51 protein-coding genes and 4 pseudogenes (1 of these 55 running past the window's edge) are annotated in these 55,605 nt (G+C 71.3%); 22 read left to right on the top strand and 33 right to left on the bottom strand.

Annotated elements, in window-relative coordinates; all coding sequences use genetic code 11:
• Window positions 1-259 carry the 3' portion of a DUF192 domain-containing protein gene (locus ACFYTE_RS01745; RefSeq protein ID WP_388703420.1) on the top strand. It extends 119 nt beyond the left edge of the window, so the window shows 259 of its 378 coding nt (coding positions 120-378); its start codon lies off the left edge, out of view; its stop codon occupies window positions 257-259.
• 31 nt (window positions 260-290) lie between these two features.
• Here the strand turns inward: ACFYTE_RS01745 and ACFYTE_RS01740 are convergent, their stop codons facing one another.
• From ACFYTE_RS01740 to ACFYTE_RS01675, 14 genes are all read right to left on the bottom strand, one after another.
• Entirely contained in the window at window positions 291-923 is a 633-nt protein-coding gene (locus ACFYTE_RS01740; RefSeq protein WP_388703417.1) for an OmpA family protein, read from the bottom strand.
• Window positions 924-929: 6 nt separating this feature from the next.
• Window positions 930-1,511, bottom strand: coding sequence for a hypothetical protein (locus ACFYTE_RS01735; protein WP_388703414.1), 582 nt, complete (start codon window positions 1,509-1,511; stop codon window positions 930-932).
• Window positions 1,512-1,543: 32 nt separating this feature from the next.
• On the bottom strand, window positions 1,544-2,134 hold the full coding sequence (locus tag ACFYTE_RS01730) for a pilus assembly protein TadG-related protein (RefSeq protein WP_388704027.1): 591 nt from the start codon (window positions 2,132-2,134) through the stop codon (window positions 1,544-1,546).
• A complete protein-coding gene (locus tag ACFYTE_RS01725; protein WP_351743967.1) occupies window positions 2,131-2,361 on the bottom strand; it encodes a hypothetical protein in 231 nt (76 codons plus the stop codon). Before ACFYTE_RS01725 ends, ACFYTE_RS01730 begins: the two co-directional genes overlap by 4 nt.
• Before the next feature lie 113 nt (window positions 2,362-2,474).
• Window positions 2,475-3,251 carry a response regulator gene (locus ACFYTE_RS01720; protein ID WP_388703412.1) on the bottom strand — a complete coding sequence of 259 codons (777 nt, stop codon included), beginning with the start codon at window positions 3,249-3,251 and terminating at the stop codon, window positions 2,475-2,477.
• Entirely contained in the window at window positions 3,248-4,474 is a 1,227-nt protein-coding gene (locus ACFYTE_RS01715) for a sensor histidine kinase (RefSeq protein WP_388704025.1), read from the bottom strand. Before ACFYTE_RS01715 ends, ACFYTE_RS01720 begins: the two co-directional genes overlap by 4 nt.
• A gap of 258 nt (window positions 4,475-4,732) precedes the next feature.
• A complete protein-coding gene (locus ACFYTE_RS01710) occupies window positions 4,733-5,620 on the bottom strand; it encodes a DUF5936 domain-containing protein (protein WP_388703409.1) in 888 nt (295 codons plus the stop codon).
• A 53-nt stretch (window positions 5,621-5,673) separates the two neighbouring features.
• On the bottom strand, window positions 5,674-6,618 hold the full coding sequence (locus tag ACFYTE_RS01705) for a type II secretion system F family protein (protein ID WP_388703407.1): 945 nt from the start codon (window positions 6,616-6,618) through the stop codon (window positions 5,674-5,676).
• 10 nt (window positions 6,619-6,628) lie between these two features.
• Window positions 6,629-7,966 (bottom strand): CpaF family protein, encoded by a 1,338-nt coding sequence (locus ACFYTE_RS01700; RefSeq protein WP_388703404.1) that lies wholly within the window; start codon window positions 7,964-7,966, stop codon window positions 6,629-6,631.
• 18 nt (window positions 7,967-7,984) lie between these two features.
• Window positions 7,985-8,305: a TadE/TadG family type IV pilus assembly protein gene (locus ACFYTE_RS01695; RefSeq protein WP_388703402.1), complete on the bottom strand. Its 321-nt coding sequence runs from the start codon at window positions 8,303-8,305 to the stop codon at window positions 7,985-7,987.
• A gap of 121 nt (window positions 8,306-8,426) precedes the next feature.
• Window positions 8,427-8,804 (bottom strand): TadE/TadG family type IV pilus assembly protein, encoded by a 378-nt coding sequence (locus ACFYTE_RS01690; protein WP_388703399.1) that lies wholly within the window; start codon window positions 8,802-8,804, stop codon window positions 8,427-8,429.
• Between the two features lie 5 nt (window positions 8,805-8,809).
• Entirely contained in the window at window positions 8,810-10,057 is a 1,248-nt protein-coding gene (locus ACFYTE_RS01685; protein WP_388703397.1) for a CpaE family protein, read from the bottom strand.
• A gap of 12 nt (window positions 10,058-10,069) precedes the next feature.
• Entirely contained in the window at window positions 10,070-10,771 is a 702-nt protein-coding gene (gene cpaB / locus ACFYTE_RS01680) for a Flp pilus assembly protein CpaB (protein WP_388703394.1), read from the bottom strand.
• Window positions 10,772-10,844: 73 nt separating this feature from the next.
• A complete protein-coding gene (locus ACFYTE_RS01675; protein WP_388704022.1) occupies window positions 10,845-11,687 on the bottom strand; it encodes a hypothetical protein in 843 nt (280 codons plus the stop codon).
• Window positions 11,688-12,030: 343 nt separating this feature from the next.
• Between ACFYTE_RS01675 and ACFYTE_RS01670 the strand changes: the two genes are divergently transcribed.
• Window positions 12,031-13,725, top strand: a complete 1,695-nt coding sequence (locus tag ACFYTE_RS01670; protein WP_388703392.1) for a chitinase — start codon at window positions 12,031-12,033, stop codon at window positions 13,723-13,725.
• 240 nt (window positions 13,726-13,965) lie between these two features.
• Here the strand turns inward: ACFYTE_RS01670 and ACFYTE_RS01665 are convergent, their stop codons facing one another.
• Entirely contained in the window at window positions 13,966-14,502 is a 537-nt protein-coding gene (locus ACFYTE_RS01665; RefSeq protein WP_388703389.1) for an NUDIX hydrolase, read from the bottom strand.
• 46 nt (window positions 14,503-14,548) lie between these two features.
• A complete protein-coding gene (locus ACFYTE_RS01660; RefSeq protein ID WP_388703386.1) occupies window positions 14,549-15,676 on the bottom strand; it encodes a transcriptional regulator in 1,128 nt (375 codons plus the stop codon).
• Window positions 15,677-15,751: 75 nt separating this feature from the next.
• Between ACFYTE_RS01660 and ACFYTE_RS01655 the strand changes: the two genes are divergently transcribed.
• Together ACFYTE_RS01655 and ACFYTE_RS01650 are read left to right on the top strand one after the other, a co-directional pair.
• The gene (locus ACFYTE_RS01655) at window positions 15,752-16,084 is read left to right on the top strand and encodes a hypothetical protein (protein WP_388703384.1); all 333 of its coding nucleotides are present in this window, start codon (window positions 15,752-15,754) and stop codon (window positions 16,082-16,084) included.
• 152 nt (window positions 16,085-16,236) lie between these two features.
• Entirely contained in the window at window positions 16,237-16,923 is a 687-nt protein-coding gene (locus ACFYTE_RS01650) for a hypothetical protein (protein ID WP_388703381.1), read from the top strand.
• Window positions 16,924-17,149: 226 nt separating this feature from the next.
• Here the strand turns inward: ACFYTE_RS01650 and ACFYTE_RS01645 are convergent, their stop codons facing one another.
• From ACFYTE_RS01645 to ACFYTE_RS01620, 6 genes and pseudogenes are all read right to left on the bottom strand, one after another.
• On the bottom strand, window positions 17,150-17,701 hold the full coding sequence (locus ACFYTE_RS01645) for a hypothetical protein (protein ID WP_388703379.1): 552 nt from the start codon (window positions 17,699-17,701) through the stop codon (window positions 17,150-17,152).
• A gap of 97 nt (window positions 17,702-17,798) precedes the next feature.
• The gene (locus ACFYTE_RS01640; RefSeq protein WP_388703376.1) at window positions 17,799-19,286 is read right to left on the bottom strand and encodes a GntP family permease; all 1,488 of its coding nucleotides are present in this window, start codon (window positions 19,284-19,286) and stop codon (window positions 17,799-17,801) included.
• 111 nt (window positions 19,287-19,397) lie between these two features.
• Entirely contained in the window at window positions 19,398-19,808 is a 411-nt protein-coding gene (locus tag ACFYTE_RS01635; protein WP_388703373.1) for a RidA family protein, read from the bottom strand.
• A complete protein-coding gene (locus ACFYTE_RS01630; protein WP_388703370.1) occupies window positions 19,805-20,569 on the bottom strand; it encodes an IclR family transcriptional regulator in 765 nt (254 codons plus the stop codon). The genes ACFYTE_RS01635 and ACFYTE_RS01630 overlap by 4 nt, the downstream gene beginning before the upstream one ends.
• Window positions 20,566-20,862, bottom strand: a pseudogene (locus tag ACFYTE_RS01625) (PfkB family carbohydrate kinase); the annotation flags it as partial. The pseudogene ACFYTE_RS01625 and the gene ACFYTE_RS01630, both read right to left, overlap by 4 nt.
• Before the next feature lie 522 nt (window positions 20,863-21,384).
• Window positions 21,385-22,176 (bottom strand): annotated as a pseudogene (locus ACFYTE_RS01620) (sugar kinase); the annotation flags it as partial.
• Between the two features lie 138 nt (window positions 22,177-22,314).
• On the opposite strand from ACFYTE_RS01620, the gene ACFYTE_RS01615 reads away from it, so the two are divergent.
• Window positions 22,315-23,580 (top strand): amino acid deaminase, encoded by a 1,266-nt coding sequence (locus tag ACFYTE_RS01615; RefSeq protein ID WP_388703367.1) that lies wholly within the window; start codon window positions 22,315-22,317, stop codon window positions 23,578-23,580.
• Window positions 23,581-23,590: 10 nt separating this feature from the next.
• A complete protein-coding gene (locus ACFYTE_RS01610) occupies window positions 23,591-25,201 on the top strand; it encodes an amidohydrolase family protein (protein WP_388703364.1) in 1,611 nt (536 codons plus the stop codon).
• 89 nt (window positions 25,202-25,290) lie between these two features.
• On the opposite strand, the gene ACFYTE_RS01605 is transcribed toward ACFYTE_RS01610, so the two are convergent.
• Window positions 25,291-26,190 carry a trypsin-like serine peptidase gene (locus ACFYTE_RS01605; protein ID WP_388703362.1) on the bottom strand — a complete coding sequence of 300 codons (900 nt, stop codon included), beginning with the start codon at window positions 26,188-26,190 and terminating at the stop codon, window positions 25,291-25,293.
• 346 nt (window positions 26,191-26,536) lie between these two features.
• Here ACFYTE_RS01605 and ACFYTE_RS01600 point away from each other — a divergent pair, with 346 nt between their 5' ends.
• The 6 genes from ACFYTE_RS01600 to ACFYTE_RS01575 all read left to right on the top strand — a co-directional run bounded on the left by ACFYTE_RS01600 (window position 26,537) and on the right by ACFYTE_RS01575 (window position 32,976).
• Window positions 26,537-27,748: a pyridoxal phosphate-dependent aminotransferase gene (locus tag ACFYTE_RS01600; protein ID WP_388703359.1), complete on the top strand. Its 1,212-nt coding sequence runs from the start codon at window positions 26,537-26,539 to the stop codon at window positions 27,746-27,748.
• A gap of 117 nt (window positions 27,749-27,865) precedes the next feature.
• The gene (locus ACFYTE_RS01595) at window positions 27,866-28,315 is read left to right on the top strand and encodes a hypothetical protein (protein WP_388703356.1); all 450 of its coding nucleotides are present in this window, start codon (window positions 27,866-27,868) and stop codon (window positions 28,313-28,315) included.
• Between the two features lie 224 nt (window positions 28,316-28,539).
• Window positions 28,540-29,616, top strand: coding sequence for a hypothetical protein (locus ACFYTE_RS01590; protein ID WP_388703355.1), 1,077 nt, complete (start codon window positions 28,540-28,542; stop codon window positions 29,614-29,616).
• A gap of 15 nt (window positions 29,617-29,631) precedes the next feature.
• Complete coding sequence (locus tag ACFYTE_RS01585; protein WP_388703352.1) at window positions 29,632-30,849, top strand: toxic anion resistance protein; 1,218 nt, start codon at window positions 29,632-29,634, stop codon at window positions 30,847-30,849.
• Window positions 30,846-32,387: a substrate-binding domain-containing protein gene (locus ACFYTE_RS01580; protein ID WP_388703350.1), complete on the top strand. Its 1,542-nt coding sequence runs from the start codon at window positions 30,846-30,848 to the stop codon at window positions 32,385-32,387. The genes ACFYTE_RS01585 and ACFYTE_RS01580 overlap by 4 nt, the downstream gene beginning before the upstream one ends.
• Window positions 32,374-32,976 (top strand): hypothetical protein, encoded by a 603-nt coding sequence (locus tag ACFYTE_RS01575; RefSeq protein WP_388703347.1) that lies wholly within the window; start codon window positions 32,374-32,376, stop codon window positions 32,974-32,976. Before ACFYTE_RS01580 ends, ACFYTE_RS01575 begins: the two co-directional genes overlap by 14 nt.
• A 272-nt stretch (window positions 32,977-33,248) precedes the next feature.
• Here ACFYTE_RS01575 and ACFYTE_RS01570 read toward each other — a convergent pair whose 3' ends face one another.
• Entirely contained in the window at window positions 33,249-35,072 is a 1,824-nt protein-coding gene (locus ACFYTE_RS01570) for a phosphoenolpyruvate carboxykinase (GTP) (protein ID WP_388703345.1), read from the bottom strand.
• A gap of 323 nt (window positions 35,073-35,395) precedes the next feature.
• Between ACFYTE_RS01570 and ACFYTE_RS01565 the strand changes: the two genes are divergently transcribed.
• From ACFYTE_RS01565 to ACFYTE_RS01555, 3 genes are all read left to right on the top strand, one after another.
• Window positions 35,396-36,109 carry a hemolysin III family protein gene (locus ACFYTE_RS01565; RefSeq protein ID WP_388703342.1) on the top strand — a complete coding sequence of 238 codons (714 nt, stop codon included), beginning with the start codon at window positions 35,396-35,398 and terminating at the stop codon, window positions 36,107-36,109.
• Window positions 36,110-36,384: 275 nt separating this feature from the next.
• Window positions 36,385-37,062 carry a TetR/AcrR family transcriptional regulator gene (locus tag ACFYTE_RS01560; protein WP_388703339.1) on the top strand — a complete coding sequence of 226 codons (678 nt, stop codon included), beginning with the start codon at window positions 36,385-36,387 and terminating at the stop codon, window positions 37,060-37,062.
• 33 nt (window positions 37,063-37,095) lie between these two features.
• Entirely contained in the window at window positions 37,096-37,851 is a 756-nt protein-coding gene (locus tag ACFYTE_RS01555; RefSeq protein ID WP_388703337.1) for a Mut7-C RNAse domain-containing protein, read from the top strand.
• A gap of 77 nt (window positions 37,852-37,928) precedes the next feature.
• On the opposite strand, the gene ACFYTE_RS01550 is transcribed toward ACFYTE_RS01555, so the two are convergent.
• Window positions 37,929-39,956: a thioredoxin domain-containing protein gene (locus ACFYTE_RS01550; RefSeq protein WP_388703334.1), complete on the bottom strand. Its 2,028-nt coding sequence runs from the start codon at window positions 39,954-39,956 to the stop codon at window positions 37,929-37,931.
• Between the two features lie 159 nt (window positions 39,957-40,115).
• The gene (locus ACFYTE_RS01545; protein ID WP_388703331.1) at window positions 40,116-40,955 is read right to left on the bottom strand and encodes an AAA domain-containing protein; all 840 of its coding nucleotides are present in this window, start codon (window positions 40,953-40,955) and stop codon (window positions 40,116-40,118) included.
• Between the two features lie 334 nt (window positions 40,956-41,289).
• On the opposite strand from ACFYTE_RS01545, the gene ACFYTE_RS01540 reads away from it, so the two are divergent.
• Entirely contained in the window at window positions 41,290-41,856 is a 567-nt protein-coding gene (locus ACFYTE_RS01540; protein ID WP_388703328.1) for a Uma2 family endonuclease, read from the top strand.
• A gap of 123 nt (window positions 41,857-41,979) precedes the next feature.
• Here the strand turns inward: ACFYTE_RS01540 and ACFYTE_RS01535 are convergent.
• Window positions 41,980-42,060, bottom strand: a pseudogene (locus ACFYTE_RS01535) (DUF255 domain-containing protein); the annotation flags it as partial.
• Window positions 42,061-42,354: 294 nt separating this feature from the next.
• On the opposite strand from ACFYTE_RS01535, the gene ACFYTE_RS01530 reads away from it, so the two are divergent.
• Entirely contained in the window at window positions 42,355-45,555 is a 3,201-nt protein-coding gene (locus tag ACFYTE_RS01530) for a tetratricopeptide repeat protein (RefSeq protein ID WP_388703325.1), read from the top strand.
• 696 nt (window positions 45,556-46,251) lie between these two features.
• Here the strand turns inward: ACFYTE_RS01530 and ACFYTE_RS01525 are convergent.
• Together ACFYTE_RS01525 and mca are read right to left on the bottom strand one after the other, a co-directional pair.
• Window positions 46,252-46,485: a hypothetical protein gene (locus ACFYTE_RS01525; RefSeq protein ID WP_388703322.1), complete on the bottom strand. Its 234-nt coding sequence runs from the start codon at window positions 46,483-46,485 to the stop codon at window positions 46,252-46,254.
• 1 nt (window position 46,486) lies between these two features.
• A complete protein-coding gene (gene mca, locus ACFYTE_RS01520) occupies window positions 46,487-47,368 on the bottom strand; it encodes a mycothiol conjugate amidase Mca (protein ID WP_388703320.1) in 882 nt (293 codons plus the stop codon).
• 199 nt (window positions 47,369-47,567) lie between these two features.
• On the opposite strand from mca, the gene ACFYTE_RS01515 reads away from it, so the two are divergent.
• Window positions 47,568-47,966, top strand: a complete 399-nt coding sequence (locus ACFYTE_RS01515) for a DUF4307 domain-containing protein (protein ID WP_388703317.1) — start codon at window positions 47,568-47,570, stop codon at window positions 47,964-47,966.
• A gap of 168 nt (window positions 47,967-48,134) precedes the next feature.
• Window positions 48,135-48,635, top strand: coding sequence for a transcription elongation factor GreA (gene greA, locus ACFYTE_RS01510; protein ID WP_388703315.1), 501 nt, complete (start codon window positions 48,135-48,137; stop codon window positions 48,633-48,635).
• A gap of 98 nt (window positions 48,636-48,733) precedes the next feature.
• Here the strand turns inward: greA and ACFYTE_RS01505 are convergent, their stop codons facing one another.
• From ACFYTE_RS01505 to ilvA, 3 genes are all read right to left on the bottom strand, one after another.
• Window positions 48,734-49,591 carry an ABC transporter permease gene (locus ACFYTE_RS01505; protein ID WP_388703312.1) on the bottom strand — a complete coding sequence of 286 codons (858 nt, stop codon included), beginning with the start codon at window positions 49,589-49,591 and terminating at the stop codon, window positions 48,734-48,736.
• Complete coding sequence (locus ACFYTE_RS01500; RefSeq protein ID WP_388703309.1) at window positions 49,588-50,619, bottom strand: ATP-binding cassette domain-containing protein; 1,032 nt, start codon at window positions 50,617-50,619, stop codon at window positions 49,588-49,590. Before ACFYTE_RS01500 ends, ACFYTE_RS01505 begins: the two co-directional genes overlap by 4 nt.
• A gap of 191 nt (window positions 50,620-50,810) precedes the next feature.
• The gene (gene ilvA, locus ACFYTE_RS01495) at window positions 50,811-52,040 is read right to left on the bottom strand and encodes a threonine ammonia-lyase (RefSeq protein WP_388703306.1); all 1,230 of its coding nucleotides are present in this window, start codon (window positions 52,038-52,040) and stop codon (window positions 50,811-50,813) included.
• A 161-nt stretch (window positions 52,041-52,201) separates the two neighbouring features.
• On the opposite strand from ilvA, the gene ACFYTE_RS01490 reads away from it, so the two are divergent.
• The 3 genes and pseudogenes from ACFYTE_RS01490 (at window position 52,202) to ACFYTE_RS01480 (ending at window position 53,601) form a co-directional block, all read left to right on the top strand.
• Entirely contained in the window at window positions 52,202-52,708 is a 507-nt protein-coding gene (locus ACFYTE_RS01490; RefSeq protein WP_388704019.1) for a MarR family winged helix-turn-helix transcriptional regulator, read from the top strand.
• 114 nt (window positions 52,709-52,822) lie between these two features.
• A pseudogene (locus ACFYTE_RS01485) lies at window positions 52,823-53,324 on the top strand (sigma factor-like helix-turn-helix DNA-binding protein).
• Between the two features lie 25 nt (window positions 53,325-53,349).
• Window positions 53,350-53,601, top strand: a complete 252-nt coding sequence (locus tag ACFYTE_RS01480; protein WP_388703303.1) for a hypothetical protein — start codon at window positions 53,350-53,352, stop codon at window positions 53,599-53,601.
• 7 nt (window positions 53,602-53,608) lie between these two features.
• Here ACFYTE_RS01480 and ACFYTE_RS01475 read toward each other — a convergent pair whose 3' ends face one another.
• Window positions 53,609-54,763, bottom strand: coding sequence for a cystathionine gamma-synthase (locus ACFYTE_RS01475; RefSeq protein WP_388703300.1), 1,155 nt, complete (start codon window positions 54,761-54,763; stop codon window positions 53,609-53,611).
• Window positions 54,764-55,605: the final 842 nt, after the last annotated feature.

Below are 55,605 nucleotides of genomic sequence, written 5' to 3'. Positions count from 1 at the left end.
GCGCGATGCGGTGGACGGGGCGATGCTGCTCTCCCCCGCCGGCAGTGTGCACACCTTTCGCATGCGGATGCCCATCGACGTCGCCTACCTCGACCGCGCTCTCACCGTGATCGCCGTACGCACCATGCGGCCGGGGCGGCTCGGCCTGCCCCGGCTGCGGTCACGGCATGTGCTGGAGGCCGCGGCCGGAGCCATGGCCGGGTGGGGGGTCGAGGTGGGGGCGCGGGTGAGTGTGGAGGTGGCGGGGGACGGCCGGTGAGGGCGGGGCGGTCGGAGCAGTCGGGGTGGGGTCAGTTCGCCGAGCGGGGGAAGGAGACCTCGACCCTTCTGTTCTTCTTCCGGCCCGCCTCGGTGGAGTTGTCCGCGATCGGGTATTGCTCGCCGTAGCCCCGTACCTCGAAGGTGACGTTCGCGTCGTTCAGGTCCTGGTCCAGAACCGCCTGTACGGCGTTGGCCCGCTGCTTGGACAGGACGTCGCCGTGGGCCGAGGAGCCCAGGTTGTCCGTGAAGCCGAACACCCGTACCTGTGTCGCCCTCTGGTTCTTGATCTCCTCCGCGATCGAGGCGATACGGGCCCTCGCCTCCGCGCTCAGCTTGGCGCTGTCCTTGCCGAACAGCACCTCGGCCTGGAGGGCGAACTTCACGTCCGCGTTGGTGTCCTCGCGGCGTTCGTCGCCGCTCTGGTCCTCCACCACGGACTTGATGTCGAGCACCTTGGCGGAGGCGAGCGTCGCGCCCTCGGGCAGCTTCAGATCCGGGTCGTTGGGGTCGACCTCGACCGGCGCGGAGGCAGTTGCCTCGGTACCCGGCGGGACACTGGGGTCGGACTCGTCGGCGCGGGCGGCGGTGGCGCCGTGGAGGGAGCCGGCAAGAAGCACGGTGACCGTGCACACGGCCAGCGAAAGCCGGGATGCGGTGATCACTTTGCCTCACCCGGAGATCTGAACGGTGCCGCTGGAGAACGTCGGCAGTTGGAAGGTCACCTCGGTCGTGCTCGCCGGCGGCGCCGGGAACTGCAGGAAGACGGGGACGATGTCCCCCGCCTTGACCGTCTGGACCCCGGTGGTCGTGAGGGGGCGGCCGTCCGTGTCACGCAGGACGTAGTAGCGCTTCCTGCTCTTGGAGTCCACCAGGGTGGCTCCGCCGAACGACTGGCCGTTCTTCATGATTTCGGTCTCGTTGCCCGTGAGCTGTGACGAGAGCACGGCGTCCTTGCTGCCGTCGTTCTTCAGCTCCGCGTTCACAGTGACGAATCCGCCGGAATCCCTCTCGGCCGACGTGATCTTCAGGTTCAAACCGTCCGGGCCCCTGAGTTCGGCCAACGGCTCCTCCGACCGGCCTTCTTGAGCACTCGGCTCGGATCCGCCGTCCTGCGAAGCGGACGCCGACTTCTCCGGCTTCTTGTCGTCACCACCACCCCCGCCGCAGCCACCCGAGCAGACGGCCAACCCCACCGCAACGGCCAAGGCGGCCATCCCTCTGCGAGCCCTCGCAGTGAACCGAATGCTCATCGCTCCGCTTCCTTTGACTCGTCGTTCCCTTGTCAGTCGGCCAAGTGCACGTCGAAGAGGTCCTCGGGCCCCGGGAGATCGGCCGGATCGTCCGGATTCAGGTCCCAGTTCTGATCTTTGCAGGCGAGCTGCGGCAGTGCGCTGTCCTCGGCGCCTTCAACAGGCGGCTCGCAGAGCGGCTCTATCACGGCCGTGGCGGACGCCGCCGACTTCATGTCCTCCGTACCGGGGACCACGGAGTGCCCGACGGGCTTGTTGGTCTCGACGTCGACCCGATAGGTGAGCGGATCGGGGGCGTGGCAGTGCAGCACCCTCGCGTCGTTCTGCGCGGCAAGCCGGCCGGCCCGCCAGCACGAGCGATTCAACGGCACGTTGCCGTCGAAGATGTCCTGCCACACGGCGGGATCGAGCACGTTCTCCAGCCATGCACCGGCGAGTTGATCACGGGCGTTCTGCGCCGCGGCGAGCGCCGCCGCGTCCGCCGCCGTCTGAGCGCCGTTCCGGTTGGCCGCGGCCTGGCCCATCGCGAGATAGGCCAACGCCAGAAAGAGCAGACCCGCCACCACCGTGATGTAGATGGGGAAGGCCTGCCCTGCGTCCCTGGACCCGCGCCGCCGCGTCAGGTGATCTCGGTGATCTTGGCCTTGATCTTGTCGAGGATCGTCTTGCCGATGTCCGTGCCGGTGATCGCCAGGACGATGGCCACCACGACCGCGATGATGCCCAGATACTCGACCGCGGTCTGCCCGCTGTCGCCGGCGCGGCGCCGAACGGCTTCGACCGTCGTGTTCTTCCAACCGTTCAAGCGAACCTTCGCCGCCACGGCCGTCCTCAGCATCAGGTCGCTCATCGTGCTCCCCTCCGGGTTCGCCTTCGATCCGGTGAACGTACGATGCCGTGCCGCGCCCGGCACAGGGTCCCAGGGCCCATTGCCGGGCCCAACGTCCGTAGCGGTAAGTCATGTCAGGCCACCCCCAGCCATTTGGCGGCAGCCTGGGCGCGGCTGGTGCTGTGGAGTTTGGCGAAGATGCGGTTGATGTGGTTCTTGACCGTCTTCTCGCTGATGAAGCACACGGCGGCGATCTGCCGGTTGTTCAGTCCGGACGCGACGAGGTCCATGATCTCCGCCTCCCTCGTGCTGAGTTGGTACCGCGACCGCACCGAGGATCCCACAGCAGGTTGCAGTTGCGAAAGGTTTTGTGGAGAAGTACGTCGAGAACTGTGGGCGAGTTCAGGTTCGGTGTGTGCAGTTGCATGCGCTCGATGACGTAGGGGCGCCATCAACGCGCCGGCCGCCGCGGGCGTGAAGTGCGGACGTCCCCGGGTGATGTCCCGTACCGCGGCGACCAGTTGGTCCACGGTGAACTCGCCGTGCACCAGATAGCCGCCCGCGCCCAGCCGCACCGCCTCCTGGACGATCTCCGCCTCATGGCTGTAGGTGAGCATCATGACCGGGGCCAGCCGTGCCAGGTGCGGCAGCGCCGAAAGGCCGTCGACGCCGGGCATGCGGACGTCCAGCAGGACGACGTCCGGGCGGTGTTCCAGGACCGCTTCGTACGCCGCGCGGCCGTCCGCGGCCTCCGCCACGACCGTGGTGTCGTCCCGGCCGCCGAGGAGGGCGGTCAGGCCCGCTCGGACCACCGGGTTGTCGTCGGCGACCACGATCCGGAGCGGTGCGGCGGGTGCGGTCGGGGGAAGGTTCTCGAAGGGGTTCACCGGCATCGGGCTGCCTCCTCTCATGCGTCTCGGGCCTCGTGGGCCGGTGCGGGGGCGGGGGGTGTCAGCGCGGCCAGCGGCAGTTCCAGCAGGACCTCGGTGCCCCGGGGGTGGTCGCCCCGTCCGATGCGCAGGCGGGCACCGACCGTCGCGGCGCGTTCGGCCATGCCGACCAGGCCGAAGTGGCCGGTGCGGCGCAGTTGTTCGAGGGTGCTGCCGGGGGGCAGGCCCCGGCCGTCGTCGTGCACGCTCAGCCGCAGCAGCCCGCCCTGCACGTCCGCCCGTACGTCCACCCGGCCCGGCGCCCCGTGGCGGTGGGCGTTCTCCAGGGCCTCCGAGACGATGGCGAGGAGGTGCCGGGCGACCGCCGGCGGTACGGCGGGCAGGGGCCGCTCACCCGTTCGGCGGCACTCGGTGAGCAGTCCCGTGCGGGTGCGGAACTCGGCGGTGAGCGCGGCCAGTTGAGGCAGCAGTTCGGTGCGGAGCCCGGGGTCGTTCTGGCGGCGCAGGTCGGTGAGCAGTTCCCGGGCCTCCGCCGCCGCCCGGCGGGCCGAACGGGACACCAGTTGCGCCTGCTGTTCGATCAGGGCGGGGTCCGTGCGGGCGCCCGCGGCGGCCGAGGCGGCGAGACCGTCGGCCGCGAGGGCGACGCCGTGCAGGGTCTTGGCCACCGAGTCGTGCATCTCCCGGGCCAGCCGGGCGCGTTCGGCGCTCACCGCCTCCGTGACGGCGAGCCGGGCCTGCACTGCCGTCAGGGCCTGGGTGGCGGCGCCGAAGCGGAGCATCAGGTTGCGCAGGGTCGAGCCCATGGCCCCGGCGATGACGCACAGGCCGGGCAGCAGCAGTGACTCGGCGACATCGGCCCCGCGGCCCTGCTCCAGGGTCGCGTGGACCAGGAGCAGGATCAGCGACTGGAGCGAGGCGAAGCAGGCCGCGCCGCGCCAGCTGTAGAGGAGGCCGGCGAGGAGGGGGGTGCAGACGCTGACGTAGGCGAGGGTGGTGTCCGGGCCCGCCGAGACGAGGAGGAGGGAGCCGATGAGGGTGTCCGCCGCCAGCAGGGTGGGGTGGCGCAGGAGGAGCGGCCCGAAGCGTGCCCAGTCGCGGAACAGGACGTACGACACCATGAACGTGATGACGACGGCGCCGCCCACCAGGCGGACGCCGAGGCCGGGGGACGCGTTGACCAGGGCGGCGGGGGCGGCCAGCGCGATCATCGCGAGGCGGAAGCCGAAGACCTGCCGGCACATCGCCTGCAGGGCGCGCAGTTGCAGTTTCTCGGGGGCGGTGTCCGGCCGGGTCACGTCGCCCAGCCGTTCCTGGCCGGGTGCCCGGCCGAACTGCCGGCCTGGTGGCTGCGGGCAGGTCTGTCCGGTCCCGGTCGGGTCCGTCGTCCCGCGGGCCGGCGTCCGTCTCATCCACCCGGGCAGGCGTGCGCGGCGGCGGCCGGCCGCACCGTCTCTCGTCACCGTCACCGCGCTCACCCCCCGCCCCGCCCGCTTCCCCGTCTACTTGCCCGTGATGGAGCCGAAGTCCACCCCGGAGCCCAGCAGGAGTCCGGCGCCCAGCAGAAGCATCGTGGCCGGGACCATGAACGTGGTGATCATCAGCGTGGCCTTGGGCACCGCCCGGGCGGCCTTGCGGCGGGCGTTCTGCGCGTCGGTGCGGCGCATGTCCTTGGCGAGGGCCACGAGGGTGTCGACGATCGGCGCGCCCAGTTCCTCGCCCTGCTGCAACGCGGTGACGAACATGGCGACCTGCTCGGAGTCGTTGCGGCGGCGCAGTTCCGCGAAGGCCTGGCGGCGGCTCATGCCGAGGTCCATCTGGCGCAGGGTGATGCGCAGTTCGTCGGCCCAGGGTCCCTCGTACTTGGCGGCGACCCGGTCCAGGGCCTGCCGGAAGCCCAGCCCCGCGCTCACCACCACCGCGAGGACGTCCAGGAAGTCCGGGAGCGTGCGCTCGATGACGTCCTTGCGGATGCGGATCGCCGACCAGATGCCGACCTCGGTCCAGAACGCGCCGAAGGCGAGCAGGAGCAGCGCGAGGAAGTACTGGCCGCGCATCACCATCACCAGGAAGCCGACGCCACCGAGCGCGCCGTAGACGGCGCGTCGCGCCGCGTAGCGGTCGATGGTCAGGCCGCCCGGGTTGCCCGCGAGGTCGATCCTGCGGCGGTATCTGGCGACCCGTCTGGGTCCCATCAGGCGCAGCACCGCGGGGGCGTAGCGCATGCCCATGCGGTCGACCAGCGAGCCGACGGCGCCGGTGCGGGTGGCGCCCACCTCCAGGGCCACGGCCAGGTCGCGCGGCAGCTTGGCCTCCGCCCGGTACATGCGGATCCCAGCGAACACGCCCCAGACGCTGAGGCCCGTCACCGCCGCCAGCAGAAGTCCCATGGCGGATCCCCTCCTTCCGTTCCTTCTCCTTGCTTCTCCATGCGGCCCGGCGCTCAGACGTCGATACGGCTCATACGGCGGATGAGTACAAATCCGACCGCGTACATCGCGAACGCGATGACCACGCAGGCCTGGCCGATCGGCGAGCCGGTCATCCGGTCCAGGGCGCCGTCCTTGACGCCGTTCATGAGGAACAGCGCGCCCACGCCGAGCGCGGGGACGGCGTACGACGTCATGGTCACCTGGGAGAGCTGGGTGCGGATCTCGCGCCGGGTCTCCTTGCGTTCCTCCAGTGTGTCGGTGAGGTTGCGCAGCGCGCTGACCACCTGGCCGCCCGCGCGGTTCGACAGCACGAGGGTGGTGACCAGGACGACCAGTTCGCGCGAGGGCAGCCGGTCGGCGAGTTCGCCCAGGGCGTCGTCCATCGAGTGACCGATCGCCAACTGGTCGGACACCTTGGCCAGTTCCTCGCCCGCGGGGGCCTCAAGCTCCTCCGCGGCCAGGCCGATCGCGGTGCGCAGGGCGAGGCCGGCCTGGGTGGCGTTGGCCAGGATGCGGGCGAGTTCCGGGAGTTGGTTGATGAAGCGTTCGATCCGCTTCTGCCGCTGCCAGTTGAGGAACAGCAGCGCCGCCCACACCCCGGCCAGCCCGGCGAGCGGGCCGAAGAAGGGGGCGAGCACGGCCTGGCCGATCAGCCACAGGGCGGCGACCACGGCGAGCATGGTCGCGAAGAACTCGCCCGGTGTGACGTCCAGGCCGGTCGCCAGGAGACGCAGTTCCAGCTTCCGGCCGAGCCGGGTGCGGCGCAGCCGGCGGTCGAGGGTGCGGAAGCGGCGCCGGCGGCCGGTGGCCGGGACCTGGCCGGTGTGACTGAGGCGTTCGACGAGGGCGGCGCGCTGGGCCCGGCCCGAGGCGTAGGTGTGCCCGCCGACGACGGCCAGGACGCAGGTCAGCAGGGTGACGCCGGTGGTGAGCGTGACGAGCGTGTGCAGTTCCATGGGTGCCTACCTACCTGGCCTCTCGGGTGGCGAGCTGGTCCGCGCTCTGGGCGACGCCGAAGGCCTGCGGCAGGGGTTGGCTCGCCATGTAGAGGCGGTCGGCGGTGCGGCGCGGGAGGGGGAAGTACCGGAAGGCGCCGTGGACGCGGCCGTCGGGGGTCATGGGCCGGGCGTCGAAGCGGGCCACGGTGGCCAGCCGGTACGGCTCGCTGCCGTGGCTGTCGAGCAGGGCGATCTCGGTGATGCGGCGGGCGCCGTCGGCGAACCGGGTGAGCTGGACGAGGACATCGACGGCGCTGTTGATCTGGTCGTGCAGGGCCACGAAGGGGACCTCGACGTCGGACATGGAGGCGAGGGTCTGCAACCGGGTGAGGGCGTCCTCGGCGCTGTTCGCGTGCACGGTCGCCAGGGAGCCGTCGTGGCCCGTGGACATCGCCTGGAGCATGTCCAGGGACTCGCCGCCGCGGACCTCGCCGACCACGATGCGGTCGGGACGCATGCGGAGCGAGTTGCGTACCAGGTCGCGGATGCTGACCTGGCCCTTGCCTTCGACGTTCGGCGGGCGGGACTCCAGGCGGACGACATGGGTCTGCTGGAGCTGGAGTTCGGCCGAGTCCTCGATGGTGATGATCCGCTCGTGCGCCGGGATGAGTCCGGACAGGGCGTTGAGCAGGGTCGTCTTGCCGGTGCCGGTGGCCCCGGAGACGATGATGTTGAACTTCGCCTGCACCAGGCCGGAGAGCAGGAACACCATGTGCTCGTCCAGGGAGCCGAAGCCGATCAGCTCCTGAAGGGTGAAGGAACGCGGGAAACGGCGGATGGTGAGGATGGGGCCGGTGAGGGACAGCGGCGGGATGATGACGTTGACCCGCTCGCCGGACGGGAGCCGGGCGTCGACCATCGGATTGGACTCGTCCACACGGCGGTTGACCGTCGAGACGATCCGCTCGATCGTCTGCATCAGCTGGTCCGCGGAGACGAACCGCAGCGGCAACTGCTCGACCCGGCCGCCGCGTTCCACGAAGATCGCGTCGGGGCCGTTCACCATGATCTCGGTGATGGACGGGTCCTCCAGCAGGGGTTCCAGGATGCCGAGGCCGAGCGCCTCGTCCACGACGCGCCGGATCAGCTGGGAGCGTTCGGCCGTCGACAGGACCGGGCCCTCGCGGCTGATGATGTGACCGAGCACCCGCTCAAGGCGGGCCCGCCGCTCGGCCGCCGCGAGGGAACTCATCTCCGCGAGGTCGATCTCCTCCAGGAGCTTGGCGCGGTAGGTGGCGACCAGGTGGCCGTCCTCGCCCCGGCTGCCCTGCTCCTCGGGGGAGTTGATGCGTGCCCGCAGGCTCATGGCTGGGCTGCTCCTCGTTCAGTGGTCGAGCGGCATGGTGGCGGACTTGCGGGCTTCCCCGAAGTTCCAGCCGAGGACGACCGAGGGGATGTGGACGGTGGCGGTGACCTCGACCGAGTCGCCCAGCTCCGCGGTCGCGCACTGTGTGTCGTCGGCGAGCCAGTCGCTGACCGCGCCCGCGCAGGCCTGGCCGACGTCCTGCCGCAACGAGGCGGCTCGCGCCCCCGCGCGCGCCGCCGTCCCCGCCTGCTGCGCGGTGTACGCGACGAGCCCGAGCTGAATGCCCGCGAGGGCGACGAGCAGCAGGACCGGGATGAACCCCAGATACTCGATGGCCACTTGCCCCCGATCCCGCCGCGGGACGCGCCCTGCTTCTTCGTCTGGGCGGGTGCCCGGAGGGGGTGGCTCGGGGTGGGGACGGGTGTCGCCGTTCCGGTCGCGGCTAGCGAAGTCGTGCATGTCAGTGTTTCGCCTCCTCCACCGCGCCCGCGTGGCCGTGGACGGTGACCGGGAAGGCGACGGTCCCGGGGAAGAGGACGGGCACCTTGAGGGACACGTCGGCGGTCACATAGCCGCTCCCCCCGCACGTCACCGTGGCATCCCCCTTCCACGCCTCCGACAGGTGCCCGAGTCCCGCCTGCTCGCAGGCGGCCTGCCGCTCGCCCGGCGCCGCGGCCGTCCCGGCCCGTACCGCCTCGTCGGCAGCGTTCCCCGCGAGCGTGTAGGTGTACCCCACGAGGACGCACTGCCACATCAGCACCAGGGTCAGCAGGATCAGCGGGGTCATGCCGAGGAGTTCGATGCTGACCTGTCCCCGGTCGCGTGCCGGCCGGTCCATGGCGTTCACTCCTTCCGGCGCCGGAAGCTCACCGCGCCCCGGTCGCCGCGCGGCCGGCCGCCGCGGTGCGGCGGCGCGTCGGGCGCGCCGGCCAGGCCGAGTTCGCCGGCGAGCGCCCACAGGGCCTGTTTCACCGCGCTGCGGCTGTCGAGTTCGTGGACGCGTCCGGCGTCCACGACGCCCTGGAGTTCCTTGAAGCCCGCGGGCACCGTCGTACGGGCCAGCGCGGTGCCGGTGATGCGCTGGATCAGCTGCGGCTGGATCTCCGTGCTCCTGGTGTGCCGGTTGACGACGACGGTGGTCTCCTCCGCCTTGCGGATCTGCAGCCGGTCCCACATGCGCACGGTGCGCTTGGCGGCCCGTACGGCGACGACGTCGGGGGTGGTCAGCAGCAGCGCCGTCCCCGCCATCTCCACGGCGGTCGCGCCGGCGCCGCTGAGCTGGGCGCCGCAGTCCACCACGACCACCTCGTAGCGGGAGCGCAGGGCGCCGATGATCTGCCGGGCGGCCCGGTCGGTGACCTCCTCGCCGCGTTCGCCCTCGCCGGGGGCGAGCAGCAGGGCGAGGCCGGTGTCGTGGCGGAAGACGGCGTCGGCGAGGACGCGCGGGGAGATGTCGGTGATGGCGGCGAGGTCGACGACGGAGCGGCGGAACTGGATGTCCAGGTAGGAGGCGATGTCACCGGTCTGCAGATCGAGGTCGACCAGGGCGGTGGACCGGCCGGACGCCTGGGCGGCGAGGGCGAGTTGGACGGCGGCGAAGGTGGCGCCGACGCCGCCCTTGGCGCCGCTGACGGTGACGACGGTGCCGCCGACGCCGCCGAACACGTCGGCGCCGTGGCCGAGATGGCGGCGTACGCCCTGCGACCACTGGGCCACCGCGTGCACCCGGCTGGCCAGTTCGTCGTAGCTCAGCGGGAGGGTGACCAGGCCGCGGGCGCCGGAGTCCATGGCGGCGGAGAACAGGCCGGGGCCGGCGTCGGTGGTGACGAGGATGACGCCGGCGGCGGGGAAGCGCAGCGCGATCTCGCGGACGAGTTCGAGGGCGGGTACGGGTCCGATGCGTTCGTGGACGACGACGACCTCGGGCAGTTCGTCGACGGACTCGGCGGCGAGCCGGGCGAGGGTGTCGACGAGCTGGGTGGAGTCGCCGACCGGGGGGAGCGGTTCGGCGTCCGGCAGTTGGCTGAGCAGGGTGATGAGGGAGCGTACGGCGTCCGGGTCACCGACGGCCGGGAGGATTCTGGTGGGCATGCGGGCCGCCTCTCACTTGTCCGTCGCGAGTTCGTACGTGCGGTCCTTGTCCGGCACGGTGGTCTCGCTGCCGGGTGCCACCAGGGCGAGCCGGACCCGCTGGGCGAACGACTCGGCGTAGGTGATGCGCTGTGCGTCGATGGTGGACAGCGCGAAGGTGATCGGGACGGCGTCGGTGGGCTGCTGGTTTTTGTTGTCCGGCTCCAGGGAGGTCAGCTTGCCGACGTCGAGGACCCGGGCGTTGGTCACAATGATCTTGGACTGGTCGGGGTCGCCCTGCTGCCTGCCCTCGAAGGTGGCGTAGACGTTGACCCGGGAGCCGGGGGTGATCTTGCCGGCCACACCGGTGGCCGCGTCGATCATGATGGCGACCTCCTGCTCCCCCGGCCGCAGGGCCGGCTGGTCGACGATCATGTCGGTCTGCAGCAGGGAGCCCTCGCGCAGGGTGGTCACGGCGATCTTGCCGCGGATCTGCCGCAGATCGGTGACGGCGTTGGCCGACAGCCAGCGCTCGGGCATCCGGATCTTCGCGAACTGGCCCGTGGTCAGCGGCGTGTACGGCGCCACGTTCGACCTGAGCCGGTACGCGGTGACCTCGGGGCCGACCTTGGACTTCACGTCGTCGATGACGGAGAGCACGCCGGCGAACGCGCCGAGGGCGCAGAGGACCGACAGGACCAGGAGTATCACGCCGCGGCGCTGACGGGAGTTCATGAACCGTGCAACCTCATTGGGGGAGTCGGTCGTGCGCAGTCGTATGGGTGAGCGGTGTCGCGGTGCCGGACGGTCAGGCGGGCGTCCGTTGTTCGAGGGCCCGTGGGGCGGGTGGCTCATGGCCGGGCGGGGTGGCGGAGCAGAAGACGCAGCGGTCGCCGATGACGTCGACGCCGCACCAGTGACAGGTGTTCTGCCGCACGGAGGTGACCAGTTGGTAGAGGACGGAGAGGTCGGCGAGATAGCCGCAGAACTCGATGATCCGGCCCGTCCCCCACCAGTTCGCGGACTCGGCCGGCAGCGGGGCCTCGCGCAGCCCGTGCGCGCCCCAGGACGTGGCGAGCGTGCCGATCCACTCGGACTGCAGCTGCCCCTTGGCGACCAGCATCCAGGTGCTGAACTCGGGTCCTGGCAGGGTCGCTTCGGGGCCGACGCGCACGAGCTGCGGTTGGGGGTGGGCGACCACCGCGAACTGGCTGCCCGGCACCCAGGACTTGGCGTGCGCCTTCAGTCCCACGGGTATCCGGTCCAGCTTGGCGACCGAGCCGAGGACCGCGCCGGCGTGGATGTAGTGGGTGAGCAGCCGGCCCGCGGAGGCGAGCACGCCCGGGCTGAGGTCGCAGGAGGCGAGCTGGCGCAACTGGCGGGCCAGGACGGCGATTCCGAGGGGCGGCAGAGCCGGCTGGAACAGGGCGATCCGGTCGCTCTCCAGGAGCGAGCGGAGGGTGTGCAGCCGCTGGGTCACCGCCGCGGGGGCGGCCTGTGAGCCCACGACGATGAGATGCCCGTGCTGCTCGACGAGCCCGTTCAGCTCGGCGAGGGCGTGGTCGAGCGGCCGTTTGTCGAGGTCCCGCAGCACGACGGCGGGCATGGTCCGTTCGTCCTGCGCGGACAGCGCCATGTCGGCACTGGTCACGGCGATGGCAGTTGGCACGCGCAGCTCCCCGCTCTTCACATCCGGGGGCCCACCGGGGTGACGCCGGTGCGCCGGGACGACTTCACTGCGTGACTACGTGAGCACTGTATCCACGGCTCTGTGACCGGAGAACACCGTTTGTGCGGCCGGGCGGGATCCGTCTTCTCACAACTCGCTTCAAATCGGGACAGGTTGAACGTCCCACCCCAGGCGATTTTGGTCTGGACCTCTTGACAGCGGGATTGGTCTGGACCAACTTGTAGGCCAGCGGTGGCCACCGTCCTCTCCCCTTCTCCCCGCCCACTCCCCCCCTCCGGAGGCCCCAGTGGACCGCGCACCAGGCATGCCCGGACGCAACAGACGACGGATACGGACCTGGTCCGTGACGGCCGCGCTCGCCCTGTCCGTGGCGGGACTCGCCGCCGCACCCGCGGCCGCGGCGGACGTCAACAACGCCAAGAACGCCGGTTTCGAATCCGGCCTGAGCAACTGGACCTGCTCCGCGGGCAGCGGTACGACCGTCTCGTCACCGGTGCACTCGGGCACCGCCGCGCTGAAGGCGACGCCGGCCGGGCAGGACAACGCGCGCTGCACCCAGACGGTGGCGGTGCGGCCGAACTCGACGTACACGCTGAGCGCGTGGGTGCAGGGCGGCTACGCCTACCTGGGCGTGACGGGCACCGGCACCACCGACGTGTCCACCTGGACGCCCGACTCGGCCTCCTGGAAGCAGCTGACGACGACGTTCACGACGGGCTCCGGCACCACGTCCGTCGCCGTCTACACGCACGGCTGGTACGGCCAGGCCGCGTACATCGCGGACGACCTGTCCGTCCACGGTCCGGACGGCGGGGGCGGCGGCGACCCGGCCCCGACCGTCCCGGGCGCCCCGAGCGGCCTCGCCGTCTCCGGGACGACGTCCTCCTCGGTCTCTCTGTCCTGGGGCACGGTGTCCGGCGCGACGGGCTACTCCGTCTACCGCAACGGCACGAAGGTCACGGCGGTGACCGGCACATCGGCGACGGTGACCGGCCTCGCCGCCGCCACCTCGTACTCCTTCCAGGTGACGGCGACGAACTCGGCGGGCGAGTCACCGAAGTCGGCCACGGTCACCGGCACCACCGCCACGAGCAACGGCGGAGGCAGCGGCACGGTGCCCCGGCACGCCGTCACCGGCTACTGGCAGAACTTCAACAACGGAGCGACGGTCCAGAAGGTCTCCGACGTGCCCTCGGCGTACGACATCATCGCGGTGGCCTTCGCGGACGCGACGTCCACGCCCGGCGCGGTCACCTTCAACCTGGACTCGGCCGGCCTCGGCGGCTACACCGTCGACCAGTTCAAGGCGGACATCAGGGCGAAGCAGGCCGCCGGGAAGAAGGTCATCGTCTCGGTCGGCGGCGAGCGGGGCACCGTGTCGGTGAACGACTCGGCGTCCGCGGCGAACTTCGCCGACTCGGTGTACTCGCTGATGCAGACGTACGGCTTCGACGGCGTCGACATCGACCTGGAGAACGGGCTGAACGCGACGTACATGACGCAGGCGCTGCGCTCGCTGTCGGCGAAGGCGGGCTCGTCGCTGGTGCTGACGATGGCCCCGCAGACCATCGACATGCAGTCCACGTCGAACGGCTACTTCCAGACGGCGCTGAACGTGAAGGACATCCTCACGGTCGTCAACATGCAGTACTACAACAGCGGTTCGATGCTCGGCTGTGACGGCAAGGTGTACAGCCAGGGCTCGGTTGACTTCCTCACCGCGCTGGCCTGCATCCAGCTCGAAGGCGGTCTCGCGCCGTCGCAGGTCGGCCTGGGCCTGCCGGCGTCGACACGTGCGGCGGGCGGCGGCTATGTCTCCCCGACGGTGGTCAACAACGCCCTGGACTGCCTGACGAAGGGCACGGGCTGCGGCTCGTTCAAGCCGTCGAAGACCTACCCCGACCTGCGGGGCGCGATGACCTGGTCGACCAACTGGGACGCGACCTCGGGCAACGCCTGGTCGAACACGGTGGGGCCCCACGTGCACGCACTGCCGTAACGCCACGCGGCATCCGGGGGCGGCGGCTTCGGCCAACGCCCCCCTTCCGCGTCGGCCCCCGGCGGCCGGACGGTTACCAGTACGGCTCCGGCGGGCGTCCGCTGTGCCAGTGGTGCAAGGCCCCGGTCGTGGTGGTTTGGGGGCAGACGGTGGGTTGAAGGCTGCCTCCCAGTACCTTCTTCGCTGATCGTCTGGCCCCTGCTGCCTTCGGCCGTGGGAGCCATTTCGTCATGCCCTCGATCATCCGAGGCGCAGATGGTGCAGCATCAGCAGCGCCGCCACCGCGTTGGCCGACCGCACTTCACCACGGGCGACCAACGCGGGCATCTTCGCGAGCGGCACCCACTCCCGCCGCGCGGACTCGTGCGCATCCTCCGGCACGGTGCGCACCTGCTCGGCGTGATCCGACCAGTACACCCGATGATGCGACGTCGAGATCCCCGGCATCGGGTCGACCGCCAGGAGCAGCCGCAACGGGCCGGGCCGCCACCCGGTCTCCTCCTCGAACTCCCGCGCCGCCGCGACCGAGGGGTCCTCGCCCTCACCGGTCCCACCCGACGGCAACTCCCAGCCCCACGCGCCGGTGATGAACCGGTGCCGCCACAGCAGCAGCACCTCGTCCGCCTCGTTCACGACCGTGGCCACCGCCACGGGCCGCAGCCGGATCACGGTGTGGTCAAGGTGCCGGCCGTCCGGCAGCTCCACGTCGGCCATGTTCACCTTGACCCACCGGCTCTCGTACACGGTACGCTCGCCGAGGTTCCGCCACACTGACACCCTGCTGCCTCTCCTTCGGGGACGCGCCCTATCCGACCACAGTCGGCTACAGCGGGATGCGAAGAGTCTCGTCGATCCGGTCGACGACCTCGCGCGTTGACCCGCTACGGGTGGTGGCGAGGTTGCGGCGTACGCCGACGAGCCGGTCGTGGAGCCGATGCGACTCCATCCCTGCCACGGTGTCGAGCATCTGCATCGCGGTGCCGGCGGCACGGTCGACTTCCCCCGCCCGCAGTTCGCAGTCGGCGAGGGTGGCAAGCCGGTGCATCCGACCGCGGGCGTGGGTCTGGACGGCAACGGCCTCGGCGGCGTACTGCTGCGCAGGCCCGGTGTCACCAAGCCGCATCAGAGTGTCCGCCATCGCGGTCTCCAGCAGGCCGGGCTGGACGTACCCGGTCTCGTCCGGCTCCTCGTCCGGGCGGATCTGCCCGGATGCGATCTCCGCCTGCCCCATGGCCTGGTGGGCGGCCGTCTGGTCGCCCATGCGGGCGAGGGCCGGACTGATGGCGTGTCCGGCGGTGCGCAGCCCTGCCTCGGCGAACGCGACCGCCTGCCGGTACTCGCCCATGAAGAGGGAGTGGTTGACGAGGAGCGCTATCACGTACCCGCCGAACGCCCTGTCCCCGCTCGCCTTCGCCAGCCTCAGGGCCTGGTGGTAGTAGCGCTGCGCGAGGCCCTGGGCGTTGGAGTCGTAGGCACAGATCCCGGCAACGGCGACGAGCCCGCCGACGGCCCGGAGCAACTCGCGGCCGGTGGCGTCCGTATAGGTGCCGCGCATCAGCGGCGCCGTGTCTTCTGTCAGGAACCGCAGGACACGGCCCCGAGTCCCGACGCCGCCCGCCTTTCGGTACATCTGCTCGTAGTGCCGACGCGCGGTCCGCAAATGCTCGACGTCGGGCAGGCCCACGCGGATGGTGCCACGGCTGGACACGTCCACGTCGTCAGGCGGGTTCTCCCACTCCCAGACGGGGCCGACGGCGGGCAGGCCGGTGATCACGGGCGTGCGCTGGACGTCCTCGCGCTGCTGGTGGTCACCGCGCCACAGTGCGGTCGCCCGGCCGATGAACCCCTCAAGCGGAGTCCCTGCTGGGTGCGGCGTAGATCGGGTGCCCATCCCGATGTCGTCAAGGCTGATGCCCCGGCCGAGCCGTCCGGAGAGGACGTCGGCGATCATCTCTGGAGTGCGGCGGTTGCGCGGCCCCCGGCCCGGATCTGGTGTGCTCGTGCCGCTGCCCCTGGAGAGCACCCGATGAGCAGAACAGCCGTAGATATCCAGCTGGAAGTGCTGGACGTCCTGGCGCTCCCGGCCCTGCTCGGCCTGAACGAGGACCGCGCGGCCGGCCGCGTATGCATCTGGTGCGGCCAGCCTCTGACGATCGAGACGGCTGTCGACCTTGGCGAGCAAAAGGCTGAGGATGGTACGTGTTTCCCGCGCGCCTGCCGGACCTGCACCGCTAACCGGGCGCACCGCGGCCTGTTCGCCCACGCGCCCCTGTGCGACCTCTGTGAGACGGAGGCGACGGCCGCCAGGTGCATCGTCGGCCGCGGCTTGTACCGGCTCGTCAGGGACAACCGCCGGTGACCCGCCGGCAGACGACCGCAGGGGCGCGGTCCCCGCACACCCGTCGGTCCCCCCGCGGGAGCCGGCGGGCCCGGTCCGGCACACCCGACCCCGTGATGCCCTGCGGTGTGCCGGGCCGTCACCCTCGTCCCGACAAAGAAAGGTTCTCGATCGTGTTGCCTCCGGCACCGCCAGGCATCGTCCCCTACATCGCCGGATGGAGCGAGGAACGGCTCCTGAAGTGCCCGATCGTCCGCCGCCGCGTGGCCCCTGGGATCGCGTACGCGGATGAAACCCCGTACGACCGGGACAGCTTCGGTGTGCTCTGGGTCCGGTACGCCCTGCGGCCCAAGCAACGCAGGGGCAGCCCACAGCTACGGAACGTCCACCCCTACCGGCAGCGTCGGGCCATGCTGAACATGATGTGCCAGGTCTGCGGTCGGATGCCGCCGGACCCGGGCGGCCCGCATCTGTTTCTCCTGCGGGACTCCTGCGGTGCGGTCCGGGAGGGGGAGCGGACGACGAGTCCGCCGGTGTGCGTGCCGTGCGCCGGGATCTCCATCCAGCTCTGCCGTGCCCTGCGGGGTGGGCGGTTCGTGGCGGCGTGGGCGAGATGCGTGCCCGCGTGGGGAGTCGTCGGTCCCCTCCACCACCCCGTGACGCTTCAGCCCATCCCCGCGTGTCACATGGAGCAGGTGAAGTACGGGTCCCAGTGGGCCCCGTGGGTCCGGGCCGCCCGCACGATGGTGGAACTCCATGACGTGACACCGGCGGACCTGGACCGCGAGTTCGCCGCCCTCGGACGCGACCGCCTGGGGGAAGAGTTCGCCCGGGTCGCGGAGCTGACAGCTGTCGCCTGACGGACCGGGCCGCGGGCAGTACCTCGTGGTCCGGGCCGGGCAGCCCGCGACCGTCCGTATCCCGGAGGTCCGGTACGAGGAGCTACGTACCGCCGCGGCTGAGATGCCTCGCCATGGCGCGCGCTTCGGTGAGTGCTGCGGCCGGGCGGCCCCCCGGTGGGGGCCGCCAAGCAGGTCCAGTGAAGTCCGCTGCGGTTCGACAGCGTCCCGAAGGGGCGCGGAGCGCTCAGTCCTCGAAGTAGGCGTCGAGCACGGCGTCCAGTTGCTCCTCCCACTCCTTGAAGCGCGCCCTGGCCGTCGCTTCGATCTCGATCGGGTACCAGCGGCGGTCAGGGGTGTGCACCGTGACGGTGAAACGCTTCCCGAAGCGGGGCGCCTCCGTCTCGACCGCGCCGATCTCGTCCCAGCGGAACTCGCAGGACTCCTCGTCGAGGCGGAGCCGGACGCCCTTGCGGTCGGCGACTATCCGGGCACGGCGGTCGGCGGCCTCGAAGACCGGGCCGTCAGGCTCGCCCTCGTCACCGTCCTGCTCGTCCTCGCCCTCGGCCTTGGCGTCCTCGGCCTCCGCCTTGTCCTGCGCGGCCTCGGCGCCCTCCTCGGCCTTGGCGGCGGGCGCTTCCATGTCGCGTACCGAGGCCGTCTCCTCGGTCTCGACGGCGTCCTCCGCCTCGGTGTCCTGCCGGTCCGCCGGCACGGGTGCGGTGATCCCGGGAATGAAGGCCGGGTCGAATCCGGCGCCCTCAAGGGGCTGGCTGCTCGATCCTATGCGCTGCTCCACGCGGGCAGTATGGACGACGTTCCTGTGCCGGAACCAGTCAGCCCACCCTTCACGCCGGTTCACCCTGGTCACGCGACCCTGCTCAGGACCGCTCAACTCACCTGACGAACAGGCTCAGTACGGCCGCGACCACGAAGCCCGCGACCGACAGGACCGACTCCAGAACGGTCCATGTCTTCAGAGTGTCGCGTTCGCTGATGCCGAAGTACTTGGCGACCATCCAGAAGCCGCCGTCGTTGACGTGCGAGGCGAAGATGGAGCCGGCCGAGATCGCCATGATGACGAGCGCGACGAACGCCTGGGAGTGGTCGCCCTCGGCGAGGAGGGGGGCGACGATGCCGGCCGTGGTGACGATCGCGACGGTCGCCGAACCCTGGGCCACCCGCAGCACGACCGAGATGAGATAGGCGAGCACGAGCACCGGCAGGCCGACGTCGTGGAAGGTGTCCGACAGGGCCTGCGCGACGCCGCTCGCCTTCAGCACGGCGCCGAAGACACCGCCCGCGCCGACCACCAGCAGGATGTTGCCGACCGGCTTCAGCGAGGAGGTCGACACGGTCTCCAGGGACTTGCGGGACCAGCCCCGGCGCAGACCCAGCAGGTAGTACGCGAGCAGCAGCGCGATGGTCAGCGCCACGAACGGGTTGCCGAAGAACTCGATCACCGAGCGGGTGGTGGAAGGGTCAAGGGCGATGGAGGAGAAGGTGGCGGCGAGGATCAGCACCAGCGGGGTGCCGATGATGGTGAGGACCGTGCCCAACGGGACCGGCTGCTCCTGCGGCCGCGTACCGGCCGCCCGCTGTTCCTCGACCACCGCCCGCCGTGCCTCCTCGGCGGCCTCGACCATGTCCTGCGGTACGGCCACGAAGATCCGCCGGCCGATCCAGGCGGAGAAGGCCCAGGCTGCGAGCACGGCGGGGATGCCGCAGACGATGCCCATGAGGATGATCCAGCCGAGCTGGACGTGCAGCAGCCCGGCGGCGGCCACCGGGCCGGGGTGCGGCGGCAGGAAGGCGTGGGTCATGGACAGGCCGGCGAGCAGCGGCAGGCAGTACAGCAGGATGGACCGGCCGGAGCGCTTGGCGGCGGCGTACACGATGGGCGCGAGCACGAAGATGCCGACGTCGAAGAAGACGGGGATGCCGAAGATCAGGCCCGTCAGACCCATCGCGAGGGGCGCCCGCCGCTCGCCGAACAGGCCGAGCAGCCGGGATGCCAGCACCTCGGCCCCGCCGCTGACTTCGAGGATCGCGCCGAGCATCGTGCCGAGACCGATGATGATCGCGACGTGGCCGAGGATGCCGCCCATTCCGGATTCGATGGTGGAGACTGCGTCGGAACGCTGGACGGTGCCGAAGAGTTCGGTGACCGACAGGCCGGAGAGCAGGCCGACGGCGATGGAGACGGCGAGGAGGGCGACGAACGGCTGCAGCCGCGCCTTGATGATCAGGAAGAGCAGGAGGGCGATGCCGATGGCGGCGACGACGAGCAGTCCCGCGGTGCCGTCGACCAGGAGGAGCAGCCCTCCGGTGTGGGGTGGCGCGGCGGGCGCGGCGGCGGCGAGCGGCAGGGATATGGGGGTCATGCGGGGGTCCTCTACGGGGGTACACGGTGCTTTCGGGCAGGGGGGATCGCGGCACGGCGCCCCGGGGGTGGGGAGCGCCGTGCCTGCGGAGTACGGGTGCGGGGACAGCGGTCAGCCGAGTACGGCGAGCGCGTCGATCTCGATGAGGAGTCCCGCGGGCAGGCCGACGTAGACGGTGGTGCGCGCGGCGGGCGGCTGGGTGAGGCCCTGCTCCTCGAAGTAGGCGTTGTAGAGGTCGTTCATCTCAGCGAAGTGCGCGACGTCGGTGAGGTAGACGCGGATCATCATCGCGTCGTCCCAGCTCGCGCCGCCCTCCTCCAGGATCGCCTTGACGTTGGCGAGGGTCTGGAGGGTCTGCTCGCGCAGGGTGGGGCCGGCCGGCGTGGGCGGCTTGCCCGGCTCGGCGGGGAGGAATCCGACCTGACCGGCGACCTGGAGGACGTTGCCCTTCTTGACACCGTGCGAGAACTTCGCGGGCGGGGTGGTGTGGGTCGCGGGGGTGAGCGCGGTCTTCTCGGTCATGCGGGGGTTTCCTTCGCTGGAGTTCTGCCGGAGTACTCGCCGCTGATGGCGTCGGCGGTGCGGCGCACCTGCGGGAGCAGGGTGAGGAGTTCGTCGGCGGTGACGACGACGTTCGGCGCGGAGACGGACATCGCGGCGACCACCCGGCCGTCCGCGCCGCGGATGGGGGCGGCGACGCAGTTGATGGACTCCTCGTGGCCGCCGAGGTCGGTGGCCCAGCCCTGTTCCCGGACCTTGTCCAACTCCCTTAGGAAGGCGGGGGCGTTGGGGGTGGAACGGGCCGTGTACATGGGGTAGTCGAGCTGTTCCGCGAGGGCGCGGCGCTCGGCGTCGGACAGGTCGGCGAGGAGCAGTTTGGCGACGGCGGCGACGGTGATGGCGACGGGCTTGCCGATCCGCGAGTACATGCGCACCGGGTAGCGGCTCTCCACCTTGTCGATGTACAGCACCTCGTGCTCCTCGTACACGGCGAGGTGGACGGTGTGTCCGCAGGCTTCGTTGAGGCGGACCAGGTGGGGGTGGGCGATCTCACGGACGTCCAGGTTCTCCATCGCCTCCTGGGCGAGGGCGAAGAGACGGGCGCCGAGCCGGTAGCGCTGGTCGGCCTGGCGGTAGACGAGGCCGTGTTCGTGCAGGGTGCGCAGCAGGCGCAGCGCGGTGGACTTGTGCACGCCGAGCCGGTCGGCGACCTGGCCGAGGTCGGCGGGGCCCTCGGCGAGCAGCGGCAGGATGCTCAGCGCGCGGTCGACGGTCTGGCTCATGGCGTGGGTACCTCCTCATCGGCCCGGCCCGCGGCGTGTGTCCAGCCGGGGCCGAGTCGAAGTCTCCCCCAGGCCGCGTCGTCCAGGGCGATCAGCCGGTCGGCGTGGTCCCTGGAGGGTGGCACGGCGAGGTCGCCGGGCACGGTGAGCGCGGCGGCGGCCATGAGATGCCCGGCCCTGATCCGCTCCCGCACGGACAGCCCGCGCAGCGTCGCGGACAGAAACCCGGCGGCGAAGGCGTCCCCGGCCCCGACGGGCGCGACGACATCGACATTCAACGCGGGCACGAAGGTACGGGTGTCCGCGGCGGGGACGGAGACACCCGTGTTCGGCACAGGAACCGAGGCGCCCACGCCCGAACCGGAGCCGGAGGCACGCGCACCCGTGTCCGAAGCGGGGCCCGAGGCACACGTGTCCGAGGCAGGGGCCGAAGCTCGCGAGTCCGAAGCGGTGACCGAGGCGCGGTTGCCCAAGGCCGGGACGGAGGTGCGGGTGTCCGAGGCCGGGACGGAGGTACGCGAGTCCGAGGTCGGGACGGAAGTGCCCGTCTCCCCGACGGGGACGGAGGTAGGCGAGTCCGCGGCGGCTGCGGGCCGTGTGGCCCGGCCCGGCGCGGACGTGGTGCGGCCGGGACCAGGGCCGGGGTCGGAGCCGGTCCGCTCCGACGGGGTGTTCCCAGCACCGCCCACGTCGCCCGAGCGACCCGGATCCCCCACGGCGCCGTCACCCCGGGCACCATGCACACCGCGGGCGGCGTCGGCACCCCGGGCACCCCCGGCACCATGCGCGCCGCTGCCGCGGGCGCCACCGGCACTGCCCGGCACATCCACGTCGCCCGCGCCGTCCGTGTCGGCGGCATCCACCCGTTCGAAGACCGTCGCCCCCCGTGCGCCCTGCTTCACCACCAGGGTTCTGGGTTCTGGGAGGAGGGCGCGGATCGCGGTCGGGTCCGGTGTGACGCCCCAGGCCGCCTCCGCCTCGTCGGTGCCCACGAAGACCAGGTCGCAGCCGCGGGCGAGGTCCAGCAACACGCGGGGCGCGGCGGCGTCGCGCCACAGGCCCGGACGGAAGTTCACGTCGAAGGAGACGAGGGGCCGGCGGCCGGGCCGGGGCGCGGTCAGTGCGCGCAGCAGGTCGAGGCAGCCGGCGGAGAGCGCGGCCGTGATCCCGGACAGGTGCAGGATGCGCGCGGCCCGCAGCGCCGCCGGGTCCACGGTGTCGACGGACATCGCGGAGGCCGCCGAACCGGCCCGGTAGTAGGCGACTTCGTGGTCGTCGCCCGCCCGGTCGCCTGCGGTGCGGAAGTAGATCCCGGTGGGCCGCGCCGTATCCCGCCGCACCGAGGCGACGTCGACGCCGTATTCCCCGATGGCCCGGACGAGATGGTCGCCGAAGCCGTCGGCGCCGACCCGGCTGACCCAGCGCGTGGAGTGTCCGGCCGCGGCGAGGACGCAGGCCACGTTGGACTCGGCGCCGCCGATGGCACGGTCGAAGGAGGGCACGTCGGCGAGGCGGCCGGTGCGGGTGGGCAGGAACGTGACCATGGACTCGCCGAGCGCGACGACGTCCACGACGTCGGGGTTCGTGCAAGGTCCGGTGTCGGTCACGATCGTCGCGGCTCCTCGGTGCGTACGCGGGTCTTGGCGGCTCCGTTGACCCCGCGTTGGCCGAGATGTTAGACAGCAGTGAGCGATATACGCAACGGCCGTTGCAACATGAGCAACACACCTGATCAGGGAGGTTCCATGAGCACCGAGGCGCTGGCACGCCTGGCCGAGGAACGCGTCGACCACCGCTTCAAGGGTCTCCCGCCGGACGCCGCGGGGCTGACCGTCGGTGAGCTGGCCGCCCAGCGCCGCAACCTCTTCACCGACGGCTTCACCACCCCCGTGCTCACGCTGTCCGCCGAGCGCCTGGAACACAACCTGAAGCTCATGGAGACGTACGCGACCCGGCACGGCCTGGCCTTCGCTCCGCACGGCAAGACCTCCATGGCCCCGCAGCTCTTCCACCGCCAGCTCGCGCACGGCGCCTGGGGCATCACGCTGGCGGTACCGCACCAGGTGCGGGTGGCGCGGGCGTACGGCGTCGAGCGGATCTTCCTCGCCAACGAGCTGGTGGACGCGGCGGCCCTGCGCTGGATCGCCGCCGAACTCACCGCGGACCCGTCCTTCCGCTTCGTCTGCTACGTCGACTCGGTGCGCGGCGTGGAGCTGATGGACGCGGCGCTGCGCGGGGCCGCCCGCCCCGTGGACGTCGTGGTCGAGCTGGCCGCCGGCGAGGACGCCCGCACCGGCGTCCGGACGGAGGCGGAGTGCGCGGCGGTCGCGGACGCGGTGGCCGCCGCGGGGACGCTGCGGCTGGTCGGTGTCGCCGGGTACGAGGGCGAGGTGCCGCGGGCCGACCCGGAGCGGGTGCACGCATGGCTGGGCCGGCTGATCGCGCTCGCCGTGGACTTCGACCGGGCGGGCCGGTTCGCGGACGCCGGGGAGATCGTCGTCAGCGCGGGCGGCAGCGCCTGGTTCGACGCGGTGGCCGATGTGTTCGCCGGCATCCCCGCGCTGTCCCGGCCCGTCCTGAAGCTGCTCCGCTCCGGCGCCTACGTCTCGCACGACGACGGTCACTACCGCAAGGTGACCCCCTTCAACCGGGTCCCCGAGGAGGGCGCCCTGGAGCCCGCCTTCCGGCTGTGGGCGCAGATCGTCTCCCGTCCGAGCGCCGGGCAGGCCTTCGCCAACGCGGGCAAGCGGGACGCGGCCCATGACCTCGACCTGCCCTTCGCCCAGGTGGTACGCAGGAACGGCACACAACGGCCGGCGACCGGCGTCGCGGTGACCGGGCTGTCCGACCAGCACGCCTGGCTGCGCACCGAACCGGAGGCGGACCTGGAGGTCGGCGACTGGATCGGGCTCGGCCTGTCCCACCCGTGCACGTCGTTCGACAAGTGGCAGCTGATCCCGCTGGCCGAGGCGGACGGCACGGTCGTCGACTACATCCGCACGTTCTTCTAGGAGGCAGCCGGTGGAAGAGCTGGTCATCAGGGACGCGGACGTCGTGGACGGCAGCGGGTCACCGTCGTACCGCGCCGACGTGGTGGTGGACGGCGGCCGGATCGTCTCCATCGTCCAGGAGGCTGCCCAGGCGGGATGCCAACGGCCCAAGGCCCGCCGGGAGCTGGACGCCGAGGGGCTGGTGCTCGCCCCCGGCTTCATCGACATGCACGCCCACAGCGACCTCGCCCTGCTGCGCGACCCCGATCACAGCGCGAAGGCCGCGCAGGGCGTGACCCTGGAGGTCATCGGGCAGGACGGGCTGTCGTACGCCCCGGTCGACGACCGCACGCTCGACGCGGTGCGCCGGGCGATCACCGGCTGGAACGGGTACGGCGACGACATCGACTTCGACTGGCGGTCCGTCGGCGAGTACCTGGACCGGCTGGACCGCGGCATCGCCGTCAACGCCGCCTATCTGATTCCGCAGGGCACGGTGCGCGCGCTCGCCGTCGGCTGGGAGGACCGCCCGGCCACGCCCGCCGAGCTGGACCGGATGCGACAGCTGGTCGCCGAGGGCATGGAGCAGGGCGCGGTCGGCATGTCGTCGGGGCTCACCTACACGCCCGGCATGTACGCCGAGGACGCGGAACTCACCGAACTGTGCCGGGTGGTGGCCCGGTACGGCGGCTACTACTGCCCGCACCACCGCTCCTACGGTGCGGGCGCGCTGGCGGCGTACGCGGAGATGGTGGAGCTGACCCGTGCGGCGGGCTGCGCCCTGCACCTCGCGCACGCCACCATGAACTTCGGCGTGAACAAGGGCCGCGCGCCCGAGCTGCTGGCCCTCCTGGACGAGGCGATCGCCGGCGGCGCCGACATCAGCCTCGACACCTACCCCTACACCCCGGGCTGTACGACGCTCGCGGCGCTGCTGCCCGGCTGGGCGAGCGAGGGCGGCCCGGAGGAGATCCTGGGGCGGCTCACCGACGAGGCGGCCGCCGAGCGGATCCGGCACCACCTGGAGGTCGTCGGCTCCGACGGCTGCCACGGCGTGCCCGTCGACTGGGACACGATCGAGATCTCCGGGGTGACCGACCCGGCCCTCGCCGACCATGTCGGCCGTACGGTCCTGGAGTCGGCACGGCGGCGCGGCGAGGCGCCCTGGACGACGGCCCGCAGGCTGCTGGTCAAGGACCGGCTGGGGCCGACGATCCTCCAGCACGTGGGCCACGAGGAGAACGTCCGCGCGATCATGCGGCACCGGGCGCACACCGGCGGTTCGGACGGCATCCTGCAGGGCGCGAAGCCGCATCCGCGGGCTTACGGCACCTTCCCGCACTATCTGGGCCACTACGTACGGGAGTTGGGGGTGCTGTCGCTGGAGGAGTGCGTCGCGCATCTCACCTCGCGCCCCGCGGCCCGGCTGCGTCTGCCGGACCGCGGGCTGGTCCGCGAGGGGTACCGCGCCGACCTGGTGCTGTTCGACCCCCGCACGGTCGCGGCGGGTTCCACCTTCGAGCAGCCGCGCACGCCACCCACGGGCATTCCGTACGTCCTGGTCGACGGGCAGTTCGTAATCGAAGACAAACGCCGCACGACCGCCCTACCGGGCCGATCAATCCGCCGAACCCTCGCCTGAAGCGCCCCGAAGGGGGCGCGGGGAACTGCGCGATCAGCCACAACGCCGCAGCAGCCGACAACGAACCATCACCGGCCCCAAACGGAGCGCTACGGCTTAGGCAGGGCGCAGCCACTCGCGCTCAGGTTCAGCTTGTTGCCCGTCGTGAAGCAGGCCGGGATCTGGTAGGTCTCCTGGGCGTAGTTGATGCCCTGGCGGACGGTGACGGTGCCGGCCTCGTCGACCTCGCAGGGGTTGTTCACGGTGCAGCGGGCGCCGTCCTCGTTGCCGGTGTTGTTGACGGCGACGACCTTGCCGGTGGCGTTGTCGATCACCGGGGAGCCCGAGGTACCGCCGATGGTGTCGCAGGCCGAGGTGTAGCGGACGGAGTCCTTCCAGGTCCAGCTGCCCTCCTTCAGGCGGTGGACGAAGCCGTCGACGCTGCAGGCGTAGGTCCGCTTCCAGTAGCCGGAGACGACCGTGATGGCGGTGCCGGCGGTCGGGTGCGTGTTCTGCACGGTCAGGGCGTTGATCCCGTAGGTGCTCCTGATCTGCGCGTACGTGCTGGTCAGCTGATAGATCGTGACGTCCGTGTCGGTCATCGTCGCGTACGCGACCTTGCTGGCGCGCAGCGTGCCGACCTGGGTGGCCGAGGCGTTGAGCAGGCCGAAGGTGCGGCTGGACGCCTGGTCGACGATGACCTGGCCGGCGGCCGGGAAGCCGGTCTCCAGGCAGTGGCCGTTGGTGAGTACGAGGGCCGGGTCGGTGTCGGCGGAGTTCGGGAAGCGGATGACGGAGCCGGAGCAGTTGCTGAGCGCGACGGTGCCGGCGAAGTCGACGGCCTGGATCGCGGGCGCGGTGGCGTTCGCGGGCGCGGCGTCGGTGGCCGCGGCCCGGGTGGCCGCGGCCTTCGCCGCTGTGCCGGTGGCGTCCGTCGCCGCGGCCACCGGCGCCGTGCCCGCCCCGGTGATCACCAGGGTCGCGAGCGCGGCAAGGAGAGGCTTCTTCATGTGGGGGTCCCCTCTGCAGACGTAAGCGACCGGAGATCTTCCGGCCGCCGCAGTCTTGTCATGCACATTCTGAAGCCGGACAAAGATCAACAGCAAGAAGCCGTACGCACCCTCACCCGCCCCGCCCAGACCCCCGACTCCCCCGAACCCACCCCGCCGTGGCGTTTCGGTCGCGCCCGCGGCGTCGTGCGGTGTCACTCGTCCTGGTGGATGCGGGGTGTCGGCCGGTCGTGTGATGGATGGGCGGTGTTTCGCGGACCCCGCGGGCCTGTCGGCCGGCGGGCGGGTGTCTCACGTGGCGGATAACACCATCCATGGGCCGTTACCGGGTCGTAAGCTCGCGGACATGCAGGTGATCCAGTCGACCAAGCTCGCCAACGTCTGTTACGAGATCCGGGGCCCCGTGCTTGAGGAGGCGATGCGGCTGGAGGCGGCCGGACACCGGATCCTCAAGCTGAACACCGGCAACCCGGCGGCGTTCGGCTTCGAGTGCCCGCCCGAGATCCTGGAGGACATCCTCCGCAACGTGTCGTCGGCGCACGGCTACGGCGACGCCAAGGGCCTGCTCGCGGCGCGCCGCGCGGTCGTGATGCACAACCAGACCGTCGGCATCGAGACCGACGTCGAGCACGTCTACATCGGCAACGGCGTCTCCGAGCTGATCGTGATGGCGATGCAGGGGCTCCTCGACGACGGGGACGAGGTCCTGGTACCCGCCCCCGACTACCCGCTGTGGACGGCCGCCGTCTCGCTCTCCGGCGGCACCGCCGTCCACTACCGCTGCGACGAGCAGTCCGACTGGATGCCCGACCTCGCCGACGTGGAGCGCAAGGTCACCGACCGCACCAAGGCGCTCGTCATCATCAACCCGAACAACCCGACGGGCGCGGTGTACGACCCGGCGGTGCTGAAGGGCCTGACGGACATCGCCCGCCGGCACAATCTGCTGGTCTGCTCGGACGAGATCTACGACAAGATCCTCTACGACGACGCCACGCACACCCCGACGGCCGCGGTCGCCCCGGACCTGCTGACGCTGACGTTCAACGGCATGTCCAAGGCGTACCGGGTGGCGGGCTACCGGGTGGGCTGGATGTCGATCTCCGGGCCGCGGGCGCACGCCGACTCCTACATCGAGGGCCTGACGATCCTGGCGAACATGCGGCTGTGTGCGAACATGCCGGGCCAGCACGGCGTCGTGGCCGCGCTGAGCGGGCGCCAGACGATCAACGAACTGGTGCTGCCGGGCGGGCGGCTGAAGGAGCAGTTGGACGTCGCCTACGAGCTGCTGACCCAGATCCCGGGGGTCACCTGCGTGCGCCCCAAGGGCGCGCTCTACCTCTTCCCACGCCTGGACCCGAACGTCTTCAAGATCAAGGACGACCGGCAGATGGTCCTCGATCTGCTGCGCCGCGAGAAGATCATGGTGGTCCAGGGCACGGGCTTCAACTGGCCGGAGCCGGACCACTTCCGCGTGGTGACACTGCCCTCGGCGGGGGACCTGAGGGACGCGGTGACCAGGATCGGCTCGTTCCTGGACGGCTACGCACAGCCGTAGCCGGACCGCCGCGCCTCACCCCGGGTAGCCATCCGACCCGCTTGCGCGACCAGGATCAACTTTAGACGAGTTCTAAGCTAGGATGGCTTCCTGTCAGAGCACAGGAGGCCATCTCCCATGTACGAACCGACCCGCACCGGACCGTCCCCCCGGTCCCCGCACGGCAACCCGATGGCCGGCACCCCCTCCGACTTCCCCCACCGGTCGCGCGAGGAGGAGCTGGACATCCAGCTCGCCGGACACCTCGCGGCACTGCTCGCCGTCACGGACGAGCTGCGCACCCTCGCACCCTCCGACGAACTGGACACGGCGTCCGCACGGCTCGCCGAGCAGGTGACCCGGCTGCGAGGCGGGCACGCGCCGGCCCGCATGTCCGGCACCGCGTCCGGCACCGCGTCCGACCCCCGCCCGGCCGCCCTGCACCACCGGGCACACACGCTGGCCGGCCGCGCCCTGGTCGTCGCGGCGTCCCGCGCCGACACCACGGCGGCGATCCTGTCCGCCGAGCGCATGGACACCCACGCCGCCGCACTGAGCGACCTGCCGGAACTCAGCGCGGCCCACTGACCCCTGGCCCGGGTCCCCGAACGGCCCCGGTCCGCGCGCACCCGCAGCGACGCGCGGACCGGGCGCCCTCAGCCCTCAGCCCTCAGCCCTCTTCACCCTGCTTCGCCTCACTTCACCCCGCCGAGCGGAATGGCTTGTTCCTGTTGCATAACGGGATCGGCCCGACACCCTCCGTTCATCACACCCCCCACGGAACGTTGAATTCCGGGAGCAGTCTGCCTCCCGTGAGACGTATCGCGGGAATAGTCCTCGCGGTGCTGCTGATCGGCGGCGTGGTGACCGCCGTCGTCGCAGGCCGACAGGGCGAGGACAAGGGCACGGCAACGAAGACCGTGCAGGGAGTGATCGGATCGGAGAAGGCCGAGTTCTTCGCCGATCCCGACGTGGTGAAGGCCCTCGCCGACAAGGGCTTCACCGTGAGGACCGAGTCATCGGGGTCCTGGGCGATGGAAGGACTCGACCTCAAGGGGTACGACTTCGCCTTCCCGTCCAGCCAGGCCCCGGCCGGTCAACTGGCCGAGAAGTACCGGGTGCATGAGCCCCTGCCGCGCCCCTTCTACTCGCCGCTCGTCGTGGTGGCGCACCGCAGCGCGGCCGACGTGCTCGCCGCGAACGGGCTGGCCACGCTCGACGGCAAGAGCCGCGGCACCCTGAAGATGGCCGCCTACCTGGACGCCGCCCGCCACGACCGGACCTGGCAGCAGCTCAAGGGCGCCGGCCGGCACGGAGAACTGACCGGCACCCTCTACATCGCAAGCACCGACCCGGAGTCCTCCAACTCCGGCGCCCTCTATCTGGCCGCGGCCTCCTACGTCGCGGGCGGCGGCAAGGTCGCAGCGAGCACGGCCGACATCGACCGCACCGCCCCGCTGCTGCGCAAGCTGGTCGCCGTCCAGGGCGCCCAGCAGTCCAGCTCGGACGGTCCGTTCCGGGACTTCATCAGCGGGGCCGGCAATCCGCTGGTGCTGGTGTACGAGTCGCAGGTCGCCACGCTCCTCGGCGAACAGAAGTCGGTCGACGACCTGGTCGTCCTCTACCCCGACACCACCGTCAACAGCGACCACACCGTCGTGCCGCTCACCGACGAGGGCCGCGCGCTCGGGGAACTGCTCAGCACCGACCCGACGCTGCGCAAGCTCGCCGTCCGACACGGCTTCCGCCCGCAGGGCGACACCGCCGAGTTCATCGCGGCCACGGCCGACCGTGCCGCCTACCTCAACCAGAAGCTGACCGGTGTCCGGCAGGCGCCCGTGCCCACCTCCGAGGTGCTGCACGAGATGGCCCGCCGGGCACGCGGCTGATCCGGGGGGATACCTATGAGCAGCTTCAACCACATCAGCCCGAGCGGCCATGAGCCGACGCTCAGCGGCGACGACGTCCTCACGCTCACCCCGCCCGAAGCCGTGGCGCCCGTGCCCCGGGAGAAGGCCGGCGGCCTGGTGCCCGTCGAGGCGGGCGTCAGGGAGGACATGTCCCGCAAGGCCGCCGCGTATGTCGAGGGGCTGGCCGCGCTCGACTCCCGCTCGCCCGAGTTCGCGGGCAAGGTCGGCGAGATCACGGCCCTCGGCGCCGGTGAGATGCGCAGCGCCGCCGCCCAGTCCAACCGCATGCTGGAACGCGCCGTCCGCAGCCTGCCCAGCAAGGGCGGCGACGCCCAGTCCCAGGTGGCCGGGTCGCTCGTGGAACTCCGCCGGGTCGTCGACGACCTCGACCCGCGCGATCTGCCCGCGAGCAAGGGCCGTAAGTTCCTGTCCCGGCTGCCCGGCGGCAACAAGCTGCGCGACCATGTCGCCAAGTACGCCTCCGCGCAGGGCACCCTGAACAAGATCGTCGGCTCGCTGCGCGGCGGCCAGGACGAACTGCGCCGCGACAACGCCGCGTTGCAGACCGAGCGGGTGCGGCTGTGGGAGACCATGGGCAAGCTCCAGGAGTACGTCGTGCTCACCGAGGCCCTTGACGGCGCCGTCGAGGGACACATAGACGGCGTGGCGGCGAGCGATGCGGAGCGGGCCGACGGCCTGCGCGCGGACGTGCTCTTCCCGGTCCGGCAGAAGCACCAGGACCTGCTGACCCAGCTCGCGGTGTGCGCGCAGGGCTACCTCGCCATGGACGTCGTACGCCGCAACAACGAAGAGCTGATCAAGGGCGTCGAACGCGCGGCCACCACGACCGTCTCGGCGCTGCGCATCTCCGTGATGCTGGCCTCCGCGCTGGACAACCAGAAGAAGGTCATCGAGCAGATCAACGCCCTGCGTGGGACGACCGAGGACCTGATCCGCGGCAACGCCGAGATGCTGAGCACGCAGAGCGGGGAGATCCAGCGCATCGCCGCCGACCCGGCCGTCGGCGCCGAGACCCTGCGCTCCGCCTTCCAGCAGATCTACCGCACCCTGGACGCGATCGACACCTACAAGGTCCAGGCCACCGAGGCGATGGCGACGACCATCGAAAGCCTCACCTCCGAACTCCAGCAGGCGAGCACCTACTTGGAGCGCAGCCGCACGCAGGGCGCCCTGGACGGAGGGCTCACGTGAGACGACGACTCGGCGTCCTCGCGGCCGTCGCCGCCCTCCTGACCGCCTGCACCTCCCAGGAGCACAAGGACCCCTCCGACGACGCCAACGCGCCCCGGCCCGGCACCCTGCGCGTGCTCGCCTCCAGCGAACTCACGGACATGACGCCGGTGCTGGAGCGCATACACAAGGACACCGGCATCACCGTACGCCCCACCTACCTGGGCACCCTCGACGCGATCGACCTGGTGGCGACGGGCAGGGCCGACGGGGCGTACGACGCGCTGTGGCTGTCGTCCAACGACTATCTGCGGCTGCGCCCGGACGCCGCGAAGAGGGTCGTCTCCGAGACACCGATCATGTCGAGTCCGGTCGCGATCGGCGTCCGGCAGGAGGCGCTGACCCGGCTGCGCTGGAAGCCGGCGCAGGTCACCTGGGGGCAGATCGAACAGGCCGTGCAGGACGGCCGGTTGACCTACGGCATGACCGACCCGGCCCGCTCCAACTCCGGTTTCTCCACGCTCGTCTCGGTCGCCTCCGCGCTGTCCGGCGCCCAGTCCGCGCTGACCGACGCGGACGTGGCGAAGGCGACGCCGAGGCTCAAGGAGTTCTTCAAGGGCCAGCAGCTGACCTCGGGTTCCTCCGGCTGGCTGGCGTCGGCGTACGCGCGGCGCGGCAACGTCGACGCCCTGCTCAACTACGAGTCCGTCCTCAAGGGCATCCCCGGCCTCACCGTGATCCGGCCCACCGACGGTGTGATCACCGCCGACTACCCGCTCTCCTCGCTCGCCTCCGCCGGCTCCGCCGCCCGCCAGGACGTGCGCCGGCTCGCCGAAGCGCTGCGCAGCGACTCCGCGCAACGGCTGATCACCGAGCGCACCCACCGCCGCCCGGTCGTCCCGTCGGTCAAGCCGGCCGCGGGCCTCGACACCAGCCGACGGCGCGAACTGCCGTTCCCCGGCAGCCGGTCGGTCGCCGACGGGCTGCTCGACTCGTACGAGAACGAACTGCGCCGCCCCTCGCGCACGGTGTACGTGCTCGACACCTCGGGCTCCATGCGGGGTGACCGGCTGGACCGGCTGAAGAAGGCCCTCACCGATCTCACCGGGGACTTCCGGCAGCGCGAGGAGGTCACTCTGATGCCGTTCGGTTCGGACGTGAAGAGCGTGCGCACCCATGTCGTCAGCCCGTCCGACCCCGAGAGCGGCCTGGACGCCATCCGCAAGGACACCGACGCCCTGTCCGCGCAGGGCGACACCGCCGTCTACACCTCGCTGGAGAAGGCATACGAGCACCTGGGCGGCGTCGGTGAGACCTTCACCTCGATCGTGCTCATGACGGACGGCGAGAACACCACCGGTGCCAAGGCATCGGAGTTCGACGCGTTCTACCGCGGTCTCACCCACAGCGAACGCGAGACCCCGGTCTTCCCCATCCTCTTCGGCGACTCCGACCGGGCGGAGTTGCAGCACATCGCCGACCTGACCGGCGGCCGTCTGTTCGACGCCCGCAAGGGTTCGCTCGACGGAGCCTTCGAGGAGATCCGTGGCTACCAGTAGGTTCCTCGGCTATCTGGAGTCCCGTAAGAACATCGCGGGCGGCGTGGGCGGCCTCGCGGGGCTCGCGCTGACCTTCACCGGGGTGGCGGGACCGTACTGGCCCGTCGTGGTGGCCGGGCTGTACGGGGCGGGCGCGCTGATCGCCCCGCCGGAGCGGCCCGCGCTGCCGGACTTCCCGGATCCGACCGCCCAACTCGACGAGCTGCGCGGCGACTTCGAGACCCTGCGTGGCTATCTCGCGGACGTCGACCTGCCGCCCGCGGCGGCCGGACGGCTGACCGAACTCATCGAGCTGCTGACCGCCCTGCTGGATCCGGGGTGGGTCACCGAGGTGCTGGCGCAGGACCCGGAGGGCATGCACACGCTGTCGCGGGCCGTACGGCAGGACATCCCCGAGGCGGTCGACACCTTCGTGCGCACCCGGTGGTGGACGCGGCTGACGCCGGGCGCCGAGCCGCCGGAGCGCCACCTGGAGCGCCAGCTGACCCTGCTCCACGACGAGGCCGAACGCCTCGCCTCCGCACTCCGTGAGACAGAGACCCGCCGCCAGGAATCCCACACCCGCTACCTGGAAGACCGCTCCAACTAACCCCCCACCCACCGCCACCGGCGGGGCTGCTCCAGCCGGTGGCTCCCGGCGGGTGGGGTCGGGTGCTGGTGGTCGGAAGGGCGCGTCGGCGGGAACGGGTGGGCGGGGCGAAGGCCTGTCGGGGTCCTGCCGCCGGGGCGGGCGGGAGGGCCCCGACAGGCCATGGCCCCGTACGCCGTTGTACGGGGCCTCGCCGGTCGGGCACCGCGGCCGGCCGTGACGATCGCTGGTCAGGGCAGGTCGACCGGCCGCGGAGTCTGTTTCCTCGGGGGTCAGCCCAGGCGTCGTACCAGGGCCCGGTACTCGTCCCAGAGTTCCTGCGGGGTGTGGTCGCCGAAGGTGTTGAGGTGCTCGGGCACCAGCGCGGCCTCCTCGCGCCAGACCTCCGGGTCGACGGTGAGCAGGAAGTCCACCTGGGCATCCGACAGTTCGAGGCCGGTGGTGTCCAGCGCCGCCTTCGACGGCAGGATGCCGATGGGTGTCTCGACGCCCTCAGCCTTCCCGTCCAGGCGCTCCACGATCCACTTCAGGACGCGGCTGTTCTCGCCGAAGCCCGGCCACACAAAACGCCCGTCGTCGTCCTTGCGGAACCAGTTGACGTAGTAGATCTTCGGCAGCTTCGACTGGTCCTTGTCCTTGGCCACGTCGATCCAGTGGGCCATGTAGTCGCCCATGTTGTAGCCGCAGAAGGGCAGCATGGCGAACGGGTCGCGGCGCAGCTCGCCGACCTTGCCCTCGGCGGCGGCCGTCTTCTCGGAGGCCACGTTCGCGCCGAGGAAGACGCCGTGGTTCCAGTCGAAGGACTCCGTCACCAGCGGCACCGCGGTGGCCCGGCGTCCGCCGAACAGGATCGCCGAGATCGGCACGCCCTTCGGGTCCTCCCACTCCGGCGCGATGATCGGGCACTGCGCGGCGGGGACGGTGAAGCGGGCGTTGGGGTGGGCCGCCGGGGTCTGCGACTCGGGCGTCCAGTCCTTGCCCTTCCAGTCGGTCAGATGGGCCGGGACCTGCTCCGTCATGCCCTCCCACCAGATGTCGCCGTCGTCGGTGAGCGCGACGTTGGTGAAGACCGCGTTGCCCCACAGCGTCTTCATCGCGTTGGCGTTGGTGTGCTCGCCGGTGCCCGGCGCCACTCCGAAGAAGCCGGCCTCGGGGTTGATCGCGTACAGGCGGCCGTCCTCGCCGAACCGCATCCACGCGATGTCGTCGCCGATGGTCTCCACCGTCCAGCCGGAGACCGTGGGCTCCAGCATGGCGAGGTTCGTCTTGCCGCAGGCGCTCGGGAAGGCCGCGGCGACGTACTTGGACTCACCGGTGGGCGGGGTGAGCTTGAGGATCAGCATGTGCTCGGCCAGCCAGCCCTCGTCGCGGGCCATGACGGAGGCGATACGCAGCGCGTAGCACTTCTTGCCGAGCAGGGCGTTGCCGCCGTACCCGGAGCCGTAGGACCAGATCTCGCGGTCCTCGGGGAAGTGCGAGATGTACTTGGTCTGGTTGCACGGCCAGGGCACGTCCTGCTGGCCTTCGCCCAGCGGCGCGCCCACGGAGTGCACGGCCTTCACGAAGAACCCGTCGGAGCCGAGTTCGTCGAGGACGGCCCGGCCCATGCGCGTCATCGTGCGCATCGAGACGGCGACGTACGCGGAGTCGGTGATCTCCACGCCGAGCGCGGAGAGCTTCGATCCCAGCGGGCCCATGCAGAAGGGCACCACGTACATGGTGCGGCCCCGCATCGCGCCGCGGAACAGGCCCTTCTCGCCGGTGAAGACGTCCCGCATCCGCGCGGGGGCCATCCAGTGGTTGGTCGGACCGGCGTCCTCCTCCTTCTCGGAGCAGATGAACGTCCGGTCCTCGACCCGGGCGACGTCGGTCGGGTCGGAGGCCGCGTAGTAGGAGTGGGGGCGCTTGACCGGGTCGAGTTTCTTGAATGTGCCCCTGCTGACGAGCTCCCCGCACAGTCGCTCGTACTCGGCCTCGGATCCGTCACACCAGACCACGTTGTCCGGCTGAGTCAGTTCGGCGATCTCGTTCACCCACGAGATCAGTTCCTGATGGTTGGTGGGGATGACGGTGGGAGCCGCGATGTCGCGCGCCACGATTGCTCCTAAGTGAGGGATTTTTTTCTTTTGGCCCCATGGGGGCTGCGGCCCGGATGCTTCGTAGCCGCTCATCCGGTGCCGACCGCACTCATTTGATCATCCGACGCGACTGCGCATCTGTCCAGAGGGCCGCACAGGTGAGCGGCGTGAGGAACGCCACGATCAGCGGGTTCCGGCCCGTTTCTTTACGTGCACGTAGCGTTCGCCTGGCGGTCTCTTTGCGTCCGGGCCGTGCGAGGCCGTGAGAGGATGACCACTATCAAGTGCTCATCAGCCTCCGCTGATACGCAACTTACGGTTCCGTAGGTACGATGCCGGGCATGACTGCGCCCGCCCCCGACGCGCCCCTGGACCCACCGGCCGCCGGCCGCGGTCCCGCCGCGCTCTCCCTGCCGCATCCGATCAAGCCCAAGCTACGCGGCTGGCTGCATCTCGGTATGTTCCCGGCCGTCCTCGTCGCGGGCCTGATCCTCACCGCGCTCGCCGACTCCAGCCGGGGCCGGGTCGCCTGCGGCATCTACGTACTGACCGCCTGCCTGCTGTTCGGCGTGAGCGCGCTGTACCACCGGGGCAACTGGAGCCCGCGCATGGACGGCGTCCTGCGCCGCCTCGACCACGCCAACATCTTCCTGATCATCGCGGGCACCTACACACCGCTGACGCTGCTGCTCCTGCCGGACACCAAGGGGCAGTGGCTGCTGTGGGGGATCTGGGCCGCCGCCGCGGCGGGCATCGTCTTCCGCGTCTTCTGGGTCGGCGCACCGCGCTGGCTCTACACGCCCTGCTACATCGCCATGGGCTGGGCGGCCGTCTTCTTCCTGCCGGACTTCCTGCGCACCGGCGGCATCGCGGTCCTGGTCCTGGTGATCGCGGGCGGGCTCCTGTACAGCGCGGGCGGCGTGATCTACGGCATCAAGCGGCCGAACCCGTCACCGCGCTGGTTCGGCTTCCACGAGGTGTTCCACTCGTTCACCCTCGCCGCCTTCGTCGTGCACTACGTCGGCATCTCCCTGGTGGCGTACCAGCACGCATAGCCCAACACCCTCGTCGATATGGCCACGGCTTGCCAGCCGTGGCCCTTTTCGTGCGCCCAGCCGAAAGCCGCCCCCCATTGACATCGCCTTACCTTTGACGGCTGCTCTCATTTGGGGAACTGCGCGACGCGCCACAACGCACCCGCACCCGACCACCGACCGCATGCGTTGGAGGTGCCGTGTGACCCGTCAACGAAGAGCCCCGGCGACCTCGCGGACCGCGTCCAGGACCCGGGGACCCCGGCCATGGTCACACCCCCGGCGGATGTCCGACAATGACCTCCATGACGGCCGCACGCTCCCCCAAGCTCTCCCCGCCGCCCGACCGAGACGGTGCCACATGCGCCCCCGCCGACCGTCCCCAGCTCAGCCTGCGGGAACGGAAGAAGATCAAGACGCGGGAGGCGATCCGCGCCGCGACCTACCGGCTGGTCTCGGAGCAGGGGTACGACGCCACCACGGTCGAGCAGATCGCGGAGCGCGCCGAGGTGTCGCCGTCCACGGTCTTCCGCTACTTCCCCACGAAGGAGGACATCGTCCTCGCCGACGAGTGGGACCCGATCATCCTGGAGGAGCTGCGCGCCCGGCCCGCCGACGAGCCGTGGCCGCAGTCCCTGCGCTACGCCATGCACCGGGCCGTGACCCTGGGCCTCAGCGACGGCCCCGAGGTGACCCGGCTGCGCTCGAAGCTGATGGTCGAGGTGCCCGCGGTGCGCTCGCGGACGATGGAGACCATGTCGGCCACCGGCCGCCTGCTGTGCCGGGCCATCGGCGAGCGGACCGGCCGGGACCCCGACTCCCTGGAGGTGCGGGTCTGGGCGATGGCCCTGGTCGGCGGCCTGATGGAGGTCTCCCTCTACTGGGCCGAGAACGATCACCGGGACGACCTCGTCGACCTCGTCGACCGCGCCCTGGACGTCCTGGAGCACGGCCTGCCCGCCGAAAAGCCCTGAGGCCCGCGGCCCGGCCCATGGCATCCTGGCCGGGTGAACGGTCCCGAGATCCAGGTGGAAGTCGCTCCCGCGCTGAGGCTGTTCGTCCCGCCCGCCCGGCGCCGCGGCGCCCGCGCACTCACCACCGACGGCGTCTCCACCCTCGGCCATGCCGTCGAGTCCCTGGGCGTCCCGCTCACCGAGGTCGGCGCCCTGGTGGTGGACGGCCGGACGGTGCCCGTGTCGCACATCCCGGCGGCGGGCGAGACGGTGCTGGTGCGGGCGGTGGAGCGACCCCAGCGGATCCCGGGCGCCCCGCTGCGTTTCCTGCTGGACGTGCACCTGGGCACCCTCGCCCGGCGGCTGCGACTGCTCGGCGTGGACGCGGCCTACGAGTCGACGGACATCGGCGACCCGGCGCTGGCCACCCGCTCCGCGGCCGAGAAGCGGGTCATGCTCAGCCGCGACCGCGGTCTGCTGCGCCGCCGCGAACTGTGGGCGGGCGCCTTCGTCTACAGCACCCGCCCTGACGACCAACTCCGCGACGTCCTCGACCGGTTCGCGCCCGAACTGCGGCCCTGGACCCGCTGCACCGCCTGCAACGGCCAGCTGCGGGCGGCCACCAAGGACGAGGTGGCCGACCAGCTCAAGGGCGGCACGCACCGCTCGTACGACGTCTTCGCACAGTGCCGGGCGTGCGGGCGCGCCTACTGGAAGGGCGCGCACCACGAACAGCTGGAAGCCATCGTGGAGCGCGCCCTGGACGAGTTCACCGGCCCGCACCGAGCCGGCCCGCACCGAGCGGTCTGACGCCTCGTCACATCCCCTTGCCACCGGCGATGCCGCCGCGGTGACGATCCAGCCGCAGCGGGTCGTCACATGTCGTTTCAGCCGCTCAGCGCGGTGCGCAACCGTTCCGGATCGGTCGTCGGGGCGTCACAGGTGAAGTTCCGGCAGACATACGCGGCGGGCGCGCCGCCGACGAGGGGCCGGTCGGCAAGGAGCGGGAACTCGTCACCGTCCGGAACCCCGGCGGCGACGACGGCGCCGGGGGCATCACCCAGAAGTGCCGTGCGGTGCAGGGTTCCTGTCGCCTCGTCGGACAGGTCCGGGCCGACGACCGCGATCTCCCGCGGCCCGTCGAGCAGGGCCTCCGCGACGGCGAGGCCCCAGCCGATGAAGCGCGGCACCCGCGGTCCGAGGGCGGCCACCACCCCCAACGCCCGTTCCGCGGCGGTGCGATGGGGTTCGGAACCGGTGTGGGCGGCATAGCTCAGCAGGGCGCCAGCGGCGGCGGTCCAGCCGGCCGGGGTGGCGTTGTCGGTGGGGTCCTGCGGGCGGCGGATGAGCCGTTCGGCGTCGGCCGCGGTGTCGTAGAGGGCGCCGCCGTCCGGGTCGGCGAAGCGGGCGAGCACCTGGTCGAGGAGCAGTCCGGCGAAGTCCAGCCAGACGCCCTCGCCGGTGACCGAGGCGAGCGCCAGGAAGCCCTCGGCGACGTCGGCGTAGTCCTCCAGCACGCCCGCGTTGCCGCCGGCCAGGCCGCCCCGGCTGGTGCGGACCAGCCGGCCGCGGTCGTCCAGATGCAGCCGGACGAGCAGGTCGGCGGCGGCGACCGCGGCCTCGACCAGGTCGGGCCGGTCGAAGTAGACGCCGGTCTCGGCCAGCGCGGCGACCGCGAGACCGTTCCAGGCGGCGACGACCTTGTCGTCGCGGCCCGGGGCCGGGCGGTCCTGCCGCGCCCGGAACAGCCGCTCCCGCACCGAGGCGATCCGCTCCGCGTCCGCCACGCCCTCGCCCTGCGGGAGCCGGAGGACGGAACGGCCGTGTTCGAAGGTGCCCTCCTCGGTCACCCCGAAGTGCTGGGCGGCGAGCGGGGCGTCGTCTCCGAGCACGTCACGCAGCTGCTCGGGCGTCCACACGTAGTACGCGCCCTCGACGTGCCGCCCGCTGCCGTCGTCGCTGTCGGCGTCGAGCGCCGAGGCGAACCCGCCCTCGGCGGTGCGCAGTTCGCGGACCATGAAATCGGCGGTCTCCAGGGCGACCCGGCGGGCCTGCCCGGAACCGGTGGAACGCCACAGATGCGCATAGACCCGACACAAAAGGGCGTTATCGTAGAGCATCTTCTCGAAGTGCGGCACGGTCCAGTCACGGTCGACGGAGTACCGGGCGAACCCGCCGCCGAGCTGGTCGTAGATCCCGCCCCGCGCCATCCGCTCACAGGTGTCCTGGGCCATCTGCAGAGCACCCTCGGAACCGGTGCGGGCGTGGTGCCGGAGCAGAAACTCGATGACCATGGACGGCGGGAACTTCGGCGCGCCGCCGAATCCGCCGCGCTGCGGGTCGTACTCGCGGGTGAGCCCGAGCAGTGCCTGCGCCTGCTCCTGCTCACCGGGCGGTCGCGCACCCCCGTAGTCGATCTCCCGCCCGGCGAGGTCACGCACGATCTTCCCGGCGACCTCGGTCACCTCATCCTGCCGCTCCGCCCAGGCCTGCCGGACCCCTTCGAGCACCTGCCGGAACGAGGGCATCCCGTGCCGGGGCACCGGCGGGAAATAGGTGCCGAAGTAGAAGGGCTCGGCGTCCGGCGTGAGGAACACGGTCATCGGCCACCCGCCCTGCCCGGTGGCCGCCTGCACGGCCTCCATATAGACGGCGTCGACGTCCGGCCGCTCCTCGCGGTCCACCTTGACGCTGACAAAGTGCTCATTCATGAAGGCCGCGGTCGCCTCGTCCTCGAAACTCTCGCGCGCCATGACATGACACCAGTGGCACGCTGAGTAGCCGACTGACAGCAGAACGGGCACATCACGCCGTTTCGCTTCCTCGAACGCCTCAGGTCCCCACGCCCACCAGTCGACCGGATTGTCGGCATGCTGAAGGAGATAAGGCGAGGTCACACCAGCCAACCGGTTCATACGTTCCAGCCTCTCACAGGGCCCCGACCTTGAGCGTGGAACCCGGCATGCCTCCACAGGGTCTGCGAGTGGATCTGCCGAGTAGTGGACCTTTCTGCGGGACACCGGCTGCGGGCAGTACAGACGCCCGAGCACTGACGCGAAGCAGCAGCCGGGATGCTACAGCGGCGGCTGTTTCCCCAGTTCGACCGTCAAGGCGGCGAGTCGCTCGGCGATCTCTTCCACTGCCTGCTCGGCCTCCGCCACCTTCGCCCGTACCAGCGAGGGCAGCGACACTCGCGGGTCCGCGGCCACGTGACGGAGCGCGGGAGAGCCGACCCGGACCATCAGGCCAGGTGGAAGGGAAGAGCGTTCCTTGAGCACGCCCTCCAGCGCGTTGTCCACCGCCACGTTGGTGCCGGAGGCCAGCAGGACCCGCTTGCCCCGCAGGGCCAGGTCGCTCAACGCACGGGTCAGCACGGTCGTCTTTCCGGTGCCGGGCGGCCCCCAGATCAGCCGCAGGCCCGGGGAGGTGCAGGCCAGGTACGCCTGTGCCTGACCACCCTTCAGGACACCACCGCAGGCCGAACTGTCCGCAGGCGCGACCGTGTCGATACGGCCGCCGACCAGCCGCTCCGCGAGTCCGGGGTCCGGCATGCCTGCCAGAGCCTCGCGCAGCGAGCGCAGCAGGAAATCAGGCGGGCGCCGCACCGCCCATAGCGCCAGTCCGGTCTGGGGTGCGTGGGCCGCCACCTGGAGGCGGACCCGCTCCGACTCGACCCGCCAGCCGAGGACAGTGAACGACCGGCCCCGCCGATCCTCGGGCCCAGCCCCGGTGGCCAGCCGCATGTCCTGGAGGTCGTCCGGATCGATCCGGCTCGCACAGGTGGGCAACCCGTACCAGCCGTCCTCCAGGTAGTGCACGTCCCCGACCCGCGTGTGCCCTGGGGATTCCGAACGGCCACCGGCGCGACTCTCACCGGCCAGCACCTCGTCCACTGCCTGGACCAGCTGCTCCATCCACTGCGCCAACGTTCCCCCACTTGGCCCACCTGGACACAACAACGCCACTTCCGACGACTATTGCATGCCGATCACTCCCCGTGTGCGCTTGTTATGCGAACTCACGCCCCTCCGAGGCCACCGGACCTCCAAGCACCGTCGTTCGGACGGCACGCCACGATGAGAATCCGATCCACTGGACCATGTCCGTGCCGTGGCCCCTCGGAGCAGAGGTCGCTCTTGGGGTGGATGGGCTTCTGCTCCTGTCCTGCGCCGGTGTGCCGACTGGGATGCGCAGTACGCTGAGTCGAGCAACACCGGACCTGACAGACATCCTCGAAGGGAGTACGCCATGACCGCAGAGATGGTCGCGCCCGCGTGGATGCACACGCAGATCAGCGCGGAACAGTACGACTCCTGGTCCGAGGAGCAGTGCGCAGGCATTGAGATCGTGGACGGGATGGTCGTCGTGAGCCCGAGTGCGTCCAAGCGGCACAACCGGTTGGCTCGAATCCTGGCCAACGCCCTGGACGCTGCCGCAGGTCCTGACTGGAACGCTGACACGGGCTTCGACGTCCGTCTGCAGGACGTGCCCCTCACCAACCGTCGCCCGGATGTCACTGTGTACCGGGCCGAGACCATCGACCTCACACCCACTCGTCCAGAGCATGTGCTCCTCGTGGTCGAGGTCGTGTCGCCCGGCTCGGAGACCACTGACCGGATCGTGAAGGTGGATCAGTACGCCAAAGCCGGGATCCCCTTTTACTGGCGTATCGAGCAAGCTGCCACCGGCGTTCCGATCGTCTACACGTACGTTCTCGATCCTGCCAACAGGACTTACCGGGAAGGCGATGTTTTCACCGGCGTGGTCAAAGCCGTCGCGCCCTTCTCCGTCACAGTCGACCTTGGAGTCACGTAGGGAACGGAGAAGCCGGCGTTGTCGGCGACGCTTCCCCGAGGACTCCCGCATCGACCTTTCGCCTCAAGATCGTCACCATCGGTGCTCATGGCGGCACCCTGTGGCGTCACTCCTGGTCCCGTCCGACCAGGGCCACCAGTCGACCGGGTTGTCGGCGTGGTGGAGCAGGTAGGGAGAGGTTTCGTGAGCCAGTCGGTTCGGCATACCCCCATGCTGCCGCACGGGCTCCGGCCGATCACCACGACGCCCGGCCCTCGGCTGGGCGCCCGCGCCGGGCCGCCTCGAACGGCGCGGGCGCCCCACCGGGAACTGCTCCAGTACCTCCTCGGCACGGGGCCCACTGACACGGCACCCCCGCGGGAGCGGCACGAGATCCGGACGGCGGTGAGCCGTGGGGGCCGCGTTTTCCGGACCTCCGTGATCGCCGCCCCCTCGCGCTCGCGCCTCAGGCGAAGGACACTCGTAGGCAAAGGAGTTGCCGCCGGAGGGGGACGCGACATGCGGGACAGCCATCGGGCCGAGGCCGAGCGGCTGGTGGTGCGGGCCGTCGAGGAGGAGGTACGCCGCTCGGGCGGGCGCATCGACGGGCAGGTGCTGCTGTCGCGGGCGCGCGGCTCGCTGGACGCCATGGCGCAGACGGCCGCCGAGGAGTACGCCGCGTACACGCATGCGCTCGATGAGACGGAGGCCGGCCGGCTGACCTTCGGACAGCGGTATGCGAAGGAGGGCGCCGGAACTCCCCTGCTGGTGGCGGGCGTTGCGGCGGTGGCCGCGACCGTGACCGACCTGTCGCTGGGCACCGGGGCGGGCACGGCGCTCGGCGCGGGCGTGGCCGTGGGCGTCGTGGGCGCCGCCGCCACCGTGGTGAAGGTGGCCGGCTCGCATCTGCCGGCCGCCCACCACCGCGCGGGCGCGGCCGGCCAGCCGGGCGGGCCCGAACAGCTGCGGCTGCAGTGGCTGACGGCACTGGAGGTACGCGGCATCCGGCCCTTCCTCGACCAGCAGCGGGTGCTCAGCGCCGCCACGGGCCCGACGAAGACGGGCCCGCAGCTGCGCGGCTCGGACAAGAGCGCGGCGGCCCGCAGGCGCACCGTGCTCAAGGAGTCCTTCGGACAACTCCCCGAACCCGAGGGCCCGTTCGCCGGGCGCCGGGCGGAGATGGCGCGGCTCAGGCAGTGGGTGCAGGCGGCCCGGGCGAGCACGGAGACCCGGCCGACGGTGGTCGTGCTGCACGGCAGGCCGGGCTCGGGCCGCACCACGCTCGCGGTCCGTGCCACGCACGAGCTGCGGGACCACTTCCGCGGGGCGGTCGTCGTCGATCTGCGCGGAGGCAGCCGGGAGGAGCCGCCGCTGCCGACCCGCGACGCCCTGCTGCACCTGCTCAACCGGCTCGGGGCGCCCCGCGAGCAGCTGCTGTTCCGTGAGCGTTCTTCCCCCGACCAGCAGCTGAAGCGGCTCAGCGAGCTGTACCACCAGCATCTGACCGGCCTGCCGGTGACGATCGTTCTCGACGACGCCTCGGACCCCGAGCAGATCCGCACCCTCGTCCCCGAGCGCTCCGACAGCCTGGTCCTGATCACCGCCGAGGAGCCGCTCCGGCTGCCCGCGGACCTCCCGGCCTGGGTGCACCACCTGCCGGTCGAACCGCTGGACGCGGCGGGCGCGGAGGAGCTGCTGGGCGCCGCCGCACAGGACGCGTCGGGTCCCTACGACGCCGAATCCACGGACCGCGTCCGGGAGTTGTGCGGTGGTCTGCCGCTGGCCCTGCACATCGCCGGCTCGTCGCTCGGCCCGCGCTCACCGCGCCGGCTGGCCACGGACCTCGATGCGTACGGCCCGGTGGATCCGGTCGAGCGCGTCCTGTGGCTGCGCTACACCGACCAGTCGGAGACGGCCCGCCAGCTGCTGCGCCGGCTCGCCCTGGCCGGCCGCGCCTCCCTCGGCGCCGCGGCGGCGGCCGCCCTGCTCGGCACGGACGAGGCGGAGGCTTCCCGCCTGCTGGCCGCGCTCGCCCGGGCGGGCCTGATCGACCATGTGCGGGGCCGCCGGTACCGGCTGCACGACCTGGTCCGCGCGTTCGCCCACGCCCGCCTCCTGGACGAGGAGGACCCGGCGCAGCGCACGGCGGCGCAGGAACGGCTGATCGAGAACTACGGCGAGCTGGCCGACTCCGTGCTCCGCCTGGTCGACGGGAACATGTCGACCCGCTCGGACCGCTTCGGTCCGCACGGCTTCACCTCCCTGGACGAGGCCCTGCGCTGGCTGGACGACGAGTCCAGCTTCATCACGGCGGCGCTGCGCCACGCAGAGGGCGTGAACCAGGCGGCCGTGCTGAACCTGCTCGGCGCGCTGTGCGACTACTGCCTGCTGCGCGGCGACCTGTACCGCCTGGGCGAGATCAGCGAGCTGGCCCAGGCCGTCGACCAGGGCCTGCTGATCCGTTCCGTGCAGTGGCGCACCGGCATCGCCGCCCGCCAACTCGGCGAGCTGGACAAGGCCCGTACGACGCTCAGCTCGGTCGTCGACCTCTATCTGGAGGCCCATCACGACGCGGGTGCCGCCCGCGCCCTGTGCTCCCTGGGCATCACGCTGCACCACCAGGGCGGCCTCACGGAGGCCGCCGCCAAGCTCCAGGAGGCGCTGGACCTCCAGGCGGCGCCCGAACTGGCCACCGACCGGGCCTGGACGATGCATGCCCTGGCCGCGGTCCAGCGCGACCGCGCCCGGCTGCCGGAGGCCCTGGACCTGCTGGAGCAGTCCCTGGTCCTGCACCGCGAGGGCGGCTCGGTGCACGGCGAGGCCTGGGCGCACTTCCAGCTCGGCCAGCTGGCGCTGCGGATGGGCGACGTGCCGCGTGCGGAGCGGGAGTTGCAGGCGGCCCTCGACCGTTACGGCCGTACCCGGGACGCCCGCGGCGAGGCGTGGGCCCTCACCCAGCTGGCCCGGGCCCGGCTCGTCGACGGCGACGCCTCCCAGGCGGCCGAGGCGCTGCGGCGGGCCGCCGCCCGGCACCGGGACAACGAGGACGCGCGCGGCGAGGCATGGACGGTCTACTACCTCGGGCAGGCGCTGGAGGAGACGGGCGACCTGGACCGCGCCGTACGCGAGCTGGAGCGGTCGCGCACGATGTTCTCCCGGATGCGGGACGTCTACGGCCTGGCCTGCGCGCGCCACCATTCGGCCCGCGTCACCCGGGATCAGCGCGCCGCCCGGACCGGCTCGCTGCGCAACTCCGGGTTCGCCCGCCAGCTGCTGGTGGACGCCCGCGCCGACTTCCAGCGCATCGGCGTCACCCATGGCGAGGCGTGGACCTGCCTGGAACTGGCGGTCGTGGACGCGGGCAACGCCCGCACCCAGCAGGCGCTGGCCCTGTGCGACGAGGCGATCGGATTGTTCACCTCGTACGGCGACCAGCGTGGCGAGGACTGGGCCCGTTTCCTGCGCTGCACCCTGCTCCCCTACGCCGCCCCCGGTGGTGTGGAGGTCGGCACGGCGGTGGCCCAGGAGGAACTCGCCCAGCTGGGCCGTGCCCCGCATGCCACCAGGGACGGCAAGCTGGCCGGTTATCTGGCGGCGTACGGGCTGCTGCTGGAGCGCGGCGTGCAACTGGAGGCGGGCTGGCAGGCCTGGCGCCTGGGCATGGTCCCCAACCGCCACGCCCGCGAGGTCATGGGCGTACCCATCCCCACAGCACGCTGACCACCGCCCGATGACGCCGACCAGGCAGAACCGGCCCCTACGCTGAGCACGGGCCTGCCGCCGGCGACCGTGCGGTGAGGACGGGGCCTGCCGCTGGGAACCGCGCGATCGCGCCGACCGGACGAATCCGGCCCCGCGATGAGCAGCGGGCCTGCCGCCGGCGACCGGGGTATGGGCGCGGGCCAGCCGGCACCTGCTGCGCCGTGAGCGTCCACCCATGCGGAACCCGCCCCACGATGAGCAGCGGGCCTGCCGCCGGCGACCGGGCGATGGGCGCGGGCCAGCCGGCACCTGCTGCGCCGTGAGCGTCCGCCATGGAACCCGCCCCACGATGAGCAGCGGGCCTGCCGCCGGGGGCCGGGCGATGGGCGCGGGCCAGCCGGCGCCTGCTGCGCCGTGAGCGTCCGCCATGCGGAACCCGCCCCGCGGTGAGCAGGGGCCGACCACATGGTGAGCGCCCGGCTACCCGCAGCGACCCGAACGGCAAGCGCCGAGCCCGCCCGTGTCGGCCACAATGGCGCCGCCCGCCGGACGGGACCGGCCCCGCGGTGAGCGCGGGCTGTCGCACCGGCCGCGCGGTGAGCGCCCACCCGGGCAGAACCACCCGCCCTCCGGTGAGCGGCGGGCTACCCGCGCCGACCGCACGACAAGCACCGGGCCTGCCGCTGGGGCCGGGCGGTGGTGGCGGGTAGGCGGTCAGTTGCGGTGGGGGGTCGGGGACGCCGGTGGTGCTCCGGACTGGGCCTTGGGGTCCGGGGCCTCCTCGAAGTCGACCTTCTGCATGCGCTTGTTCATCGACTTCATAAGCCCCCAGACCGCCAGGGCCATCACCGCGAAGACGATGAAGCCGAGGACGCCGGGGGTGACCTTGTTCTCGTCGACCTCCTTGGCGAGAGGGACGAACTGCGTCAGTGCCAGGCTCAAGCTCATGTCAGGCATTGTCGCGGATGCCCGCAAAGAGGTCGTCCTCGGGGAGGGAGGTGTCGACGAGGGACTTCGCCAGCTCGTACTCCTCCGTCGGCCAGACCGCCTTCTGCAGCTCCATCGGCACCCGGAACCAGCCGCCGTCCGGGTCGATCTGCGTGGCGTGGGCGATCAGCGCCTTGTCGCGGATCTCGAAGAAGTCGGCACACGGAACGTGCGTGGTGAGCGTGCGCTCGACACGCTCGATCTCCGACCAGCGCTTGAGCCAGTCCCCGTACGGCGACTCCAGGCCGCGGTCCAGCATCGCCTGGTGCAGCGCCTCGGTGCGCGGCCGGTTGAAGCCCTGGTTGTAGTAGAGCTTGGCCGGCTGGAAGACCGGCCCGAACTCGCCCTCCGGGTACTTCTCGGCGTCCGCCGCGCCCTCGAAGGCCACCATCGTGATCTTGTGGGTCATGATGTGGTCGGGGTGCGGGTAGCCGCCGTTCTCGTCGTAGGTGGTGATCACCTGGGGACGGAAGGAGCGGATCTGCTTCACCAGCTCGCCGGCCGCCTTGTCGACGTCCTCCAGGGCGAAGCAGCCCTCGGGCAGCGGCGGCAGCGGATCGCCCTCGGGCAGCCCGGAGTCGACGAAGCCGAGCCACTCCTGCTTGACGCCGAGGATCTCGCGGGCCTCGTCCATCTCCTTCTTGCGTACCTCGTGAATGTGCTCCTCGATATAGGTGTCACCCTGCAGCTTCGGATTGAGGATGGAGCCGCGCTCTCCGCCCGTGCAGGTCACGACCAGCACGTCCACCCCCTCCGACACGTACTTCGCCATGGTGGCCGCGCCCTTGCTCGACTCGTCGTCGGGGTGCGCGTGAACGGCCATCAGTCGCAGCTGGTCAGTCAAGACTCAATCCTCGGTAGGTCGGCGCCCGGGTCTTCGGGTGCAATCCAATAGTGCCGTGCCGCGGCGACGTCTCAGAGGGGTTGCGGTCTGGTGGCACGCGGGCGGCTTCTATAGTGACCGAATCGGGGGGCGAATAATTCCACGGTCCGGTCCGGGGCCCTTTCGGGACTCCCGTCCGATTCCTGCCGAGAGGACGAGCATGAGCACGGCGAGCACGCGGCTGCCCGAGGGCCGGTACGGGCGTTCGTCGGACGAGCGCGCCGATCACAAGCTCAAGATCATCGGCGTGGCGCTCGGCGCGGCCCTGCTCGCACTGGTCGGTTACTTCGCCTACCACTACGTCGCGCAGAGCGAGATCAGCGCCCAGGTGATCACCTTCAAGGCCGCGGACGACGCGGTCGAGGTGCATCTGGAGGTCCACAAGGACGCCGGGACCGACGGCTACTGCACCGTGCGCTCGCAGGCCGCCGACGGCGCCGAGGTGGGCCGGGCGGACTTCCGCTTCAGCGGCTCGGCCACCCGCATCGACAAAGTCGTCACGCTGCGTACAACCTCCCGGGGTACCACGGCCCAGCTGCTGGGCTGCCACGCCCAGTGAAGTCCTCCGTGTCGCACAGGCCCTGACCTGCGCCGACACGATTCTGACGGCTTATGTCCTCCCCCTTCTGTCGTTGAATTGTTAGGCTCGTGGTTTCGCCCATCCGTGAAGGAACATTCTTCTGGGTAGGGCGATGCTTTGTATTCCCAGTACCGACGAGGAGCACCTGTGACCCAGACCAGCGAGAACGTCACCTGGCTGACCCAGGAGGCGTACAACCAGCTCAGGGCCGAGCTGGAGTACCTGTCTGGTCCTGCGCGCACGGAGATCGCCGCCAAGATCGCGGCCGCGCGCGAGGAGGGCGACCTGCGGGAGAACGGCGGGTATCACGCGGCCAAGGAGGAGCAGGGCAAGCAGGAGCTCCGGGTGCGCCAGCTGACCCAGCTCCTGGAGAACGCCAAGGTCGGCGAGGCTCCCGTATCGGCGGACGGTGCGGTCGCCCCCGGCATGGTGGTGACGATCGCCTTCGACGGCGACGAGGACGACACGCTGACGTTCCTGCTCGCCTCCCGTGAGTACGCGAGCGCCGACATCGAGACGTACTCCCCGCAGTCCCCGCTGGGTTCCGGCGTGATCGGCCACAAGGTGGGCGAGGACGCGGAGTACGAGCTGCCCAACGGCAAGAAGGCCTCGGTGAAGATCCTCAAGGCCGAGCCCTACTCGGGCTGATCCCGACCGGCTGTTCCCGGCCGCGGCCCCCGGCGTCCCTCGACACCGGGGGCCGCGCCCTGCCGGGCGGTGGCCGACCCCCGTGCGGCCGCCGCCCGTCAGGCGGTCGCGGAGCGGTACTTGCGCACCGCGAGGGTGCGGAAGACGACGATGATCAGTATCGAGTAGATCAGCGAGGCCCACACCGGGTGCTGCATGGGCCAGGCGCCCGACGCGGACACTCCGGGGTCGCCGAAGAGCTGACGGCATGCCTGGACGATCGCGCTGAACGGGTTCCACTCGGCGATGTGCCGCAGCCACGGGGTCATCTGGCTGGAGTCCACGAACGCGTTCGAGATGAACGTCACGGGGAACAGCCAGATCAGACCTCCCGAGGTCGCCGCCTCCGGAGTGCGCACGGACAGTCCGATGAGCGCGCCGATCCAGGTGAAGGCGTATCCCAGGAGAAGCAGCAGGCCGAAGCCGCCCAGCACCTTTCCGACGTTGGTCGAGTCCGCGAAGCCGGGGCGCCAGCCCACGAGCAGCGCCACTATCGCCAGCACGGCCAGCGTCAGGGCGGTCTGCACGAGATCCGCGACGGTACGCCCGGTCAGCACCGCACCGCGTGCCATCGGCAACGAGCGGAACCGGTCGATGAGTCCCTTGTGCATGTCGTCAGCGATGCCGGCACCCGCGCCCGCGGTGGCGAACGTGACGGTCTGGGCGAAGATGCCCGCCATGAGGAAGTTCTTGTAGACGTCGGGGTCGGTGCTGTCGCCGATCTTCATCGAGCCGCCGAAGACGTACGTGAAGAGCACCACGAACATCACCGGCTGGATCAGCCCGAAGAGAATCATCTCGGGAATCCTGGTCATGCGGATCAGGTTCCGCTTGGCGACGATCAGCGAGTCGCGGACGGACTGGCCGAAGGGGTTGCCGGGCGCCGTGGTCGGCGCGGTGTCGGTGGCGGCGCTCACTTCGTGGTCTCCTTGCGGGTGTCCTTGCGGCTTGTCCGGCCGCCGTCCGTGGGGTCCGCCTCGTCCGCCTCGTCTGCCTCGTCCGTGGTCTCGGCCAGGTGTCCCGTCAGGGACAGGAAGACGTCGTCGAGGGTGGGGCGGCGCAGACCGATGTCGTCCATCTCGATGCCACGGGTGTCCAGTTCGCGGATCACCTCGGCGAGCAGCTTGGCGCCGCCGGTGACGGGCACGGTGAGCTTGCGGGTGTGCTCCTCGACCGTGGTGTCGCCCTTGCCGAAGCCGGTCAGCACCTCGGCGGCGGTCGTGATGTGCTCCCGCTCGTGCACCACGACTTCGACGCGCTCGCCGCCGGTGCGGGCCTTGAGCTGGTCGGAGGTGCCCTTGGCGATGACCCGGCCGTGGTCGACGACCGCGATCTCATGGGCGAGGTGGTCGGCCTCTTCGAGGTACTGGGTGGTGAGCAGCAGCGTCGTACCGCCGGAGACCAGCTGTTTGATGACCTCCCACAGCTGCTGGCGGTTGCGCGGGTCGAGGCCGGTCGTCGGCTCGTCCATGAACATCACGGGCGGCGACACCACGAGGGCCGCCGCGAGGTCGAGCCGGCGGCGCATGCCTCCGGAGTAGGTCTTCGTGGGCCGGTCGGCGGCCTCCGTGAGGTGGAACTGCTCCAGCAGTTCGGCGGCGCGGGCCTTGGCCGCCTTCGCCCTCATCTGGTAGAGCTGACCGACCATCTGCAGGTTCTCGCGGCCGGTGAGGTACTCGTCGACCGCCGCGAACTGGCCGGACAGGCCGATAGAGCGGCGCACGGTGTCGGGATGCTTGAGGACGTCCACGCCCGCGACGACGGCCTTGCCGCTGTCGGGGCGCAGCAGAGTCGTCAGACAGCGGACGCTCGTCGTCTTGCCCGCGCCGTTCGGCCCGAGCAGGCCGAGGACCGTGCCCTCGGGGACATCGAGGTCGACGCCGTCCAGTGCCCGTACGTCGCCGAAGGTCTTGACCAGACCTTCGGCATAGATGGCGCCTGGCATGTGTGTCTCCACGTCGTCGTAGGAGTTGCCTGCGGGTTCTGGAGATGGGTGAGGGGAGCTGCGAGCGCGTTGCCGAGAGGTGCGACACACCATAACGCGATGTATCGCGTCCCTCAATGGGATTTCCCCGAACGGGTGACACGGACGTCCCTGACCTGGGCGTCAGGTCCCGGCGCGCGGTCGGCGCCGTCTCAGTCGATGACGGTGTAACCCGACTCGCGCAGGGCCTGGCCGACCTCGACGCAGTGCGCCGGCCCCATCGTCTCCAGGTGCAGCTCCACCTCCGCCTCCGTGAGCCCGAGCCGCGGATCGGTCCGTACGTGACTCACGTCGAGCACGTTAGCGTCCACCACTGACAACACCCCCAGGAGCGTCGCGAGGGCGCCCGGCCGGTCCGTCAGCCGCAGTCGTACGGCCAGGTAGCGGCCCTGTGCGGCCATGCCGTGCCGCAGCACCCGCTGGAGCAGCACCGGGTCGACATTGCCCCCGGACAGCACGGCGACGACCGGCCCGGCGAAGGCGTGGGGCTCACCCAGCAGCGCGGCGACCGGGCTCGCCCCGGCCGGCTCGACGACCAGCTTGGCCCGCTCCAGGCACAGCAGCAGCGCCGCCGACAGCTGGTCCTCGGTGACCGTGCGGACCTCGTCCACCGACTCGGCGACGATCCGGAAGGGCACGTCCCCGGGCCGCCCCACCTTGATGCCGTCCGCCATCGTCGCCGGGTGCTGGATCGCCACCGGACGCCCGGCCGCGAGCGAGGGCGGATACGCCGCCGAGCCCTCCGCCTGCACCCCGACGATCCGCACCTGCGGCCGCAGCGCCTTCACCGCGACCGCGATGCCGGCCGCGAGCCCGCCGCCGCCCATGCCGACGACGATCGTGCCCACCTCGGGGCACTGCTCCAGGATCTCCAGCCCGACCGTGCCCTGGCCCGCGATGACGTCGGGGTGGTCGAAGGGGTGGATGAACACGGCGCCGGTCCGCTCCGCGTACTCCTGCGCCGCGGCCAGCGTCTCGTCGACCACCTGGCCGTGCAGGCGCACCTCCGCCCCGTACTCCCGGGTGGCGCTGATCTTCGGCAGCGGGGCGCCCTTCGGCATGAACACGGTGGCGTGCACGCCGAGCAGCGACGAGGCCAGCGCGACGCCCTGGGCGTGGTTGCCCGCGCTCGCCGCCACCACACCGGCGGCGCGCTCCTCCGGCAGCAGCCCGGCGATCCGCACGTACGCGCCGCGCAGCTTGAACGATCCCGTCCGCTGCAGGTTCTCGCACTTGAGCTGCACCGACGCCCCCACCATCTGGGACAGGTGCCTGCTCCCCTCCATCGCGGTCACCCGCGCCACACCCGAGAGCATCTTCTGGGCACCGCGTACGTCGTCGAGGGTGACGGGACGCGGGGAGTGGGCCGTGCTGTGGTTCATGACCCAAGTCTCGCAGTTCACAGCCGCGCAAAGCCGGAGTGACCAAGCTCCGAGACCGGTTTGTGCAGGGCCGGTACGGTCCACCCCCCGGCCGCGTACCCTGTCCCCCATCCCAGCAGCCCTCATGAAGTGAGCCCCCGGCCATGCCCACAACACCTGAAATGTCGATGGACATGACGACCGTCGGTGACACCGGTCTTCTCGACACGCTCCAGCACCAGGTGGCGGTGTTCGCCCGCCGCGCGGAGCAGACCCGCCTCGGCGGTGTCGGGCAGGTGCGCAACTCCATGGACCGCGCCGCGTATCTGCTGCTCAACCGCCTCGACCAGGAAGGCCCGATGGGCGTCAAGGCGCTCGCCGCGAGCATGGGGATCGACTCGTCCACGGTGACCCGGCAGGTGGCTCCGCTGGTCGACACCGGGCTCGTCAAGCGGACCTCGCACCCCGAGGACGGACGGGCGGTGGTGCTCCAGCTGTCGCCGCGCGGGGCGTCCCGGCTGGAGGAGGTGCGCTCGTCGAGGCGTCAGTTGATGGCCGAGCTGACACACGACTGGGCTCCGGAGGAGCGCGAGACGTTCTGCGCGCTCCTGACGCGCTTCAACGGTGCGCTGTCCGCCCGGATGACGACGTCCGGCGTGCCGGCTGCGGAGACTTCGGAGACCTCCTGACGCCGGAGTCTTGACCTTGGGCCGTCGCTGTCCTCATATGAGACCGGGGTCCCGCGGCGTACCGGATGCCGAATCCCGGCGTACCGAACGGGACCCCGCCAAGGGGGAGGCGCGGTGCGAGATCGGCAGGCGTCCCAGGGCGCCCGCCGGGCCCGGGAGTTCGAGGCGTTCGTCGCGGGCGCGGCGGGGCGGTTGCTGCATGCCGCGACGCTGCTCACCGCCGAGGCGCCCGACGACAATCCACGCGCGCGGCGCCTGCTGACCCTGGCGCTGGCGCACACGTACGCATGCTGGGACCGGCTGCGCGGCGAAGATCCCTACGACCGTGCCCGCCAGCAGCTCGCCACGCGTTTCGCGCGCTCGGCCTGGCACCGGTACGGCAGCTTCGGGCGGGCCCGCCCGCATCCCACGAGCCCGGTGGCCGTGCTCGGCCCCCAGGAGCGTCTGATCCTCGTCCTGAGGTTGTACGAGGGCGTCGCCGAGGAACAGGCGGCGGCCCTGCTCGGCCTGCCGGCGGAACGGGTCCGCGCGATCAGCGAACGGGCCATGACCACGCTGCTGGCACCCGCCGCGGGAGGGCGCGGCGGCGGCCGTCGCGAAGGTGGCGCCGTCATGAGGCGGGCGAGCGTGGGGAGGCGCGGGTGAACCGGCCCGAGCGGGAGGCCGCCGCACGGCGGATCATGGAGCGGACGCCGCCGCCCAGGGTGCCGCCGGACCTGCACACGGAGGTCGTACGGCGTGGGAGCCGCATGCTGCGGCGCAGGACGGCCGCCCGGCGCCTGCTGTGGCTGGTCCTGCTGGCGGCGGCCGTCGCCTTCACCGTCTGGGCGGCGACGGCGCGTCCCTGGGTGGAGCCGCCGTCCCGGACGACTCCACCGCTGACCGACTGGTGAGCGCGCTCTAGCCCAGCGCCTGCTGGAGGTCTTCCAGGAGGTCGTCGACGTTCTCGATGCCCACGGAGAGGCGTACCAGGTCGGCCGGGACCTCCAGGGCCGAGCCGGCCGCGGAGGCATGCGTCATCCGGCCGGGGTGCTCGATCAGCGACTCGACTCCGCCCAGGGACTCGCCGAGCGTGAACACCTTGGCGCGGTTGCAGACCTCGACGGCCGCCTCCTCGCCGCCCTCGACCTGGAAGGAGACCATGCCGCCGAACGCCCTCATCTGCTTGGCGGCGACCTCGTGACCGGGGTGGTCCGGCAGACCGGGGTACAGGACACGCGTCACGCGCGCGTGCCGGCCGAGCATGTCGGCGATCCTCGTGGCGTTCTCGCTGTGCCGCTCCATGCGCACCGCGAGCGTCTTGGTGCCGCGCAGCACCAGCCAGGAGTCGAAGGGGCCGGCGACCGCGCCCATCGCGTTCTGGTGGAACGCGAGTTCCTCGCCGAGTCCCTCGTCGGCCACGATCAGCGCGCCGCCGACGACGTCCGAGTGGCCGCCCATGTACTTGGTGAGCGAGTGCACCACCACGTCGGCACCGAGCGCGAGCGGCTGCTGGAGGTAGGGGGTGGCGAAGGTGTTGTCCACGACGAGCCGTGCGCCCGCGTCGTGGGCGATCTGGGCGACGGCGGCGATGTCGGTGATGCCGAGCAGCGGGTTGGAGGGGGTCTCCGCCCAGACGACCTTGGTCTTCGGGGTGAGGGCGGCTCGTACGGCCGACGGATCGCTGGTGTCGGCGACGGACCATTCCACCCCCCAGCGGGCGACGACCTTCGCGAAGAGGCGGAACGTACCGCCGTACGCGTCGTTGGGGATGACCACGTGGTCGCCGGGGGTGAGCAGCGTACGCAGCAGGGCGTCCTCGGCGGCCAGGCCGGACGCGAAGGCGAGGCCGCGGCGACCGCCCTCCAGCGCGGCGAGGTTCTCCTCCAGGGCGGTCCTGGTGGGGTTGGCGCTGCGGCTGTACTCGTAGCCGCCGCGCAGCCCGCCCACGCCGTCCTGCTTGTAGGTCGAGACCTGGTAGATCGGCGGGACGACCGCGCCGGTCAGGGGGTCGGCGGTGTTGCCCGCGTGGATCGCGAGGGTCTCGAAGTGCTGACTGATGTGCCTGTCGGTCATGGTTCCCGAGCGTAGTGCGCCCGCGCCGCCGCCACCGGCCCACGCCTCGCCCCCACCGGAACAGAAGGGTTTTCCCTAGCAACCGATCGCCTGCGACGCGGGACAGCCACGAACGGCGACGCGCAGACGGCACGAAGGACCGCGGAAGCCAGGACACCGGCGCCGGGACCGCGGGTGGCCGGTGACAGTTCCACAGACCAGTGACACCTGAACGGCATCATCAGCCGCGCCAGCGCCAGGCGACGACCGGACTCACCCCGGCAGGCGGCAGGCAGCAGACCGCCAGTCCGTAGGCGGGCAGACGGCAGGTGGCAGGCGCGGGCCGCGAGCGGCGGACGCCGGCAACCGACCGCAGACGACCAGCCGCGAGCGGCAGACGACGACGGCCTCCGGCGAAACCGCGGGCCGCAGACCAGTGGCAGCAGACAGGCGGGCGGCAGCCGACGGGCGGCAGCCGGCGAAACCGCGGGCCGCAGACCCGTGCGGCCGGAAACAGGCGGACGGTCGGCAGCGAGCGGGAGGCGGGAAACCGCAGGTCGGCGGCAGCAGACCGTAGGCGGCAAGGCGCAGGCAACCAGGGTGGGCAGCGGGGGGCGGTGGTGTCCGGGGCGCCGTCGGCCGCCGGGGCGGCGGCAGCAGACGGTGAGCCGCAGACCCCCGGGCCGCGGGCGCCCGTCGTCAAGTCGCGGGCGGCAACCGCAAGGCGCACACCGAACGCCGCACACGGCAGTCAGCAGGGCAGCGGGAGGCGGTGGTGTCCGGGGCGCCGTCGGCCGCCGGGGCGGCGGCAGCAGACGGTGAGCCGCAGACCCCCGGGCCGCGGGCGCCCGTCGTCAAGTCGC

Origin of the sequence: Streptomyces sp. NPDC004629 (assembly GCF_042873595.1) — a bacterium.
GTDB lineage: Bacteria > Actinomycetota > Actinomycetes > Streptomycetales > Streptomycetaceae > Streptomyces.
The sequence above is the reverse complement of the archived record's forward strand: the minus strand, read 5'-3'. Positions and strand labels throughout refer to the sequence as shown.

Excerpts from the sequence above, each read along its gene's own strand:
- ACFYTE_RS01585 (WP_388703352.1), top strand. The coding sequence starts at position 29,632 with ATGAGCAGCTTCAACCACATCAGCCCGAGCGGCCATGAGCCGACGCTC.
- ACFYTE_RS01710 (WP_388703409.1), bottom strand. The coding sequence starts at position 5,620 with ATGGGACTTCTGCTGGCGGCGGTGACGGGCCTCAGCGTCTGGGGCGTG.
- ACFYTE_RS01500 (WP_388703309.1), bottom strand. The coding sequence starts at position 50,619 with ATGCCAGGCGCCATCTATGCCGAAGGTCTGGTCAAGACCTTCGGCGAC.
- ACFYTE_RS01630 (WP_388703370.1), bottom strand. The coding sequence starts at position 20,569 with ATGAGCCAGACCGTCGACCGCGCGCTGAGCATCCTGCCGCTGCTCGCC.
- ilvA (WP_388703306.1), bottom strand. The coding sequence starts at position 52,040 with ATGAACCACAGCACGGCCCACTCCCCGCGTCCCGTCACCCTCGACGAC.
- ACFYTE_RS01720 (WP_388703412.1), bottom strand. The coding sequence starts at position 3,251 with ATGAGAGGAGGCAGCCCGATGCCGGTGAACCCCTTCGAGAACCTTCCC.
- ACFYTE_RS01735 (WP_388703414.1), bottom strand. The coding sequence starts at position 1,511 with ATGAGCATTCGGTTCACTGCGAGGGCTCGCAGAGGGATGGCCGCCTTG.
- ACFYTE_RS01565 (WP_388703342.1), top strand. The coding sequence starts at position 35,396 with ATGACTGCGCCCGCCCCCGACGCGCCCCTGGACCCACCGGCCGCCGGC.
- ACFYTE_RS01605 (WP_388703362.1), bottom strand. The coding sequence starts at position 26,190 with ATGAAGAAGCCTCTCCTTGCCGCGCTCGCGACCCTGGTGATCACCGGG.
- ACFYTE_RS01655 (WP_388703384.1), top strand. The coding sequence starts at position 15,752 with ATGAGCAGAACAGCCGTAGATATCCAGCTGGAAGTGCTGGACGTCCTG.
- ACFYTE_RS01525 (WP_388703322.1), bottom strand. The coding sequence starts at position 46,485 with ATGAGCTTGAGCCTGGCACTGACGCAGTTCGTCCCTCTCGCCAAGGAG.
- cpaB (WP_388703394.1), bottom strand. The coding sequence starts at position 10,771 with ATGAACTCCCGTCAGCGCCGCGGCGTGATACTCCTGGTCCTGTCGGTC.
- ACFYTE_RS01615 (WP_388703367.1), top strand. The coding sequence starts at position 22,315 with ATGAGCACCGAGGCGCTGGCACGCCTGGCCGAGGAACGCGTCGACCAC.
- ACFYTE_RS01660 (WP_388703386.1), bottom strand. The coding sequence starts at position 15,676 with ATGATCGCCGACGTCCTCTCCGGACGGCTCGGCCGGGGCATCAGCCTT.
- ACFYTE_RS01715 (WP_388704025.1), bottom strand. The coding sequence starts at position 4,474 with ATGTGCCGGCAGGTCTTCGGCTTCCGCCTCGCGATGATCGCGCTGGCC.
- ACFYTE_RS01540 (WP_388703328.1), top strand. The coding sequence starts at position 41,290 with ATGACCGCAGAGATGGTCGCGCCCGCGTGGATGCACACGCAGATCAGC.
- ACFYTE_RS01690 (WP_388703399.1), bottom strand. The coding sequence starts at position 8,804 with ATGGACCGGCCGGCACGCGACCGGGGACAGGTCAGCATCGAACTCCTC.
- ACFYTE_RS01670 (WP_388703392.1), top strand. The coding sequence starts at position 12,031 with ATGCCCGGACGCAACAGACGACGGATACGGACCTGGTCCGTGACGGCC.
- ACFYTE_RS01705 (WP_388703407.1), bottom strand. The coding sequence starts at position 6,618 with ATGGAACTGCACACGCTCGTCACGCTCACCACCGGCGTCACCCTGCTG.
- ACFYTE_RS01515 (WP_388703317.1), top strand. The coding sequence starts at position 47,568 with ATGAGCACGGCGAGCACGCGGCTGCCCGAGGGCCGGTACGGGCGTTCG.
- ACFYTE_RS01640 (WP_388703376.1), bottom strand. The coding sequence starts at position 19,286 with ATGACCCCCATATCCCTGCCGCTCGCCGCCGCCGCGCCCGCCGCGCCA.
- ACFYTE_RS01530 (WP_388703325.1), top strand. The coding sequence starts at position 42,355 with ATGCGGGACAGCCATCGGGCCGAGGCCGAGCGGCTGGTGGTGCGGGCC.
- ACFYTE_RS01600 (WP_388703359.1), top strand. The coding sequence starts at position 26,537 with ATGCAGGTGATCCAGTCGACCAAGCTCGCCAACGTCTGTTACGAGATC.
- ACFYTE_RS01700 (WP_388703404.1), bottom strand. The coding sequence starts at position 7,966 with ATGAGCCTGCGGGCACGCATCAACTCCCCCGAGGAGCAGGGCAGCCGG.
- ACFYTE_RS01635 (WP_388703373.1), bottom strand. The coding sequence starts at position 19,808 with ATGACCGAGAAGACCGCGCTCACCCCCGCGACCCACACCACCCCGCCC.
- ACFYTE_RS01475 (WP_388703300.1), bottom strand. The coding sequence starts at position 54,763 with ATGACCGACAGGCACATCAGTCAGCACTTCGAGACCCTCGCGATCCAC.
- ACFYTE_RS01685 (WP_388703397.1), bottom strand. The coding sequence starts at position 10,057 with ATGCCCACCAGAATCCTCCCGGCCGTCGGTGACCCGGACGCCGTACGC.
- ACFYTE_RS01725 (WP_351743967.1), bottom strand. The coding sequence starts at position 2,361 with ATGAGCGACCTGATGCTGAGGACGGCCGTGGCGGCGAAGGTTCGCTTG.
- ACFYTE_RS01490 (WP_388704019.1), top strand. The coding sequence starts at position 52,202 with ATGTCGATGGACATGACGACCGTCGGTGACACCGGTCTTCTCGACACG.
- ACFYTE_RS01595 (WP_388703356.1), top strand. The coding sequence starts at position 27,866 with ATGTACGAACCGACCCGCACCGGACCGTCCCCCCGGTCCCCGCACGGC.
- ACFYTE_RS01545 (WP_388703331.1), bottom strand. The coding sequence starts at position 40,955 with ATGGAGCAGCTGGTCCAGGCAGTGGACGAGGTGCTGGCCGGTGAGAGT.
- ACFYTE_RS01550 (WP_388703334.1), bottom strand. The coding sequence starts at position 39,956 with ATGAACCGGTTGGCTGGTGTGACCTCGCCTTATCTCCTTCAGCATGCC.
- ACFYTE_RS01560 (WP_388703339.1), top strand. The coding sequence starts at position 36,385 with ATGACCTCCATGACGGCCGCACGCTCCCCCAAGCTCTCCCCGCCGCCC.